Origin of the sequence: Streptomyces sp. BK79, assembly GCF_044142145.1 — a bacterium.
Lineage (GTDB): Bacteria > Actinomycetota > Actinomycetes > Streptomycetales > Streptomycetaceae > Streptomyces.
In genome coordinates this window covers 110,770-164,817 of record NZ_JBHVOC010000007.1, presented here as the reverse complement: position 1 = coordinate 164,817, position 54,048 = coordinate 110,770, and the positions used below count along the sequence as shown (strand labels likewise).

Annotated in this window: 58 protein-coding genes and 1 riboswitch (2 of these 59 cut by a window edge); of the genes, 24 read left to right on the top strand and 34 right to left on the bottom strand. The window is 73.4% G+C overall.

The window, feature by feature from the left end; genetic code table 11:
* The 4 genes from ACFIF2_RS11000 to bioB all read right to left on the bottom strand — a co-directional run.
* Window positions 1–123, bottom strand: the beginning of a protein-coding gene (locus ACFIF2_RS11000) for a class I SAM-dependent methyltransferase (RefSeq protein WP_395572370.1). The gene continues 597 nt to the left of window position 1, outside the view; only the first 123 of its 720 coding nucleotides appear in the window; its start codon is at window positions 121–123; its stop codon lies off the left edge, out of view.
* 237 nt (window positions 124–360) lie between these two features.
* Window positions 361–1,077 carry a dethiobiotin synthase gene (bioD, locus tag ACFIF2_RS10995; protein WP_395572369.1) on the bottom strand — a complete coding sequence of 239 codons (717 nt, stop codon included), beginning with the start codon at window positions 1,075–1,077 and terminating at the stop codon, window positions 361–363.
* Between the two features lies 1 nt (window position 1,078).
* Window positions 1,079–2,365 carry an adenosylmethionine--8-amino-7-oxononanoate transaminase gene (locus tag ACFIF2_RS10990; RefSeq protein WP_395572368.1) on the bottom strand — a complete coding sequence of 429 codons (1,287 nt, stop codon included), beginning with the start codon at window positions 2,363–2,365 and terminating at the stop codon, window positions 1,079–1,081.
* Window positions 2,358–3,617 carry a biotin synthase BioB gene (gene bioB / locus ACFIF2_RS10985; RefSeq protein ID WP_395572367.1) on the bottom strand — a complete coding sequence of 420 codons (1,260 nt, stop codon included), beginning with the start codon at window positions 3,615–3,617 and terminating at the stop codon, window positions 2,358–2,360. Before bioB ends, ACFIF2_RS10990 begins: the two co-directional genes overlap by 8 nt.
* 150 nt (window positions 3,618–3,767) lie before the next feature.
* Between bioB and ACFIF2_RS10980 the strand changes: the two genes are divergently transcribed.
* On the top strand, window positions 3,768–4,895 hold the full coding sequence (locus tag ACFIF2_RS10980) for an 8-amino-7-oxononanoate synthase (protein WP_395572366.1): 1,128 nt from the start codon (window positions 3,768–3,770) through the stop codon (window positions 4,893–4,895).
* A 43-nt stretch (window positions 4,896–4,938) separates the two neighbouring features.
* Here ACFIF2_RS10980 and ACFIF2_RS10975 read toward each other — a convergent pair whose 3' ends face one another.
* The gene (locus tag ACFIF2_RS10975) at window positions 4,939–5,169 is read right to left on the bottom strand and encodes a DUF397 domain-containing protein (protein ID WP_395572365.1); all 231 of its coding nucleotides are present in this window, start codon (window positions 5,167–5,169) and stop codon (window positions 4,939–4,941) included.
* A 21-nt stretch (window positions 5,170–5,190) separates the two neighbouring features.
* Window positions 5,191–6,051, bottom strand: a complete 861-nt coding sequence (locus ACFIF2_RS10970; protein WP_395572364.1) for a helix-turn-helix domain-containing protein — start codon at window positions 6,049–6,051, stop codon at window positions 5,191–5,193.
* 215 nt (window positions 6,052–6,266) lie between these two features.
* Here ACFIF2_RS10970 and ACFIF2_RS10965 point away from each other — a divergent pair, with 215 nt between their 5' ends.
* Window positions 6,267–6,785 (top strand): ATP-binding protein, encoded by a 519-nt coding sequence (locus ACFIF2_RS10965; protein ID WP_395572363.1) that lies wholly within the window; start codon window positions 6,267–6,269, stop codon window positions 6,783–6,785.
* On the opposite strand, the gene ACFIF2_RS10960 is transcribed toward ACFIF2_RS10965, so the two are convergent.
* The 3 genes from ACFIF2_RS10960 to ACFIF2_RS10950 all read right to left on the bottom strand — a co-directional run bounded on the left by ACFIF2_RS10960 (window position 6,778) and on the right by ACFIF2_RS10950 (window position 8,769).
* Window positions 6,778–7,251, bottom strand: a complete 474-nt coding sequence (locus ACFIF2_RS10960; protein WP_395572362.1) for a C40 family peptidase — start codon at window positions 7,249–7,251, stop codon at window positions 6,778–6,780. The genes ACFIF2_RS10965 and ACFIF2_RS10960 overlap by 8 nt on opposite strands.
* Window positions 7,252–7,254: 3 nt before the next feature.
* Window positions 7,255–7,475: riboswitch (cyclic di-AMP (ydaO/yuaA leader) on the bottom strand.
* A 341-nt stretch (window positions 7,476–7,816) separates the two neighbouring features.
* Complete coding sequence (locus tag ACFIF2_RS10955) at window positions 7,817–8,128, bottom strand: hypothetical protein (protein WP_395572361.1); 312 nt, start codon at window positions 8,126–8,128, stop codon at window positions 7,817–7,819.
* A 257-nt stretch (window positions 8,129–8,385) separates the two neighbouring features.
* Window positions 8,386–8,769 carry a VOC family protein gene (locus ACFIF2_RS10950; RefSeq protein WP_395572360.1) on the bottom strand — a complete coding sequence of 128 codons (384 nt, stop codon included), beginning with the start codon at window positions 8,767–8,769 and terminating at the stop codon, window positions 8,386–8,388.
* A gap of 107 nt (window positions 8,770–8,876) precedes the next feature.
* Between ACFIF2_RS10950 and ACFIF2_RS10945 the strand changes: the two genes are divergently transcribed.
* Window positions 8,877–9,161 (top strand): type II toxin-antitoxin system Phd/YefM family antitoxin, encoded by a 285-nt coding sequence (locus ACFIF2_RS10945; protein ID WP_395572359.1) that lies wholly within the window; start codon window positions 8,877–8,879, stop codon window positions 9,159–9,161.
* 51 nt (window positions 9,162–9,212) lie between these two features.
* Here ACFIF2_RS10945 and ACFIF2_RS10940 read toward each other — a convergent pair whose 3' ends face one another.
* The gene (locus ACFIF2_RS10940; protein WP_395572358.1) at window positions 9,213–10,205 is read right to left on the bottom strand and encodes an ABC transporter permease; all 993 of its coding nucleotides are present in this window, start codon (window positions 10,203–10,205) and stop codon (window positions 9,213–9,215) included.
* 104 nt (window positions 10,206–10,309) lie between these two features.
* Here ACFIF2_RS10940 and ACFIF2_RS10935 point away from each other — a divergent pair, with 104 nt between their 5' ends.
* The 8 genes from ACFIF2_RS10935 to ACFIF2_RS10900 all read left to right on the top strand — a co-directional run bounded on the left by ACFIF2_RS10935 (window position 10,310) and on the right by ACFIF2_RS10900 (window position 17,459).
* A complete protein-coding gene (locus ACFIF2_RS10935) occupies window positions 10,310–10,963 on the top strand; it encodes a TetR/AcrR family transcriptional regulator (RefSeq protein WP_395572357.1) in 654 nt (217 codons plus the stop codon).
* 166 nt (window positions 10,964–11,129) lie between these two features.
* Window positions 11,130–11,432, top strand: a complete 303-nt coding sequence (locus ACFIF2_RS10930; RefSeq protein ID WP_395572356.1) for an urease subunit gamma — start codon at window positions 11,130–11,132, stop codon at window positions 11,430–11,432.
* Between the two features lie 13 nt (window positions 11,433–11,445).
* Complete coding sequence (locus ACFIF2_RS10925; protein WP_395572355.1) at window positions 11,446–11,757, top strand: urease subunit beta; 312 nt, start codon at window positions 11,446–11,448, stop codon at window positions 11,755–11,757.
* Window positions 11,750–13,471 carry an urease subunit alpha gene (locus ACFIF2_RS10920; RefSeq protein WP_395572354.1) on the top strand — a complete coding sequence of 574 codons (1,722 nt, stop codon included), beginning with the start codon at window positions 11,750–11,752 and terminating at the stop codon, window positions 13,469–13,471. Before ACFIF2_RS10925 ends, ACFIF2_RS10920 begins: the two co-directional genes overlap by 8 nt.
* A gap of 8 nt (window positions 13,472–13,479) precedes the next feature.
* A complete protein-coding gene (locus ACFIF2_RS10915) occupies window positions 13,480–14,154 on the top strand; it encodes an urease accessory protein UreF (RefSeq protein WP_395572353.1) in 675 nt (224 codons plus the stop codon).
* 127 nt (window positions 14,155–14,281) lie between these two features.
* Window positions 14,282–14,956 carry an urease accessory protein UreG gene (gene ureG, locus ACFIF2_RS10910; protein WP_395572352.1) on the top strand — a complete coding sequence of 225 codons (675 nt, stop codon included), beginning with the start codon at window positions 14,282–14,284 and terminating at the stop codon, window positions 14,954–14,956.
* Window positions 14,944–15,717 carry an urease accessory protein UreD gene (locus ACFIF2_RS10905; RefSeq protein WP_395572351.1) on the top strand — a complete coding sequence of 258 codons (774 nt, stop codon included), beginning with the start codon at window positions 14,944–14,946 and terminating at the stop codon, window positions 15,715–15,717. Before ureG ends, ACFIF2_RS10905 begins: the two co-directional genes overlap by 13 nt.
* Window positions 15,718–15,845: 128 nt before the next feature.
* Complete coding sequence (locus ACFIF2_RS10900; protein ID WP_395572350.1) at window positions 15,846–17,459, top strand: alpha/beta hydrolase; 1,614 nt, start codon at window positions 15,846–15,848, stop codon at window positions 17,457–17,459.
* 58 nt (window positions 17,460–17,517) lie between these two features.
* Here ACFIF2_RS10900 and ACFIF2_RS10895 read toward each other — a convergent pair whose 3' ends face one another.
* From ACFIF2_RS10895 to proP, 3 genes are all read right to left on the bottom strand, one after another.
* Window positions 17,518–18,552 carry an NAD-dependent epimerase/dehydratase family protein gene (locus ACFIF2_RS10895; protein WP_395572349.1) on the bottom strand — a complete coding sequence of 345 codons (1,035 nt, stop codon included), beginning with the start codon at window positions 18,550–18,552 and terminating at the stop codon, window positions 17,518–17,520.
* Between the two features lie 79 nt (window positions 18,553–18,631).
* Window positions 18,632–19,354 (bottom strand): lysophospholipid acyltransferase family protein, encoded by a 723-nt coding sequence (locus ACFIF2_RS10890; protein WP_395572348.1) that lies wholly within the window; start codon window positions 19,352–19,354, stop codon window positions 18,632–18,634.
* Between the two features lie 140 nt (window positions 19,355–19,494).
* Window positions 19,495–21,009 carry a glycine betaine/L-proline transporter ProP gene (gene proP / locus ACFIF2_RS10885; protein ID WP_395572347.1) on the bottom strand — a complete coding sequence of 505 codons (1,515 nt, stop codon included), beginning with the start codon at window positions 21,007–21,009 and terminating at the stop codon, window positions 19,495–19,497.
* 142 nt (window positions 21,010–21,151) lie between these two features.
* Between proP and ACFIF2_RS10880 the strand changes: the two genes are divergently transcribed.
* Window positions 21,152–21,607: an RpiB/LacA/LacB family sugar-phosphate isomerase gene (locus ACFIF2_RS10880; protein ID WP_395572346.1), complete on the top strand. Its 456-nt coding sequence runs from the start codon at window positions 21,152–21,154 to the stop codon at window positions 21,605–21,607.
* A gap of 27 nt (window positions 21,608–21,634) precedes the next feature.
* On the opposite strand, the gene rocD is transcribed toward ACFIF2_RS10880, so the two are convergent.
* The 3 genes from rocD to ACFIF2_RS10865 all read right to left on the bottom strand — a co-directional run bounded on the left by rocD (window position 21,635) and on the right by ACFIF2_RS10865 (window position 24,345).
* Entirely contained in the window at window positions 21,635–22,855 is a 1,221-nt protein-coding gene (gene rocD / locus ACFIF2_RS10875) for an ornithine--oxo-acid transaminase (protein WP_395572345.1), read from the bottom strand.
* Complete coding sequence (gene ddaH, locus ACFIF2_RS10870) at window positions 22,852–23,691, bottom strand: dimethylargininase (RefSeq protein ID WP_395572344.1); 840 nt, start codon at window positions 23,689–23,691, stop codon at window positions 22,852–22,854. The genes rocD and ddaH overlap by 4 nt, the downstream gene beginning before the upstream one ends.
* Window positions 23,692–23,817: 126 nt before the next feature.
* Window positions 23,818–24,345: an Lrp/AsnC family transcriptional regulator gene (locus ACFIF2_RS10865; RefSeq protein WP_395572343.1), complete on the bottom strand. Its 528-nt coding sequence runs from the start codon at window positions 24,343–24,345 to the stop codon at window positions 23,818–23,820.
* Window positions 24,346–24,422: 77 nt separating this feature from the next.
* Between ACFIF2_RS10865 and ACFIF2_RS10860 the strand changes: the two genes are divergently transcribed.
* From ACFIF2_RS10860 to ACFIF2_RS10845, 4 genes are read left to right on the top strand one after another with little or no spacing between them, the layout of a single operon-like run.
* Complete coding sequence (locus ACFIF2_RS10860) at window positions 24,423–25,181, top strand: LytR/AlgR family response regulator transcription factor (RefSeq protein WP_395572342.1); 759 nt, start codon at window positions 24,423–24,425, stop codon at window positions 25,179–25,181.
* A 3-nt stretch (window positions 25,182–25,184) separates the two neighbouring features.
* Window positions 25,185–25,544, top strand: a complete 360-nt coding sequence (locus tag ACFIF2_RS10855) for a hypothetical protein (protein WP_395572341.1) — start codon at window positions 25,185–25,187, stop codon at window positions 25,542–25,544.
* A 27-nt stretch (window positions 25,545–25,571) separates the two neighbouring features.
* Entirely contained in the window at window positions 25,572–27,350 is a 1,779-nt protein-coding gene (locus tag ACFIF2_RS10850; protein WP_395572340.1) for a cation acetate symporter, read from the top strand.
* An 8-nt stretch (window positions 27,351–27,358) separates the two neighbouring features.
* On the top strand, window positions 27,359–28,564 hold the full coding sequence (locus tag ACFIF2_RS10845) for a sensor histidine kinase (RefSeq protein WP_395572499.1): 1,206 nt from the start codon (window positions 27,359–27,361) through the stop codon (window positions 28,562–28,564).
* 24 nt (window positions 28,565–28,588) lie between these two features.
* Here ACFIF2_RS10845 and ACFIF2_RS10840 read toward each other — a convergent pair whose 3' ends face one another.
* The 6 genes from ACFIF2_RS10840 to ACFIF2_RS10815 all read right to left on the bottom strand — a co-directional run bounded on the left by ACFIF2_RS10840 (window position 28,589) and on the right by ACFIF2_RS10815 (window position 34,752).
* The gene (locus ACFIF2_RS10840) at window positions 28,589–28,759 is read right to left on the bottom strand and encodes a hypothetical protein (RefSeq protein WP_395572339.1); all 171 of its coding nucleotides are present in this window, start codon (window positions 28,757–28,759) and stop codon (window positions 28,589–28,591) included.
* Window positions 28,760–28,772: 13 nt separating this feature from the next.
* Window positions 28,773–30,431: a septum formation family protein gene (locus ACFIF2_RS10835; RefSeq protein WP_395572338.1), complete on the bottom strand. Its 1,659-nt coding sequence runs from the start codon at window positions 30,429–30,431 to the stop codon at window positions 28,773–28,775.
* Window positions 30,432–30,488: 57 nt separating this feature from the next.
* Window positions 30,489–31,439, bottom strand: a complete 951-nt coding sequence (locus ACFIF2_RS10830; RefSeq protein WP_395572337.1) for a cytochrome c oxidase assembly protein — start codon at window positions 31,437–31,439, stop codon at window positions 30,489–30,491.
* Window positions 31,440–31,558: 119 nt separating this feature from the next.
* On the bottom strand, window positions 31,559–32,584 hold the full coding sequence (locus ACFIF2_RS10825) for a 6-phosphofructokinase (protein WP_395572336.1): 1,026 nt from the start codon (window positions 32,582–32,584) through the stop codon (window positions 31,559–31,561).
* 177 nt (window positions 32,585–32,761) lie between these two features.
* Window positions 32,762–33,490 (bottom strand): type 1 glutamine amidotransferase, encoded by a 729-nt coding sequence (locus tag ACFIF2_RS10820; RefSeq protein ID WP_395572335.1) that lies wholly within the window; start codon window positions 33,488–33,490, stop codon window positions 32,762–32,764.
* A 23-nt stretch (window positions 33,491–33,513) separates the two neighbouring features.
* A complete protein-coding gene (locus tag ACFIF2_RS10815; RefSeq protein WP_395572334.1) occupies window positions 33,514–34,752 on the bottom strand; it encodes a MurT ligase domain-containing protein in 1,239 nt (412 codons plus the stop codon).
* A gap of 178 nt (window positions 34,753–34,930) precedes the next feature.
* Here ACFIF2_RS10815 and def point away from each other — a divergent pair, with 178 nt between their 5' ends.
* Entirely contained in the window at window positions 34,931–35,470 is a 540-nt protein-coding gene (gene def / locus ACFIF2_RS10810) for a peptide deformylase (protein ID WP_395572333.1), read from the top strand.
* Window positions 35,471–35,519: 49 nt separating this feature from the next.
* Here def and ACFIF2_RS10805 read toward each other — a convergent pair whose 3' ends face one another.
* The gene (locus tag ACFIF2_RS10805) at window positions 35,520–36,176 is read right to left on the bottom strand and encodes a TetR family transcriptional regulator (protein ID WP_395572332.1); all 657 of its coding nucleotides are present in this window, start codon (window positions 36,174–36,176) and stop codon (window positions 35,520–35,522) included.
* A 168-nt stretch (window positions 36,177–36,344) separates the two neighbouring features.
* On the opposite strand from ACFIF2_RS10805, the gene ACFIF2_RS10800 reads away from it, so the two are divergent.
* Complete coding sequence (locus ACFIF2_RS10800) at window positions 36,345–37,571, top strand: acyl-CoA dehydrogenase family protein (protein ID WP_395572331.1); 1,227 nt, start codon at window positions 36,345–36,347, stop codon at window positions 37,569–37,571.
* A 63-nt stretch (window positions 37,572–37,634) separates the two neighbouring features.
* Here ACFIF2_RS10800 and ACFIF2_RS10795 read toward each other — a convergent pair whose 3' ends face one another.
* From ACFIF2_RS10795 to ACFIF2_RS10770, 6 genes are all read right to left on the bottom strand, one after another.
* On the bottom strand, window positions 37,635–38,855 hold the full coding sequence (locus ACFIF2_RS10795) for a cytochrome P450 (protein ID WP_395572330.1): 1,221 nt from the start codon (window positions 38,853–38,855) through the stop codon (window positions 37,635–37,637).
* A 112-nt stretch (window positions 38,856–38,967) separates the two neighbouring features.
* Entirely contained in the window at window positions 38,968–39,204 is a 237-nt protein-coding gene (locus ACFIF2_RS10790; protein ID WP_395572329.1) for a DUF6213 family protein, read from the bottom strand.
* 25 nt (window positions 39,205–39,229) lie between these two features.
* Window positions 39,230–40,615: an NADP-dependent succinic semialdehyde dehydrogenase gene (locus tag ACFIF2_RS10785; protein WP_395572328.1), complete on the bottom strand. Its 1,386-nt coding sequence runs from the start codon at window positions 40,613–40,615 to the stop codon at window positions 39,230–39,232.
* A gap of 78 nt (window positions 40,616–40,693) precedes the next feature.
* A complete protein-coding gene (locus tag ACFIF2_RS10780; RefSeq protein ID WP_395572327.1) occupies window positions 40,694–41,188 on the bottom strand; it encodes an NUDIX domain-containing protein in 495 nt (164 codons plus the stop codon).
* On the bottom strand, window positions 41,185–42,723 hold the full coding sequence (locus tag ACFIF2_RS10775) for an ATP-dependent DNA ligase (protein ID WP_395572326.1): 1,539 nt from the start codon (window positions 42,721–42,723) through the stop codon (window positions 41,185–41,187). The genes ACFIF2_RS10780 and ACFIF2_RS10775 overlap by 4 nt, the downstream gene beginning before the upstream one ends.
* Window positions 42,724–43,090: 367 nt before the next feature.
* Window positions 43,091–44,095, bottom strand: a complete 1,005-nt coding sequence (locus ACFIF2_RS10770; RefSeq protein WP_395572325.1) for an NAD(P)/FAD-dependent oxidoreductase — start codon at window positions 44,093–44,095, stop codon at window positions 43,091–43,093.
* Window positions 44,096–44,157: 62 nt separating this feature from the next.
* On the opposite strand from ACFIF2_RS10770, the gene ACFIF2_RS10765 reads away from it, so the two are divergent.
* The 6 genes from ACFIF2_RS10765 to ACFIF2_RS10740 all read left to right on the top strand — a co-directional run bounded on the left by ACFIF2_RS10765 (window position 44,158) and on the right by ACFIF2_RS10740 (window position 49,435).
* On the top strand, window positions 44,158–44,730 hold the full coding sequence (locus ACFIF2_RS10765) for a helix-turn-helix domain-containing protein (protein WP_395572324.1): 573 nt from the start codon (window positions 44,158–44,160) through the stop codon (window positions 44,728–44,730).
* 118 nt (window positions 44,731–44,848) lie between these two features.
* The gene (locus tag ACFIF2_RS10760) at window positions 44,849–45,829 is read left to right on the top strand and encodes an NADPH:quinone oxidoreductase family protein (protein ID WP_395572323.1); all 981 of its coding nucleotides are present in this window, start codon (window positions 44,849–44,851) and stop codon (window positions 45,827–45,829) included.
* Complete coding sequence (locus tag ACFIF2_RS10755; protein WP_395572322.1) at window positions 45,826–47,007, top strand: acyl-CoA dehydrogenase family protein; 1,182 nt, start codon at window positions 45,826–45,828, stop codon at window positions 47,005–47,007. The genes ACFIF2_RS10760 and ACFIF2_RS10755 overlap by 4 nt, the downstream gene beginning before the upstream one ends.
* Window positions 47,004–48,092 (top strand): acyl-CoA dehydrogenase family protein, encoded by a 1,089-nt coding sequence (locus ACFIF2_RS10750; RefSeq protein WP_395572321.1) that lies wholly within the window; start codon window positions 47,004–47,006, stop codon window positions 48,090–48,092. The genes ACFIF2_RS10755 and ACFIF2_RS10750 overlap by 4 nt, the downstream gene beginning before the upstream one ends.
* A 165-nt stretch (window positions 48,093–48,257) precedes the next feature.
* Window positions 48,258–49,121: a phosphatidylinositol-specific phospholipase C/glycerophosphodiester phosphodiesterase family protein gene (locus ACFIF2_RS10745; RefSeq protein WP_395572320.1), complete on the top strand. Its 864-nt coding sequence runs from the start codon at window positions 48,258–48,260 to the stop codon at window positions 49,119–49,121.
* A gap of 119 nt (window positions 49,122–49,240) precedes the next feature.
* Complete coding sequence (locus ACFIF2_RS10740) at window positions 49,241–49,435, top strand: hypothetical protein (protein ID WP_395572319.1); 195 nt, start codon at window positions 49,241–49,243, stop codon at window positions 49,433–49,435.
* Between the two features lie 18 nt (window positions 49,436–49,453).
* On the opposite strand, the gene ACFIF2_RS10735 is transcribed toward ACFIF2_RS10740, so the two are convergent.
* From ACFIF2_RS10735 to ACFIF2_RS10715, 5 genes are all read right to left on the bottom strand, one after another.
* A complete protein-coding gene (locus ACFIF2_RS10735) occupies window positions 49,454–49,822 on the bottom strand; it encodes a DUF779 domain-containing protein (protein ID WP_395572318.1) in 369 nt (122 codons plus the stop codon).
* Between the two features lie 66 nt (window positions 49,823–49,888).
* Window positions 49,889–50,281, bottom strand: a complete 393-nt coding sequence (locus ACFIF2_RS10730) for a luciferase family protein (RefSeq protein WP_395572317.1) — start codon at window positions 50,279–50,281, stop codon at window positions 49,889–49,891.
* 135 nt (window positions 50,282–50,416) lie between these two features.
* Window positions 50,417–51,508, bottom strand: a complete 1,092-nt coding sequence (locus ACFIF2_RS10725; RefSeq protein WP_395572498.1) for a lytic polysaccharide monooxygenase — start codon at window positions 51,506–51,508, stop codon at window positions 50,417–50,419.
* 147 nt (window positions 51,509–51,655) lie between these two features.
* Window positions 51,656–52,813 (bottom strand): cellulose binding domain-containing protein, encoded by a 1,158-nt coding sequence (locus ACFIF2_RS10720; RefSeq protein ID WP_395572316.1) that lies wholly within the window; start codon window positions 52,811–52,813, stop codon window positions 51,656–51,658.
* Between the two features lie 235 nt (window positions 52,814–53,048).
* Window positions 53,049–54,048, bottom strand: the 3' portion of a protein-coding gene (locus ACFIF2_RS10715; RefSeq protein ID WP_395572315.1) for a LacI family DNA-binding transcriptional regulator. Its footprint extends 26 nt past the window's final position; 1,000 of the gene's 1,026 nt are visible here — the last part of the coding sequence; its start codon lies beyond the right edge, outside the window; it ends in the stop codon at window positions 53,049–53,051.

Here is a 54,048-nt window from a genome sequence, read left to right as displayed (position 1 = left end):
TACGCGCCCCATGCCCATCCGGGTCTCGGCGCTCACACTGAACCGGGCGTAGCAGCGGGCGAACAGCGGATGGTGCACGGCGTCCCGCGGCACCCCGCGGGAGCGGGCGGATCGCAGCGGCATGGGACCTCCCTCACGAGGTGGTGCCTCACCGCGATTCTCCCCCGTACCAGCCCCGCGCACCCACCGCGCGGCCGACCGTTTCCCCGCGCGGACGGCACCTTCCGGGTCCCCCCGGAGGGCACAGCCCGGTGCACGCGCACCCAGCGGTGAGGGACGCCCCAAGATCCCGGACACCCCCGACCCTCGGTCCGGCCCTCGGCCTGGCCCCCGCCCGGCCCTGCCCCCACCTCCCCAGGGTCAGGGCGCCTCCCGGGCGCGGAACGCGTCCGCGTCCCACGTGCCCTCCAGTCGGGGCGCCAGCCAGTGCGGGGCCGCCGAGCGGAAGGCGGCGGGAGGCAGGGACGCCGCGCCGGCCGGGACGGCGCCCAGGAGGGGCGCGCCGGCCACGTCGGGGAGGTCCGCCAGGTTGCAGCGGGAGGCGAGATCGGGGGCGGAGGGCCAGCTGCCGATCACCACGCCCGGCAGCTCCAGCCCTCGGAAGCGCAGTTCACGCGCCGTCAGCTCCGTGGTGTTCAGCGTGCCCAGCCCCGCCGACGCCACCAGCAGCACCGGCGCCCCCAGGAGCGCGGCGACGTCCGCCAGCGTCCCGCCGGCCGCGTCGAAGCGCACGAGCAGCCCGCCCGCGCCCTCGACCAGCACCAGGTCGTGCTCGGTGGCCAGCTTGTCCGCCGCCTCCGCCACCTCTCGCGGACGCACCGGCGCCCGCCCGGCCCGGCGCGCGGCCGTCCCCGGTGCCAACGGCTCCGGATACCGGGCGACCTCGGCCGCCGTCACCGCGCCCGCGAGGCGCGCCACCTCCTGGGCGTCCCCGGGCTCGTCCGGCCGTACGCCGGTCTGCGCGGCCTTCAGCACGGCCACCGACCGGCCGCCCGCCAGGGCCGTCGCGGCGAGGGCGGCCGTCACGACCGTCTTGCCGATCTCCGTCCCCGTGCCCGTGATCACCAGTACCGGCATGTCATCCCTCCCTGGCCGCCGCGCACACCGCGCGGGCGATGCGCGCCACGTCCGCGTCGCCCGTCACGTACGGCGGCATGGTGTAGATCAGGTCGCGGAACGGCCGCAGCCACACGCCCTCGCGCACCGCCGCCCGTGTCGCCGCCCTCATGTCCACCGCGTGGTCCAGCTGCACCACGCCGATCGCGCCGAGCACCCGCACGTCCCGCACGCCCGGCAGCTCGGCGGCGGGCGCGAGCCCTTCGCGCAGACCCGTCTCGACGCGCTTGACCTCCGCGAGCCAGTCCTGCCCGAGCAGCAGTCGGATCGACGCGCAGGCCACGGCCGCCGCCAGCGGATTGCCCATGAACGTCGGTCCGTGGGCCAGCACCGGCACCTCGCCCCGCGCGATGCCCTCGGCCACCTCCGGGGTGCACAGGGTGGCCGCCATCGTCAGGTATCCGCCGGTCAGCGCCTTGCCCACGCACATCACGTCCGGCGTCACCGCCGCGTGCTCCGCCGCGAACAGCGCGCCCGTACGCCCGAACCCGGTCGCGATCTCGTCGAACACCAGCAGCACGCCGTGCGCGTCGCACGCCTCGCGCAGCACCCGCAGATACGCGGGGGAGTGGAACCGCATCCCGCCCGCGCCCTGCACCACCGGCTCGACGATCACCGCGGCCAGCTCGTCGGCGTGCCGCTCGATCAGCGACCGCAGATGGTCCGCGTACGCCTCCTCGTACTCCGCCGGCGGCGCGTCCGCGAAGACCTGGCGCGGCAGGACGCCCTGCCACAGCTCGTGCATCCCGCCCTCGGGGTCGCACACCGACATGGGCTGCCAGGTGTCGCCGTGGTAGCCGCCGCGCCAGGTCAGCAGGCGCCGCTTCCCGGGGCGGCCGAGGGAACGCCAGTACTGCAGGCACATCTTGACCGCGACCTCGACCGACACCGACCCGGAGTCGGCGAGGAAGACGTGCTCCAGCCCGTCGGGCGACATGTCGACAAGGAGCTTCGCCAGCCGCACGGCGGGCTCGTGGGTGAGCCCGCCGAACATCACGTGGCTCATCCGCTCCAGCTGGTCGCGCGCGGCCTCGTTCAGCACCGGGTGGTTGTAGCCGTGGATCGCCGACCACCAGGACGACATGCCGTCGACCAGTTCCCCGGAGCCGTCGGCCGGCCGCAGCCGCACCCCGCTCGCCGACTCCACGACGAGCGGGTCCTGCCGTCCGGGCAGGGGGCCGTACGGATGCCAGACGTGCCGCCGGTCGAGCGCCAGCAGCTCGTCCACGGTCAGGGCGGGCTCAGGCATTGGGCGCGAGGTCCGTTCCGGCACCACGGCGGCGTACGGCCACCAGGTCCGTACGGGCATCGCCGGCCACCGCCGGTTCGGCGGGCGCGGCGCTCCCGCGGCCGGCCTCGGCCGGGACGGAACCGCACACACCGCCCCCGGCGTGCGACCCGCAGCCCCCGCCCTCGGCGTGCGCCCCGCAGGCACCGCCGTCTCCGTGCGACCCGCACGAGCCCCCGTCGTGCGACCCGCACCCGCCCCGCCCGGCCGCCCGGTGCTCCGGCAGGGTCACCTCGCCGGCGCCCTCCACCTCGAAACCGGCGTCCGCGATCATCTCCAGGTCGGCCCGCCCGGCCTGCCCCTCGCTGGTGAGGTAGTCGCCGAGGAAGACGGAGTTGGCCAGGTGCAGGGCCAGCGGCTGCATCGTGCGCAGATGCACCTCGCGCCCGCCCGCGATGCGCACCTCGACGTCCGGACAGACGAACCGCGTCATCGCCAGGATGCGCAGGCACCGCTGCGGGGTGAGGTGCCACTCCTTGGCCAGCGGCGTGCCCTCCATCGGGATCAGGAAGTTGACCGGCACCGAGTCCGGGTCCAGCGCGCGCAGCGAGAAGACCACGTCGACCAGGTCCTCGTCGCTCTCGCCCATGCCCGCGATCAGCCCGGAGCAGGCGGACAGCCCGGCCGCGTGCGCCTTGCGCACCGTGTCCACCCGGTCGGCGTACGTGTGCGTGGTCGTGATGTCGCCGTACGTCGCCTCGGACGTGTTGAGGTTGTGGTTGTACGCGTCGGCGCCCGCCTCGCGCAGCCGCTCCGCCTGGCCGTCGGAGAGCAGGCCCAGGCAGGCGCAGACCTCGACCGCCTCGTTCTGCTCCTTGATGGCCTTGATGGTGTCCGACACCCGGTCCACGTCCCGGTCGGTCGGGCCGCGCCCGCTGGCCACCAGGCACACCCGCTTGGCGCCCCCGGCCACGCCCGCGGCGGCGGCCCGGGACGCCTGGTCGGGCTTGAGCCAGGTGTACTTGAGGATCTCGGCCTTGGAGCCGAGCCGCTGCGAGCAGTAGGAGCAGTCCTCGGGGCACAGGCCCGACTTCAGGTTGACGAGGTAGTTGAGCTTCACCCGTCGGCCGAACCAGTGGCGGCGTACCTTGCCCGCCGCGGCCACCACATCGAGCAGGTCGTCGTCGGAAGTGGCGAGGACGGCAAGGGCCTCCTCGCGGGTCGGCGACTCGCGCCGAAGCCCTTTGTCCACCAGCGTGTTCAGCAGGTCCATGAGAGCCGATCCTGTCCTAAGGGGCCGCCCGGGGCCAAGGAGACTTCGCACAACACTGACAGATCGCCGTGTGGGTATCGCCACACCTCGCGGGGGCCGTCGTGCCGCTAATGTCTGTCCACTGCCTACAAAACTCCGGAGGACCGACCCATGGCGTTCGGCTGGATCGACGAGCAGGCGGACGCGCGCCGCCGGGCCGGACTCGTACGGACGCTGCGCCCCCGGCCGGCCGACTCGCCGCAGCTGGACCTGGCGAGCAACGACTACCTCGGGCTGGCCCGCCACCCGGAGGTCACCGAGGGCGCGGCGCGGGCCGCGCGGACCTGGGGCGGCGGCGCGACCGGCTCCCGGCTCGTGACCGGAACGACCGAACTGCACGCCGAGCTCGAACGGCGACTGGCCGACTTCTGCGGCTTCGAGGCCGCGCTCGTCTTCTCCTCCGGCTACGCGGCCAACCTCGCCGCGGTCACCGCGCTGGCGCCGCACGGCTCCCTCGTCGTCTCCGACGCGGGCAACCACGCCTCGCTCATCGACGGCTGCCGGCTCGCGCGCGGGACGACGCAGGTCGTGGCGCACGCCGACCCGGACGCCGTCCGCAAGGCGCTGGCGACGCACGAGGGGCCCGCCGTGGCGGTCTCCGACACGGTCTTCTCGGTGGACGGCGACGCCGCGCCGCTGCCCGCGCTCGCCGAGGCGTGCCGGGAGCACGGTGCCGGGCTGGTCGTCGACGACGCCCACGGCCTCGGTGTGCTCGGCGAGGGCGGCCGGGGTGCCGCGCACGCGGCGGCGCTCGCGGGCGCCGACGACGTCGTGGTGACGGTGACGCTGTCCAAGTCGCTCGGCAGTCAGGGCGGCGCCGTGCTCGGTCCCGCCCGGGTGATCGACCACCTGGTCAACGCGGCCCGGACGTTCATCTTCGACACCGGCCTCGCCCCCGCGGCGGCGGGCGCGGCGCTGGCGGCGCTCACCCTGCTGCGCCGCGAGCCCGGGCGGGCGGCGCGGGCCCGCGCGGTGGCGGCCGAACTGCACGCCCGCCTGACCGGTCTGGGGCTTTCGGCGGTACGTCCGGACGCCGCCGTCGTCTCGGTGCGCGCGCCCTCCCCGGAGGGGGCCGTACGGTGGGCGGCCGACTGCCGTGCGGCCGGCCTGTCCGTGGGCTGCTTCCGCCCTCCGTCCGTGCCCGACGGCATCTCACGGCTCAGGCTGACCGCTCGTGCGGACCTCTCCGGGGAGCAGATCGAACGCGCTGTACGGGTGATCGGCGAGACGCGGCCATGAGTCGGCGTGACACGGCCGTGCGCCGCCCGGTGCCCGGCCGGGGTCAGTGCCGGTGGATCGCGGCGGTGAACGACGCCCAGCTGTCGGGGGAGAACAGCAGCGCGGGTCCGGCCGGGTGCTTGGAGTCGCGCACGGCGAGCAGTCCGGCACCGGGGCCGGCCGACGGCCGGGCCGTCTCCACGCAGTTGTTCGCCCCGGTGCTGTAGCTGCTGCGCAGCCACCGCACACCGGGCAGATCAGTGCTGACAGGGATGGTCCGGGGAAGTTCGGACATGGAGCCTGACATGGTGCCTCCTTACGCGCCTGCCGCGGTCGCGGCGATGAAGTCCAACGAGTCCTCGGGCGAAAGGGCATGGATCAGAAGGGCGTTGAAGGCCTCGGTATAGGCCTCTAGGTCTTCTTTCCGTTCGAGGTGCAGGCTACTCGTCAAGTGGTCGAGAACAACCACGTCGAGATCAGAAGTGCTCGAAAAGGAGAAGATTACGAAAGGGCCGGTGACACCGATGTGCGCCCCGGCGGCGAACGGCAGCACCTGGAGCCGGACATGGGGCAGCCGCGCCGCCTCGACCAGCCGCTCCAGCTGACGCGTCATCACCCCGGGGCCGCCCACCTCCCGGCGCAGCACCGCCTCGTCCAGGACCGCGCTCAGCCGCAGCGGCGGCTGTGCCCGCAGCACGTCCTGCCGGGTCAGCCGGACCTCCACGAGCGTCTCCAGGCGCTCCTGGGGCATCCCGTCCGCCGCGGCGCGCGTTACCGCGCGGGCGTACTCCGGTGTCTGGAGCAGGCCGGGGACGACGGTGGTCTCCAGCGTGCGCATCGCGCTGGCCTGGGACTCCAGGCTGATGAAGTCGCGGTAGGCCGGCGGCAGTACCCCGCGGTAGGCGTGCCACCAGTGGTTGCGGCCGCCCGGGTCGTCCGAGCCGGCCAGCATCTCCAGCAGCTCCCGCAGCTGGGCGTCGGCGACGCCGTAGGCGTCCAGCAGTAACCGCACGTCGGCCGGTCTGGCCCCGCTCGTCCCGGTCTCGATGCGGCTGACCTTCGACTGGTGCCAGCCCACCAGCCGGGCCGCCTCGCCGCTGGTGATCCCCGCCGAGGTGCGCAGGGCGCGCAGTTCCGCGCCCAGCTTCCGGCGGCGCACCACGGGACCGTGCTGCATGGGCCACTCCCTTACTCCTTATGAGTCGCCCAAATCCGCTCTGCCGTCGCAGAGTTCACCGCTTCGAGCGACAGATATATGCATATCTTGGTGGATCGCCGTCCTTGGCCGGCCTGGTGATGGCAGTCTGGCGGGCGAAGCACCAGTCCGGGACCGTACTCGAACGATCCGCTCCGTGTCGGCCTGCGGTCCCGTGGGAAAGGGACGGCCTCGCCATGGCAGACCATCTGGAAGCATCCGTCACTCTGCCGAGCGATCCCGCCTCGGTGGCCGCCGCGCGTACGTATGTGGTCGGCACACTGGCGGAGTGGGGTCTGCCGGCGGACACCGACGTGTCCGACACGGTCCGGCTCATCGTCTCCGAGCTGACGACCAACGCGGTCCAGCACACCTTCGGGCAGTCGCCCACCTTCACCGTGGATCTCGTGCTGGACCGGGACGAGCGGCTGCGCATCGGCGTCACCGACAGCCACCCGCGGTTCCCCAAACGCCTGCCGGCCGCCGTCCAGCAGGACAACGGCCGGGGCATGGTGATCATCCGCTGGCTGACGGCGGAGTGCGGCGGCAAGCTGAGGGTGCGTCCCACGCGCGAGGGCGGCAAGACCGTCTCCATCGAACTGCCCTGGGCGGCACCGGGCCGTCCGGTGCCGCCCGAGCCCGCCGCGGGCGTTCCGTGCACCCGAGGGGGTGACGACGGGTCAGGGCGCCGCCACCCCCTCGGGCGGGCTACTTGACCCGGCCGTACCAGACGCTGCCGGTCCAGATCTTCTGCAGGCGCACCACGTCCCCGGTCTTGGGGGCGTGCCAGATCTTGCCCTTCCCCGCGTAGATGCCGACGTGGTAGATGCTGCGGCCCGAGTGGAAGAACACCAGGTCCCCGACCTTGCGGTTACCGGCGGAGATGTGACGGGTCTTGTTGTACTGCTGGGCCGCGGTGCGTGGCAGCTTCTTGCCGGCCTTCTTGAACGAGTAGAGCGTCAGCCCGGAGCAGTCGAACCTGCGTGGTCCGGTGGCGCCCCACGCGTAGGGCGCACCCTTCTTGGAGGCCGCGATCTTGAGGGCCTTCGTCGCGTGGCTCGCCGCCGCCGCCTCGGAGGCGGCGCCGGGGACCACTACGGAACCGCCCACGGCGGCGAGGGTGAGGGCCGAGGCGGTACCGGCACGGGCCAGCAGGGACGGGACACGATTGAGCGCGGACATGCGCAACCCTTCGTCAGCCGCCTGTGAAGGATGACCTGTCGGATTCGGGCTGGCGAAGTTGCCCGGCCGCACGTGTGCGGCTTCACCCCAAGGGCTGCTCGGCCCGGTGCCTCTCGTCGAGGCGGCCGGTCCGGCGACCCGTCGTGCTCGGGTCCTCCACTCCTGCCGATCCACTCCTGTCGACCGGTCGTCCGCGCGGCGGCAGGATTCGGCGTCCGCCCGGACCGCCCCGCCGCTGCGGCGGGGGCTTGTCGTCAGTCACGGATCTTGTCCCGTCCGATGGGAAAATCCCAACGGAACGTGGCCTTTGTGTTGTTACTCACCACTCACCCGTTCGGGTGGACGCCCCTGCGTTCGAGTCCCTGTCGCGTACGCCGACGACCCGCGGACCAGCGTCTCGATGGCCGCGGCGACGCCCGGGCGCGCGTGCCGCGCAACCTCGACGGGCCGGAAACCGGACGTTTCCCTACGCCGAAAGGCGGTACGCCGTTTGGTCCGTTTCAGGGCCGGCGAGTTCCGGCCGGCTGCGGCTCGTTCCGGCTCGCTCCCGCCGGTTCAGGCCGGTTCAGGCATCGTCGGAGGGCGGTGGGAGTCCGACGCGCGCCGTCCGCCGCTCGCCGTCCAGCACCCGCAGGGCCCGGGCGAGGGTGGTGGCGTGCACTTCCGTCTCGCCCCGGCGGTGCATCACCTCCAGCGCGTCGCGCAGCGCGACGGCCTTGGCGACCAGGGCCTGGGCGGCCCGCAGTCTGCGGTAGGTGTCTCCGTGCACCGCGGGGTTGATGCGCCCGAGCAGGTCGACGGCGTCCAGGTAGCGGTCGATCAGCTCGGCCTCGGCGCGGGTCAGCGCCGGCAGCGGCGGCGGTTCGGGTGGCAGCATCGGCGGATCACCTGGCGCCGGGGGTCGGGAACGGGCCCCCGCGGCCGGGCGCGAGCCGGTCCACCAGGCCGTGTTCCAGGGCCTGTCGCGCCGGCGGGGCGTGACGGGTGGACGGTCGGGTCATGGCGGACCCCTCCTCGTGGCAGAACCGTCATGGGCCGCACTCTGGTCAAAAAAGTACAGGACGTACGCTGCCAGGGGAGGGGGAGCGCCGATCCGTGCGTGCGTTCGCCGGCGACGGGGGCGGTCGCTGCTGATCAGAGGAGGCGGCCGTCACGCCCGCGTGGCGGCTGGTGCAGGCCGAAGACGGAACCCTGGTCGTCCCGGCACAGGGCGAACCGGCCGAACCGGGCCACGGACTCCGCGTCCTCCTCGCCCTCCTCGCCCAGGTCCTCGACCGAGCCGCCCAGCTCCCGCACGCGGGCCACCGCGGCGTCCAGGTCGCCGACCCGGAAGAAGAGGTACGGCGAGGCGCCCGCGTCACCCCCGTGCAGGCCCCCCGGCACGCCACCCGTGCCGATGGAGAACCCGCGCCCCGCGGGGCCGGGTTCGAGGGACCAGCCGAACAGGGAGCCGTAGAAGACCCGCCCGCGTTCGGGATCGGCCACACCGAGCTCGAAGAACGACGGTTCGCCGGTCATGGGGCACCTCCGTGGGCCGATGGCCTCCGCTCGCCCCCGTCCCCATCGTCCTCCCCGCCCCCCGGCGGCGCAGCCGGTGCCCGGGGCGTGAACCGTAAGCTGGGGTCATGGCCTACGAGATTCCGGTGACGCAAGCCAGGGCTGAACTCGCCGACCTGATCAACCGGGTGGTGTACGGCGGCGAACGCGTCGTCGTGACCCGGCACGGCAAGCCTCTCGTCGCCCTCGTCTCCGCCGCCGACCTCGAGCGCCTGGAGGACACCCCGGAATCGCCGGGGGAGCGGATGATCACCTCGGTGGCGACCGTCCCCGACGCGCCCGCATCCGCCCCCCGAGAGCGCCCCCAGCGCATCGGGGTGGCGGCGGAGCACCGGGGGCCGAACCCGTCGTAGCGGCCCTTGCGCACGCCCGAGGGTCACGGCCCGGCCGGGGGCGTACGAAGGTCAGGAGGCGACCGGCGCCGGCGCCGAGGCGGGCTCGGGTGCCGGTGCGCCGGCCCGGGCGCGCCGGCGCAGCCTTCCGCCGAGCAGGACCGCGGCCGTACCCAGCACGGCCCACGAGGTGAGGGTCAGGGCGGGGCCGGCGGCCGCGGCGCCGTCGAAGAAGGACACCGAGCGCAGCAGCGAGGCGCCCGCGCCCGGCGGCAGCCACTGGCCGATCGCGCCGGCCGGCTGGGGCAGCATCTCCGGCGCCGAGGAGGCACCGGAGAACGGGTTGCCCAGCAGCATCATCACGGCCGCGCCCAGCCCGAGCCCCGGGCGCCCGAGGAGCGCCGCCAGTCCGGCGACGCCCGCGCCCACGGCCAGGGCCGACAGCCCGAGCACTCCGGCCACGGCCCACCAGTCACCGCCGACCGCTCCGAGCCAGCTGTGCGCGATCGCCGCGGCGACCAGGCCGGTCAGCGCGGCGGCGCCGGTCAGTGCGACGACCGCGCGGACGCCGCGCAGCCCCAGCAGGGTCGTCACCGCGCCCGTCGCGATCCCGGCCAGCGCCAGGGGCAGCACGCTCGCGCTCAGGGCCGCGCCGCGCGGGTCCGCCGCCGGCGCGGGCACCACGTCGACGACCTGGACCGGGGCGCCCGAGGCCGGTGCCTGACCGGTCACCGCCTGCTGGAGCGCCTGGGCGACGACGGGCGAGGCCGCGGACGCCGTGAGCAGCTTCGGGCCCCGGTCGCCGGCGACCACCGCGCCGTACACCGCCCGGTCCTCGACGGCCTCCCGGGCCGCGGCCTCGTCGGCGTACCGGTGGATCTCGAAGGCGCCCTCGCGCTCGGCGAGCCGCTGCTCCACCCGCGCGACCGAGGCGGGCGGGCCCGCCACGCCGAGCAGCAGGTCGTGGGGCGCGGTCCGCGCGGCCGGCCACGCGAAGGCCCACAGGGCCAGCGAGACCAGGACGGGAACCAGGACGATCACGGCGATCACTCGGCGGCTGTCCATGACGGGCTCCTCAAAAAGAAGGATCGTTCGTTTTTACTTCGCCACCACCGTGCGGCCGTCTCGGCGCGCTTGTCAAGAAGGAACGTTCGTTTTAGGTTGGGGCCATGGCCCGCGTATCCCAGGAGCACCTCGACGCACGCCGCCGCCAGATCCTCGACGGCGCCGCGCTCTGTTTCGCCCGCAACGGCTTCCACGCCACCTCCATGCAGGACGTGCTGAAGGAGGTCGACCTCTCGGCGGGCGCGGTGTACCGCTACTTCAGCGGCAAGGAGGAGCTGATCGAGGCCATCGTCACCGAGGTGCTGGGCGCCGTGCGCGACGTGTACGAACGCGCCGCGCTGGAGAGCCCGCCGCCCATGCCCGACGACCTCGTCGTCCGCGCCCTGGAGCACATGGCGCGCGAGCGGCCGGCGGTGACCGAGGGCGGCCAGTGGCTGTTCCCGCGGCTCATGGTCCAGGCCTGGGCCGAGACGCTCCGCAACGACGCGCTCTCCGCCGTGCTGGACGAGGGTTTCGCCAAGGTCAGGGCGTCCTGGGCGAAGGTCGTCGTCCGCTACCAGGAGGCCGGGATGATGCGCGACGACGTCGACCCGGACGCCGTGGCCCGGACCATGATGGCGACGGTGCAGGGCTTCGGCGCCCAGTACGCGCTCTTCGGCGAGGTCTCCCCCGAGGTGCTCCGGGCGGGCCTGCGGGGACTGCTGAGCATGCGGGAGGCCGCCGACGACGCCGGTAATCAGTCGGTCAAAAAAAGGTGACGTGGCGGAAACACCGCGGCCCTACTCTCCACCCCGATCCACCTGCGGTTTTTTTAACACCGGCATGCGCGTTCCCGCGCATTCATGTGTGTTACATCTATAGCCGTCGCGGTGGCCGCGGCAGCCGGACCTTGCGGTCCCGGCGTCATGCGCTGTGAGGTGGCACGTGCAACTGACCCCCCACGAGCAGGAGAGACTGCTCATCCATGTGGCCGCGGACGTGGCCGAGAAGCGCCGCGCGCGAGGAGTGAGGCTCAATCATCCCGAGGTCGTCGCGCTGATCGCCGCGCACATCCTCGAAGGTGCCCGGGACGGCCGCACGGTCGGCGAACTCATGGCCTCCGGCCGCAAGCTGATCCAGCGCGACGAGGTCATGGAGGGCGTCCCCGAGATGATCCACGACGTGCAGGTCGAGGCGACCTTCCCCGACGGCACCAAGCTGGTCACCGTCCACGATCCGATCATCTGACGGGGCGGCAGCCATGATTCCCGGAGAGATCCTCTTCGCCGACGAGCCGGTCGCCTTCAACGAGGGCCGCGCGCCCGTCCGCCTGACCGTGCTCAACACCGCCGACCGGCCCGTCCAGGTCGGCTCCCACTACCACTTCGCCGAGGCCAACCCCGGTCTCGGCTTCGACCGGGCCGCGGCCCGCGGCAGGCGGCTGAACATCGCCGCCGGCACGGCCGTGCGGTTCGAGCCCGGCATCCCGGTCGACGTGGAGCTGGTCCCCCTCGGGGGCGCCCGCGTCGTCACGGGTCTGCGCGGCGAGACCGGAGGTGCCCTCGATGCCTGAACTGTCCCGTGCCGCCTACGCCGACCTGTTCGGCCCGACCACCGGCGACCGCGTCCGCCTCGCCGACACCGACCTGTTCGTCGAGATCGAGGAGGACCGCTCGGGCGGACCCGGCCGCTCCGGCGACGAGGCCGTCTTCGGCGGTGGCAAGGTGCTGCGCGAGTCCATGGGCCAGTCCCGCGCGAGCCGCGCCGACGGCGCCCCCGACACCGTGGTCACCGGCGCCGTGATCATCGACCACTGGGGCATCGTCAAGGCCGACGTCGGCATCCGCGACGGCCGGATCACCGGCATCGGCAAGTCCGGGAACCCGGACACCATGGACGGCGTCCACCCCGATCTCGTCGTCGGCCCCGAGACGGAGGTCATCGCGGGCAACGGCAGGATCCTCACCGCCGGCGGCATCGACACCCACGTCCACTTCATCGCGCCGGGTGCCGTGGACGAGGCGCTGGCCTCCGGCGTCACCACGCTCATCGGCGGCGGCACCGGACCCGCCGAGGGCAGCAAGGCGACCACCGTCACCCCCGGTTCCTGGCACCTCGCGCGGATGTTCGCCGCCCTGGAGTCCAGCCCCGTCAACATCGGCTTCCTGGGCAAGGGCAGCACCATGTCCAAGGAGTCCATGCGCGACCAGCTGCGCGCCGGCATCCTCGGCTTCAAGATCCACGAGGACTGGGGTGCCACCCCCGCCGTCATCTCCGCCTGCCTCGACGTGTGCGAGGAGTCCGGCGTCCAGCTCGCCGTCCACACCGACACCCTGAACGAGGCCGGATTCGTCGGCGACACCTTCGACGCGGTCGCCGGCCGCACCCTGCACGCCTTCCACGTCGAGGGCGCCGGCGGCGGCCACGCACCCGACATGATCACGGCCGTCTCCCTGCCCAACGTGCTGCCGGCGTCCACCAACCCGACCCGGCCGCACACCGTCAACACCGTCGAGGAGCACCTCGACATGCTGATGGTCTGCCACCACCTCAACCCCGCCGTCCCCGAGGACCTGGCCTTCGCCGAGTCCCGTATCCGGCCCAGCACCATCGCGGCCGAGGACGTCCTGCACGACATGGGGGCGATCTCCATCATGGCGTCGGACGCCCAGGCCATGGGCCGGATCGGCGAGGTGATCCTGCGGACCTGGCAGACCGCCCACGTGATGAAGCGGCGCCGTGGCTTCCTGCCGGGCGACACCCGCGCCGACAACCTGCGCGCCCGTCGCTATGTCGCCAAATACACCATCAACGCCGCCGTCGCCCAGGGCATCGAGCACGAGGTCGGCTCCGTGGAGCCCGGCAAGCTCGCCGACCTGGTGCTCTGGGAGCCCCGCTTCTTCGGAGTGAAGCCGCAGCTCGTCCTCAAGGGCGGCCAGATCGCGTACGCGCAGATGGGCGACGCCAACGCCTCCATCCCCACCCCGCAACCCGTCCTGCCGCGCCCGATGTTCGGCGCTCTCGGCGCGGCGCCGGCCGCCAACTCGGTGGCCTTCGTGGCGGAGGCGGCCATCGAGGACGGGCTGCCGGAACGCCTCGGTCTCGGCCGGGAGTTCGTGCCCATCCGCTCGACCCGGGGCCGTACCAAGGCGGACATGCGGCAGAACGACGCCCTGCCGCGCGTCGAGGTCGCCGCGGACTCGTTCGCCGTGACCATCGACGGTGAACTCGTCGAACCCGCCCCCGTCACCGAACTGCCGCTCGCCCAGCGGTACTTCCTGTTCTGAGCGCCGACATGAGCCGCGCAGCACTGCTCGTCCTCGCGGACGGCCGCTTCCCCGCCGGAGGGCACGCCCACTCCGGCGGGGCGGAGGCCGCCGTCCGGGCGGGACACATCACCGACGCCGCGAGCCTGGAGGCGTTCTGCCGGGGGCGGCTGCACACGAGCGGAGCCGTCGCGGCGTCCCTCGCGGCAGCCGCGGCCCTCGGCGTCGACCCCGGCGAGCTGGACCTGGCCGCCGACGCCCGTACGCCGGCACCGGCCCTGCGGGTGGCCGCCCGCAGACTCGGGCGGCAACTGATGCGGGCCGCCCGGGCGACCTGGCCGCACCCCGAGCTGGACGCGCTGGCCCGGCGGTTCCCCAAGGGCGCCCACCAGCCCGTCGTGCTCGGCCTGACCGCCCGCGCGGCCGGGCTGGAGCCCCTCGACGCGGCGTACTGCTCCGCCTACGAAGGGGTGAGCGGACCGGCGACGGCCGTCGTACGGCTGCTCTCCCTCGATCCGTTCGACGCGACCGGCGTCCTGGCGCGCCTCGCGCCCGACCTGGACCGGGTGGCGCGGGACGCCGTGGACGCGGGGAGGGCGGCCGTGACCGACGGGGTCGACGTGCTGCCCGCGCGGTCCGCGCCGTTGCTGGAGATCGGGGCGCAGGCGCATGCCGCTTGGGCTGTGCGGTTGTTCGCCTCGTAGGGTTCCGCGCCCCGCCGACCCTCGCCAGGGGGCTCCGCCCCCTGGACCCCCGTTCGGCCTGGACGGCCTTGTCCTCAAACGCCGGACGGGCTGAAATGCCGACCTGAGTTTCATAGGAGCCGCCGCCGTGCATCTCGACCATCACCCCACCCTCCCCGCCGTCTCCGCCGACGCCCGGCGGCCGGACGGCACCCGCCGTGCCCTGCGTGTCGGGCTCGGCGGGCCCGTCGGCTCGGGCAAGACCGCCACCGTCGCCGCGCTCTGCCGGGCGCTGCGGGACGAGTTGTCCCTCGCCGTGGTCACCAACGACATCTACACCCGCGAGGACGCCGAGTTCCTGCTCCGTGAGGCGGTGCTGCCGCCGGAGCGGATCAGCGCCGTGGAGACGGGGGCCTGTCCGCACACCGCGATCCGGGACGACATCTCCGCCAACCTGGAGGCCGTCGAGGACCTGGAGGACGAGGTCGGGCCCCTCGACCTGGTCCTGGTGGAGTCCGGCGGGGACAACCTCACCGCCACCTTCTCCAAGGGACTCGTCGACGCCCAGATCTTCGTGATCGACGTGGCCGGCGGCGACGACATCCCGCGCAAGGGCGGCCCCGGCGTCACCACCGCCGACCTGCTGATCGTCAACAAGACCGACCTCGCCCCGTACGTCGGCTCCGACCTCGCGCGGATGGCCGCCGACGCGAAGGCGCAGCGCGGTGAACTGCCCGTGGTGCTCCAGTCGCTGCGCGGCGAGGACGGCGTGCGGGACGTCGCCGACTGGGTGCGGGCCCGGATCGCCGCGTGGACGGCGTGACCGCGCCGGGCGGCGTGCGGGCGAGGGCGCGCGTCACCGCCCGCGGGGACGGCCGGGGCGGCACCGCGCTGCCCGTGCTGGAGGGCGAGGGACCGCTCGCCGTGCGGCGCACCCGGGGGAGCGCCGGCGAGGCCCGGGTCATGCTGGTCGGCGCCATGAGCGGACCGCTGGGCGGCGACCACTTCACGGTGACCGCCGAGGCCGCCCCGGGTGCCCGGCTGCGGGTCGGCTCGGCCGCCGCCACCCTCACCCTGCCGGGGCAGGACAAGGCCGGATCCCGCTACGACGTCCGGCTCACCGTCGGCGACGACGCCGAACTGCACTGGCTGCCGGAGCAGTTGATCTCCGCGCACGGCAGCGACCTGCACGTCACCACCCGCGTCGACCTCGCCGCCACCGGACGGCTCCTGCTGCGCGAGGAACAGGTCCTCGGACGCGCCGCCGAGGAACCGGGGCGGCTCACCAGCCGTCTCACCGTGCGGATCGCGGGCCGGTGCGTGCTCGACCAGGAACTGGCCTGCGGGCCCGGCGCCCCGGGCGGCTGGGACGGCCCCGCGGGCCTGGCGGGACACCGTGCCGTCGGCCAGCTCGTCGTCGTACGCCCCGAGTTCGCGACCGCTCCACCGGCGGCCCGCGTCCTCGCCGAGGGGGAGGCCGCCGTGCTGCCGCTCGCGGGTCCCGCCGCGCTGGTGACGGCGGTGGCGCCGGACGCGCTGCGGCTCAGGCGGCTGCTGGACGACGCGCTGGCCTCGCTGGACTGAGGTTCCGTCGACCGAACGCCCTTCTCCGTTTATCGGATTGGCAAAGAAGTAGTACCGGCTCTGTTCTCAGGGAACGCACAGCCGCGAGGATCCCCGTACGTGTCGCAATCATGAACGGGGAGGGCCACTTGAGGAAGAGCAGACTGGCGCGCAGAACGGCGGCGCTCGGTTCGGCCGGAGCGCTCGTCACCGCCACACTGGTGGCCGGCGCCGTCGCGGCGCCCACCGCGAGTGCCGCCGCGTCCACCGGCCAGGGACACGCGAAGGGCTGGGACCGCGAGGCGCGCGGCGCCGCCGTCGCCGCGGCGCGCGCCGCACGGGCCGGCATCGACTGGCAGGACTGCGCCGCCGACTGGAACCTGCCCAAGCCGATCCAGTGCGGCTACGTGACGGTGCCGCTCGACTACGCCAAGCCGTTCGGCAAGCAGATCAGGATAGCCGTCGACCGCATAGGCAACACCGGGACGGAGGCCGAACGCCAGGGCGCCCTCGTCTACAACCCCGGCGGCCCCGGCGGCTCCGGACTGCGCTTCCCGGCCCGGGTGACGAGCAAGAACCCGGTGTGGGCCAAGACCGCCAAGGCGTACGACTTCGTCGGCTTCGACCCGCGCGGCGTCGGCAAGTCCGCGCCCATCTCCTGCGTCGACCCGCAGGAGTTCGTCAAGGCGCCCAAGATGGACCCGGTACCCGACTCCGAGGACGACAAGCTCGCCCAGCGCAAGCTGGCCCGCGAGTACGCCGAGGGCTGCCTGGAGCGCAGCGGCGAGATGCTCCCGCACATGACCACGCCGAACACCGCGCGCGACCTCGACGTCGTCCGCGCCGCGCTCGGCGAGAAGAAGCTCAACTTCCTCGGCGTCTCCTACGGCACCTACCTCGGAGCCGTCTACGGCACCCTCTTCCCCGACCACGTGCGGCGGATGGTCGTCGACAGCGTCGTCAACCCGTCCCGCGACAAGATCTGGTACCAGGCCAACCTGGACCAGGACGTCGCCTTCGAGACGCGCTGGAAGGACTGGCAGGACTGGGTCGCGAAGAACGACGCGGCCTACCACCTCGGCGACACCCGCGCCGAGGTCCAGGAGCAGTGGCTGAAACTGCGCGCCACCGCCAAGAAGGAACCCCTCGGCGGGGTCGTCGGCCCGGCCGAGCTGATCTCCTTCTTCCAGAGCGCCCCGTACTACGACTCCGCGTGGGCGCCGGTCGCGTCGGTCTTCAGCGCGTACGTCGCCGGCGACACCCAGGCCCTCGTCGACGCGGCCGCCCCCGACCTGTCGGACACCGCGGGCAACGCCTCCGCGGAGAACGGCAACGCCGTCTACACGGCCGTCGAGTGCGCCGACGCCAAGTGGCCCACCGACTGGAACACCTGGGACCGGGACAACACCCGGCTGCACCGCGACCACCCGTTCATGACCTGGGCCAACGCCTGGATGAACCTGCCCTGCTCCACCTGGCCCGTCAAGCAGCGGACGCCGCTGGACGTGAAGACCGGCAAGGGACTCCCGCCGGTGCTGATCGTCCAGGCCGAGCGGGACGCGGCCACGCCGTACGAGGGCGCCGTCGAACTGCACCAGCGGTTCAAGGGCTCGCGCCTGATCACCGAGCGGGACGCCGGCTCGCACGGTGTCACCGGCCTGGTCAACCCGTGCGTCAACGACCGGGTGGACACCTACCTGCTCACCGGGAAGGTGGACACCGAGGACGTGACCTGCGCCCCGCACGCCACGCCCAAGCCGTAACGACGGCGGGAACGCGCCAGGGGGCGGCCGGTCCGACCGGCCGCCCCCTTCGCCGTCCTCACGCCCGCCGCGCCGCCAGCCAGGTGTCCTCCGCCGCGTAGTCGAAGAGGTCGCCGTACGCCCGGAACATCTTCGGGTACGCCTCCCGCCAGTCCCGGCCGGCCAGCCGCTCCTCGATGAACGCGACCGTCTCCGGCAGCGTCTCGGCGTACCGGACGACCGGGCGGTATCCCAACTCCCGTTCGGCCGCGGCCATGTCGCACACGACCGGCGCGGGCACCGACCACGGCGTGTCGCCCACCCCGTCCACGGGCGGCGGACCGTCCACCCGGACGTCCTCCGTCTCCACGCCCATCGCCGCGTCGACCGCCTTCGCGATCTCGGCCACCGTCGGCGCCTCGGGGTCGACCGCGTTCAGGACGCGGGTGCCGGGACGCGGCGCGGCCAGCCGGATCAGCTCGGCGACGTTGTGCACGCTCACCGGGTGGAAGCGGCTCGCTCCGCCGTACGCGAGGACGCGCCGGCGCCTGCCGTCGAGGTTGCGCTTGACGAAGTACAGCTCGCGCGGCGTCCGGCAGTGCGGACCGTGGACGGCGCCCGCGCGCAGCAGCGTCACGGGCAGCCGGTCGCCCGCCGCGAGCAGCTCCCGCTCCAGCGCTGCCTTGCGGGTGCTGTAGGACGTGTCGCCGGGCCGGACCGTGCGCTGTTCCTCGGTCACCGGCACCGGGTACACGGGGAAGCCGCCGGGCTCGGCCTGCGTGTCGAAGCCGCGGCCCTGGCCGTCCTCGTAGACCGACACGCTGGAGATCACCACCGCCGAGCCGACCCGCCCGGCGAGCGATACCAGTTGCCGCGCGTGGCCCTCCCCGAAGGCCACCACGTCCACCAGGACGTCGCAGCCGTCGCCGACCGCCGCCGACAGCGCCGCGTCGTCCTCCCGGTCGGCCCGCGCCACCCGCACGTCCCCGGGCCAGTCCCCGTCCCGCTCGCCGCCCCGCGAGACGGCCGTCACCTCCCAGCCGTCGCGGGCCAGCGCCCCCACGGCCACCCGCCCGATCTGTCCCGTCGCCCCGATCACCACAGCACGTGTCATGAGGCGACCGTAGGCGCGGACCCGCACACCGGGCCATGCCCTTCTGCCGACGGCAGACAGCGCACCCGGGCGGCGCCCTTCAGCGGCCCGGCAGCCGGGGGAACCTCGGGGTCCGCGCCGCCTTCCGCGCTTCCTCGGCCTTCACGTCGGCCGCGTACCGGTCGACGTACTCCTGACCGGACAGGGACAGGATCGCGTACATGATCTCGTCGGTGACGGCCCGCAGGACGGCCTTCTCGCCCTCCATGCCGGCGTAGCGGGAGAAGTCCAGCGGCTCGCCGAAGCGGATCACCACCGGGTGCAGCCTGGGGATCTTCCGGCCGGGCGGCTGCGCCTCGAAGGTGCCGATCATCGCGCAGGGCACCACCGGCACCCCGGCCCGCAGCGCCATCACGGCGACGCCGACCTTGCCCTTGTACAGCCGGCCGTCGTGCGAGCGGGTGCCCTCGGGATAGATGCCGAGCAGCTCGTCCTTGCCGAGCACGCCCAGCCCCTCGCGGATCGCGGCCTGCCCCGCCTCCTTGCCCGAGCGGTCGACGGGGATCTGCCCGGCGCTGCGGAAGAAGAACGCGGTCAGCCGGCCCTTGATCCCCGGGCCGGTGAAGTACTCGGCCTTGGCGAGGAAGGTGATGCGGCGCCTGAGCACGGCGGGCATCAGGAAGTGGTCGGCGAAGGAGAGGTGGTTGCCCGCGACGATGGCCGCGCCCGACGCCGGCACGTGGTCCAGGCCCTCGATCCGGGGCCGGAAGGCCAGCCTGAGCAGGGGGCCCAGCAGGACGTACTTGAGGACGTAGTAGAACAAGGCGTCGCTCCTCACCCCGGCGGGACGGCTCGTTCGCCGTGTTCTCACTGGTCAACCGGCACAGGCCGGGGTGCCAGTGTAGGTGCGGGCCGGGCCGTCCGGAACCGGACGTGCCCGGCCCGCGGGCCGCGTCGCGCTCGTCAGAACTTCGGCGTCGGCGCCTGCGCCTCGACCATCTCCGCCGCCTCCTCGTCGGTCTGCACCGAGGGCGGCGAGCCCTCCAGGGGCTGCTGTGCCGTCTCCTTCATGCAGGCCACGGCCACGACACCGACGAGGGCCGCGGCCATCGCGTAGTACGCGGGCATCATGTCGGAGCCCGTCACGCCGATCAGCGCGGTGATGACCAGCGGCGTGGTGCCGCCGAACAGCGACGCCGAAAGGTTGTAGCCGACCGACAGGGAGCCGTAGCGGACATTGGTCGGGAACATCGCCGGGAGCGCCGCCGACATCGTGCCCAGCAGGCAGACCAGGGACAGGCCGAGCATCAGCATGCCGGCCGAGACCGCGAGCAGGCTGCCGACCTGCACCAGCACGAACGCCGGGGCGGACAGGACGAAGAAGCTGACCATGCCGGTCATCAGCAGGGGCTTGCGGCCGAAGCGGTCGGACAGCCGGCCGACCTGGTTGATGATCAGCATCAGCAGGATCATGGTGGCCACCAGGATCATCAGACCGTGGCTCTCGCTGTAGTCCAGCTCGTCCGACAGATAGGTCGGCATGTACGACAGCAGCATGTAGTCGGTGATGTTGTACGCGCCGACCAGCGCGATGCACAGGATCAGCGACCGCCAGTGGGTGCGGAAGATCTTCGCGAGGTCGCCCCGCGCGGTGGTCTCCACCGCGTTCGCCGCCTCCGAGATGTGGACGTTGGAGTCCTGGAGCTGCAGGAAGGCGGGCGTGTCGTCCAGCTTCAGCCGCAGATAGATACCGACGATGCCGAGCGGCGCCGCGACGAGGAACGGGATGCGCCAGCCCCAGGCGTCCATGGTGTCGCTGCCGAGCCACGCCGTGAGGGCGGTGACGAGGCTCGCGGCGCCCGTGTACCCGGCCAGCGTGCCCAGCTCCAGGAAGCTGCCGAAGAACCCGCGCCGCTTGTCGGGCGCGTACTCGGCGATGAAGGTGGAGGCGCCACCGTACTCACCGCCGGTCGAGAAGCCCTGGAGCAGGCGGAACACGATCAGCAGGACGGGCGCCCAGAAGCCGATCGCGTCGTAGCTGGGGATGAGCCCGATGGCGGCGGTGCCGATCGCCATGAGGATCATCGTCAGCGCCAGCACCTTCTTGCGGCCGATCTTGTCGCCCATCGGACCGAAGACCATGCCGCCGAGGGGACGGACCAGGAACGCCACGGCGAAGGTGGCGAACGAGGAGAGCAACTGCGCCGTGTCGCTCCCGGACGGGAAGAAGACGCGGCCGATGGTGCCGGCCAGGTAGGCGTAGATGCCGAAGTCGAACCACTCCATGGCGTTGCCGAGGGAGGCCGCCTTCACGGCGCGCTTGACCGCGGCCTCGTCCGTGACGGTGATGTCCGACCGGCGCAGTCGGGGGTTCTGCCGACGCCGGATGGCCCGGAACAGGGCCGGGTGGCGGCGGATCGCCGCTGCGTCGGGTTCTTGGCCGTTGTCGGTGGAGGACGTGGCGGACTCCCTTTCCACGGGCAGACGCTCCCCACGGAGCGCTGCTCGGTCGTACATTTCTCGGGTCGTACCGTTCCCCCGATCATGCTTTGTATGGTCGTGACGTCAGTCATGTGGTTGAGCCGATGAGGTGAGCGGGCCGGCTGAGTAGGCTTCGCACATGCGGATCTCCGTCTCCTCCGACATGGACGAACCCGTGGCCCGGCTCCTCGTTCAGGAGCTGCGGGGACGCGGTCACGAGGTGCTGGCCCACGGAGCACTGAGCCCCGGCGCGGACGCCCGGTGGGCGGTGTGCTCCGAGCGGGCGGCGCGCGACGTCGCCGACGGCACCGCCGACCAGGCGGTGGTGTGCTGCTGGACCGGCACCGGCGCGTCGATCGCGGCGAACAAGGTGCCGGGCGTACGGGCGGCCCTGTGCACGGACGCGTACACGGCGGACGGCGCCCGCCGCTGGAACGACGCCAACGTCCTCGCCCTGAGCCTGCGGCTGACCTCGGGGCCGCTGCTGGGGGAGATCCTCGACGCCTGGTTCGCGGGCGCGCCCAGCGAGGACGCCGAGGACCGGGAGAACGTGACGCGCGTGGAGCGGCTCGACGGGGGCCGGGCCGCTCCCTGAGGACGGACGGTCTGAGGGCGGACGGGGTCAGGACACCAGCACCTTCTCCAGGGTGCCGAGGGCCTCCCGCAGCTCCTCGCCGGTGACGGTCAGCGGCGGGGCCAGCCGGATCGTGGAGCCGTGGGTGTCCTTGACGAGGATGCCCTCGCGCATCAGCCGCTCGCTGATCTCACGCCCGGTGCCGAGCGCCGGGTCCACGTCGACGCCCGCCCACAGCCCTCGGGCACGGAAACCGACGACACCCTTGCCGACCAGGGCGGCCAGCCCCTCGCGCAGCACCACGCCCAGCTCGTCGGCCCGGCGCTGGAACTCGCCGGTCCCCAGCAGCTCCACCACCGCCGTGCCGACCGCCGCCGCCAGCGGATTGCCGCCGAACGTCGACCCGTGCTCGCCCGGGTGCAGCACCCCGAGCACCTCGCGGCTGCCGACCACCGCCGACACCGGGACGATGCCGCCGCCCAGCGCCTTGCCGAGCAGCACCACGTCCGGCACGACCGACTCGTGCTCGACGGCGAGGGTGCGCCCCGTGCGGCCCAGACCCGACTGGATCTCGTCCGCGACGAAGAGGCACCCGGCCCGGCGGGTCAGCTCCCGCACCCCGGTCAGATAGCCGTCGTCCGGGATCAGCACCCCCGCCTCGCCCTGGATGGGCTCGATCAGCACCGCCGCCGTCGTCTCGTCGACCGCCGCCTCCATCGCCGCCAGGTCGTTGTACGGGACGACCCGGAAGCCGGGGGTGAAGGGGCCGAAGCCCGAGCGGGCGCTCTCGTCGGTGGAGAAGCCCACGATCGTCGTCGTACGGCCGTGGAAGTTGTCCGCCGCGACCACGATCGTCGCCCGGTCGGCGGGGACGCCCTTGACGTCGTAGGCCCATTTACGGGCCACCTTGATGCCGCTCTCCACGGCTTCTGCGCCGGTGTTCATCGGCAGCACCATGTCCGTGCCGGTCAGCGCGGCCAGCCCTTCGGCGAAGGAGGCGAGGCGGTCGTTGTGGAAGGCCCGCGAGGTGAGGGTCAGCCGGTCGAGCTGACGGTGGGCAGCCTCGACCAGCGCGGGATGGCGGTGGCCGAAGTTCAGCGCCGAGTAGCCCGCCAGCATGTCCAGGTAGCGACGGCCCTCCACGTCCTCGACCCAGGCGCCCTCGGCGCGGGCCACGACGACGGGCAGCGGGTGGTAGTTGTGCGCGAGGACGGGCTCCTCCGCGCGGATCAGCTCCGCGGAGCCGCGGGCGCGGGCGGGTGCGGTCATGGGCGGGTCTCCCGGATCTCCTGGGTGCAGCACTTGATGCCGCCACCGGCCTTGTGGAACTCGGACAGGTCGACGGGGACGGGGACGTAGCCGAGGCCGGCGAGCTGCTCGGCGAGCCCCCGGGCCCCGGGCGCGAGGAACACGTGCCGGCCGTCGCAGACGGAGTTCAGCCCGAACGCCATCGCGTCCTCGCGGGTGGCGAGCACCGCGTCCGGGTAGAGCCGTTCGAGCACCTCACGGCTGCCCGGTGAGAAGGCCCCGGGGTAGTAGGCGATGTTCCCGTCGGACCCGTCGGCCCCGTCGTCGAGCACGAACAGCGCCGTGTCCAGGTGGTAGAAGTACGGGTCCACCAGCGTCAGCGAGATCACCGGCACCCCGAAGAACTCCTGCGCCTCGCGGTGCGCCTCACGGGTGGTGCGGAACCCCGTGCCCGCCAGGATCCACCGCCCGGCCGGCACCAGGTCGCCCTCGCCCTCGCAGACCGACTCGGGGTGCTGGACCTCGAAGCCCTCCGTCTTGAACCACGCCTCGAAGGGCACCGACTCAGGACGCCGCTCGGGCGCGTGGAAGAGCGAGCCGAGGACGCGGCCGTCCACGACGACCGCGCAGTTCGCGGCGAAGACCATGTCGGGCAGGCCCGGGACGGGCGCGACGCTGTCGACGGTGTGGCCGTGGGCCCGGTAGGTGTCGACCAGAGCCTGCCACTGGTCCAGCGCGCGGATGACGTCGACGGGCCTGCCGGTGCTCATCCACGGGTTGATGGCGTACCGCACGGCGAAGTGTCTGGGTTCGCAGACCAGGAAGCGCCGCGGGCGCGGCACACGGGATGCGGTCACAGAGGGGTTCCTCCGTTTCCTCACGGGTTGTGACTGAGGGATGACACCACGGTAGGAAGCGGGAGAGACGGACGACAAGCGACAAAGGCTGCGTGTCAGCGCAGGAACACTGCGTCTTCGGGCAGGTCAACGCACGTCTGATGCGCCGTCCGCCGCCCCTCGGGCCGTCTCTTCGGGCGCCGGCTGGCTCGCGCCCGCCTCCGGACTGTCCGGGATGAGATGGGACAGCACCATCACACTGATCGTCTTCCGGATGAACGGCTCGGCCCGGATCCGCTCCAGCACCTCCTCGAAGTGCTCCACGTCCCGCGCCCGCACGTGCAGCAGCGCGTCCGCGCCGCCGGTCACCGTCATCGCCGCCGTGATCTCCGGATAGCCGCGCGCCACCTCCGCCAGCCGCCGGGGAGGTGCCGCGCCCTCGCAGTACACCTCGACGTACGCCTCGGTGCGCCAGCCCAGCGCGGACGGCCGCACCGTCGCCGTGAACCCGGTGATCACGCCCGTCTCGCGCAGCCGGTCCACCCGGCGCTTGACCGCCGTGGAGGACAGCCCGACCGCCGTGCCGATCTCGGCGAAGGACGTCCTGGCGTTCGCCATCAGGGCGGTGACGATCTTCCGGTCGAGTTCGTCGAACGGCGTGGGCCTGCTGTTCATGCGGGCACTGTATCCAGCGGATACGTCCCCGCCGGGCACGTGTGCAGGCGTACGGATTGCTCCTACACTCCACCTTCATGCTGCGCGCCCTGGCTGTCGACGACGAACGCCCCACCCTCGAGGAACTCGTGTACCTGCTCAACGCCGACCCCCGCGTCGGCACGGCGGAGGGCGCGTCGGACGCGACGGAGGCGCTGCGCCGCATCAACCGCGCCCTGGAGTCGGGCCCCGACGGGCCGGACGCCATCGACGTCGTCTTCCTCGACATCCAGATGCCGGGCCTCGACGGACTGGACCTCGCCCGGCTGCTGACCGGGTTCGCCCGGCCCCCGCTGGTCGTCTTCGTCACCGCGCACGAGGACTTCGCCGTCCAGGCCTTCGACCTCAAGGCCGTCGACTACGTCCTCAAACCCGTCCGCAGGGAACGGCTCGCCGAGGCGGTCCGCCGCGCGGCCGAACAGCGCGGCGCTCCCGCCCCCGCCCCGCGCATCCCCGTGCACGAACCCGACCCCGACCACATCACCGTGGAGCTCGGCGGCGTCACCCGCTTCGTCCCCGTCGAGGACATCACCCACGTCGAGGCCCAGGGCGACTACGCCCGCCTGCACACCGACAAGGGCAGCCACCTCGTCCGCATCCCCCTGTCCACCCTGGAGGAGCGCTGGCGCGCCCGCGGCTTCGTCCGCATCCACCGCCGCCACCTCGTCGCCCTGCGCCACATCGGCGAACTGCGGCTGGACGCCGGCAGCGTCAGCGTCCTGGTCGGCACCGAGGAACTCCAGGTCAGCCGGCGCCACGCCCGCGAACTGCGGGACCTGCTCATGCGGAGGCCGTGAGTCATGCCCCAGGACCCCACCGAACGCCGGGTCACCGTCACCGGCCCGCCCCGGCGCACCCGGCGGGCCTCGGGCTACTACCGCCCGCGCACCGAGATCGACGAGCAGACCACCCTCGGCCACACCTACGTCCGCTCCCTGATGCGCAGCCAGCTGCGGGCCGGTCTCGCCGTCCTCGCGGTCCTCGGACTGCTGGTCGGGCCGCTGCCGCTGCTGTTCGCCGCGATGCCCGACGCCCGCCGCCTGGAATGGGCCGTCCTGGGCTTCGGCCTGTACGCCCCGCTCGTCCTGCTGGCCCGCTGGTACGTGCGCCGCGCCGAGCGCAACGAACGCGACTTCGTGCGCCTGGTCGAAGACCGGTGACGGTCCGGGAAAGGCCGTGAAGGCACCATGAACTCCGGCTACGCCATACCCGCCGTCGCCCTCGTCGTCGTCGCCACCGTCCTCGTCGGCGCCTTCGGCCTGCGCATCTCCCGCACCACCTCCGACTTCTACGTCGCCTCGCGCACCGTCGGCCCCCGCCTCAACGCCGCCGCCATCAGCGGCGAGTACCTCTCCGCCGCGTCCTTCCTCGGCATCGCCGGCCTGGTCCTCGTGCAGGGCCCCGACATGCTCTGGTACCCGGTCGGCTACACCGCCGGGTACCTGGTCCTGCTCCTGTTCGTCGCCGCCCCGCTGCGCCGCTCGGGTGCCTACACGCTGCCCGACTTCGCCGAGGCCCGGCTCGCCTCCCAGGGCGTGCGGCGGCTGGCGGGGGCGTTCGTCGTCGGCGTCGGCTGGCTGTACCTGCTGCCGCAGCTCCAGGGCGCCGGACTGACCCTGACGGTGCTGAGCGGGGCGCCCGACTGGCTGGGCGGGGTCATCGTCGCCGTCGTCGTCACCGCCATCGTCGCCGCCGGCGGCATGCGCAGCATCACCTTCGTCCAGGCCTTCCAGTACTGGCTGAAGCTCACCGCCCTGCTCGTCCCCGCCCTCTTCCTGGTGCTGGCCTGGCAGGGCGACGGCGCACCCGGCCGCGCCTTCGACGAACCGGCCACCTTCCGCGAGCAGCGCTCCGTCCGGGTCGACGACGGCCTCACCCTGGAGCTGGAGCGCCCCCTGACCGTCACCGTCGACGGCACCGTGGACGGCCGCGCCCACGACGGCACCCGCCTCGCCCTGCCGGCCGGCGCCCACCGCATCGAGGCGGGCACCCGCCTCACCTTCGCCGAGGGCACCCCCGTCCCGGCGGCCGGGCGCGGTGCGGACGACGCCCTGTCGCCCTCCAGCGCCGAGAACCGCACCGAACGCCCGCTGTACGCCACCTACGGGCTCATCCTCGCCACGTTCCTCGGCACCATGGGCCTGCCGCACGTCGTGGTCCGCTTCTACACCAGCCCGCACGGCGTCGCCGCCCGCCGCACCACCGTCGCCGTCCTCGGCCTGATCGGCGCCTTCTACCTGCTGCCGCCCGTCTACGGCGCCCTCGGCCGCCTGTACGCCCCCGAGCTGACCCTCACCTCGGACGCCGACGCCGCCGTCCTGCTGCTGCCGGAACGGGTGATCGGGGGAGTGGGCGGCGACCTGCTCGGCGCCCTGGTCGCGGGCGGTGCCTTCGCGGCGTTCCTGTCCACCGCGTCGGGGCTGACCATGGCCGTCGCGGGCGTCCTGACCCAGGACGTGCTGCCGTCCCGGGGCGTACCGCACTTCCGGCTCGGCACCGTGCTCGCCATGGCCGTGCCGCTGGCGGCGAGCGCGCTGGTCGGCGGGCTGCCGGTCGCCGACGCCGTCGGCCTCGCGTTCGCCGTCTCCGCCTCGTCGTTCTGCCCGCTGCTCGTCCTCGGCATCTGGTGGCGGCGGCTGACCCCGCCCGGCGCGGCGGCCGGGATGCTGGTGGGCGGCGGCTCCGCGCTGCTCGCCGTCGCCGCGACCATGGGCGGCTTCCCGGGCGGCGGCGGGGCGCTGCACGCGCTGCTGGCCTGGCCCGCCCTGTGGTCGGTGCCGCTGGGCTTCCTCACGATGATCCTGGTCTCGCTGGCCACCCCGGGCCGGGTGCCGGCCGGGACGGCGGCGATCCTGGCCCGCTTCCACCTGCCGGAAGAACTGCGCACCGAAGAACTGCGGACCGAGGTGTCCCCCGTGACGCGGACCGAGGCGTCCCCCGTGACGCGGACCGAGGTGTCCCCGTGAGCGACTCGATGAGCGGTTTCCTGGCGGGTCTGGTCGTCGCCGTCCTGCCCCTGCTCGCCGCGGGTTTCTGGCTGGGGCGGCGCACGGCCCGCCCGCAGAACCTGGGCGGCCTGGGCACCCCGGTCGAGCACGCCACCTTCCAGACCCTGCACACCGCCTCCCTGGCCACGCCCCCGCTGCGGGCCGGCCTGACCGAGGAGACGGCCGGGAAGTCCGCCCGCAAGCTGCGGTCGCTGCTGGGCACGGACGCGCTGTGCCTGACCGACCTCAAGGAGGTCCTGGCCTGGGACGGAGCGGGCGCCCACCACCGCACGGAGATCATGGAACGCCTGGCCGGCCCGCTGGAGACCGGACGCGGGGAGGCCTTCCCGCTCACCTGCGACACCCCCGACTGCGCGGTGCGCTGGGCGGTGGTCGCCCCGCTCACCGTCGACGACCGGGTGCACGGCGCGCTCGTCGCCTGCGCGCCCCGCGAGTCCGCCGTCCTGGTCCGGGCGGCCGGCGAGGTCGCCCGCTGGGTCTCCGTCCAGCTCGAACTGGCCGACCTCGACCAGTCCCGGACCCGGCTGATCGAGGCCGAGATCAAGGCCCTGCGCGCCCAGATCTCCCCGCACTTCATCTTCAACTCGCTCGCGGTCATCGCGTCCTTCGTGCGCACCGACCCCGAGCGCGCCCGCGAGCTGCTGCTGGAGTTCGCCGACTTCACCCGCTACTCGTTCCGCCGGCACGGCGACTTCACCACCCTCGCCGACGAACTGCACGCCATCGACCACTACCTGGCGCTGGTGCGGGCGCGCTTCGGTGACCGCCTCGCCGTCACCCTCCAGGTCGCCCCGGAGGTGCTGCCGGTCGCGCTGCCCTTCCTCTGCCTCCAGCCGCTGGTCGAGAACGCCGTCAAGCACGGCCTGGAGGGCAAGGCGGACCGGTGCCGGATCCAGATCACCGCGCAGGACGCGGGCGCCGAGGCCCTGGTCGTCATCGAGGACGACGGCGCCGGCATGGACCCCGGCCTGCTGCGCCGCATCCTGGCGCGCGAGGTCAGCCCGTCGGGCGGCATCGGGCTGTCCAACGTCGACGACCGGCTCCGCCAGGTCTACGGAGACGACCACGGCCTGGTCATCGAGACGGCCGTCGGCGCGGGCATGAAGATCACCGTCCGGCTGCCGAAGTACCAGCCGGGCGTGCACTCGGCGGGCCGGCTCGGCCGCGAGTGAGGTGTCGGCGCGCCCCCTCGGGGCTCACGCGCTGCGGGTGGCCACCATCCCCAGGGTGATCAGTCCCAGCACGACCCAGCCGAACCACAGCCAGCCGTTGCTTCCGAGCGCCACCGTGTAGGCCGTCACCGCGACCAGGCCGCCGATGGTGAGCGCCCCCATCGTCTTCGTCGAACTGTCCGGGGAACCGGGCATCGCAACACCCTCCTCATGGTCCGTTCCCCTCCATGGTGCCCCCGTTCTGCCTCCGCACGGTGCAGACGACGAGATGTGACCCGGTTTTCCAGGCCCCGGCGGCCGTCCGGGACCCGGACTCGTGCAGCGAGGGGTCGAATCCGTAGTCGCGCGGCGGGACGTCCCGCGCACACGCGGCGTCCGCCGCCGAGGGCGCCTCGGCGAGCGTGACGTCGGGGGCCAACCGGGTGAATCCGAGGACCTGCGCGTCGTACCGGCCCGCGCAGGACACCAGCCGGGCCTCCCGTGCGGAGCGCACGTCCAGGCAGTCCCGGCGCTGCATGGTCGCGGTGTCCGCGAACACCGAACCGGGCGCGCGATGCCGGCCGAGCGGCCCGTACACCGGGCCGTGCGCGCCCAGCAGCAGGCAGGCGGTGCGCCGCCCGGCGGTCCCGAAGCCGTCGTCCGTCGGTACGACGGCCACGCCGCGCACCCCGGCCAGCCGGTCCCGGGCCTCCCGGGTCCGCTCCTCGCACCGCGCCGGCCCCAGTGCGCGGGCCTCCTCGGCGGAGGAGGCGGGCACGAACGCCATCACCTGGCCGTCGGGCGCCCGGCCCCGGCAGGCGGGGTCCACGGTGAGGCGCGGCGTCCCCGCGAACCGCACGCCGCCCGGCCACCGGGCGCGCACGCAGTCCCCGTCCTCCAGCGCCGCCACGAGTCCCACGGCCTCGCCGTACGGCATCCCGTTCCCGTCGGCCGCACGGTCGGCCAGCGCGTACCAGACGCCGCCCAGGGCGAGGAGCAGCCCCAGGGCGCCGGACAGGACGGCCCGCGGGGTCCGGGGACGCGGACGCCGGTGCCCGCCGGACCCGGGCGTCGCCGGGACCCCGGCCGTCGCGAGCGGCGAGGGCGGAGGCGTGGACCAGGGCGGCCGCGATCCGGGGTCGGTCCGCGGCCGGACGTACGCGTCGGTCTGCGGTGTGACGATCCACGCCAGTTCCGCCTCCACCTCGGCCGCCGTGATCCGAGGTCCCGGTCCGTCGCCGAGGAGCCGCTCCAGCAGCGGCCCCAGCGCGCCGGCCCGCACCGGCGGCACCGGTGCCCCCGGCCGGTCCGGGCCCGGCCCTCCGCCGAAGGGCTCGTGGCCCTCGACGGCGTAGTAGAGCGTGCGGCCCAGGGAGCAGAGCGCGTCACCGTCCCCGGGGGCGGCGCGGTCCGTGAGCAGGATCCGGCCGTACGGCGCACCCGTGCGGTCCGGGGCCAGCAGGATGTCGTCCGGCCGTACCTCCCGGCACGGCAGGCCCCGCCCGGACCCGTCGGCCGACGCGTCGAGCACGGCGAGTCCGATCCGGGCGCACTCGGCCGGGGCGAGCGGTCCGCGCCGGGCCACCAGCTCGGTGAGGCCGACGGCGCCCGCCACGTACTCCATGACGGTCCACGGCCCGCCCGCGTGGTCCACGACGTCGTGCACGGTCACCACGTGCGGATGGACGCCCGGCCGCGGCCGGGCCCGCCCGTCCGCGCGGGCGTCCCGCAGGGCGACCTCGCCGCCCAGCCACTGGTCGTGGGCGAGCCACACCCGCCTGGCCCCACCGCCGGCGCCGAGCGGGCGCAGCAGCAGATAACGGGCGGCGACGAGCCCGCCGACCTCCGGTTCCGGTTCCTGTGATCCTGAGAACGCGTGACGCGTCATACCGCTCCCCCCGGGCGGTCCCCCGACGCGCCACATGCTACTGAACCGGGCCGCCGGTCAGCCGCCGCGTGTGTTCAGTGAGGCCAGATAGGCGTTGTACGCCTCGAGTTCCTTGTCGCCGTCGCGGTCGGCGGCCCGGTCGGTGCGCCGGGCCTGCCGCTTCTCCGACGCGTACCACTGGAACAGCAGCGCCAGCAGCACCAGCACGGACGGGACCTCGCTGAAGGCCCAGGCGATGCCACCGGCCGCGTTCTGGTCGGAGAGCGCGTCGATGCCGAGCGACGCGGGCGGGTTCTCGAACGTCTCGACCATGGGCCCGGACGCCATCATCAGCGCGATGCCGAAGAACGCGTGGAACGGCATGCCCGCGAACAGCTCCAGCATCCGCATCACGTAGCCCGGCCGGTGCGGGCCCGGGTCCACGCCCATGATCGGCCAGAAGAACACCAGCCCGACGGCGAGGAAGTGCACCATCATCCCGATGTGCCCGACCTTGGAGCCCATGAGGAAGTCGAAGAGGGGCGTGAAGTACAGCGCGTACAGGCTCGCGATGAACAGCGGGATCGTGAACGCGGGGTGGGTGATGATCCGCATGTAGCGGCTGTGCAGCAGCATCAGCAGCAGCTCGCGGGGGCCCTTGCGGCCACGGGCCGCCGGGGGCAGCGCGCGCAGGGTCAGGGTGATCGGCGCGCCCAGCAGCAGCAGGATCGGCGAGACCATGCTGATGATCATGTGCTGCACCATGTGCACGCTGAACATGACCATGCCGTAGTCGTTGAGCTTGGTGCACATCATCAGCAGCACGCTCAGCACACCGACGACGAAGGACACGGTCCGGCCCACCGGCCACTTGTCGCCGCGCCGGGTCAGTCGCAGGACGCCCCAGCCGTACAGCGCCAGACCCAGGAGGCAGGCGATCAGGAAGAAGGGGTCCGCCGACCACGCGAGACCTCGCCCCAGCGTGAACGGCGGCAGATCCATCGTCATGCCGTGCCCGCTGTGATCCATCCGCCGGCTCCTGTTTCGTGGGGGTTGCGCGCGGTTCAGCGCCGTCTGTCCGAAGCAAGACTAGAACCGCCCCCGGTCACCGTGGTGACCGGGGGCGGTGTCGGCGTACTACCGCGACCTCACAGCACGCACTCCGCCTCCGCGTACCGCGCGTCCGGCACCGTCTTCAGCGACTCCACCGCCTCCGCCAGCGGCACCATCCGGATGTCCGTCCCGCGCAGGGCCGTCATCATCCCGAACTCGCCCCGGTGCACCGCCTCCACCGCGTGCCACCCGAACCGCGTGGCCAGCACCCGGTCGTACGCGGTCGGCGTGCCGCCCCGCTGGACGTGCCCGAGGATCACCGGCCGCGCCTCCTTGCCGAGCCGCTCCTCCAGCTCGATCGAGAGCTGGCGGGCGATCCCGGCGAAGCGCTCGTGGCCGTAGACGTCCTTGCCGCCCTCGTCGAAGTCCATGGTCCCGGCCTTCGGCTTGGCGCCCTCGGCGGCGACCACGATCGCGAACCGCTTGCCCGCCGAGAACCGCTCGCCGACCTTGGCGGCCAGCTCCTCGATGTCGAAGGGCCGCTCCGGGACGACCACGGCGTGCGCGCCGGCCGCCATGCCCGAGTGCAGCGCGATCCAGCCGGTGTGCCGCCCCATGACCTCGACGATCAGCACCCGCTGGTGGGACTCGGCGGTGGTCTTCAGCCGGTCCAGGGCCTCGGTGGCGACGGTGACCGCCGTGTCGAAGCCGAACGTCACGTCGGTGACCGCTATGTCGTTGTCGATGGTCTTCGGCACGCCCACGATCGGCAGCCCGTTGTCGGACAGCAGCCGGGCCGCCTTCAGCGTGCCCTCGCCGCCGATCGGGATGATCGCGTCGAGCCCGAGCTCCTCGACGTGGCCCCGGGCGCGCTCCACGCCGTCCCGCAGGTGCTCGGGGCGGACCCGGGAGGAGCCGAGGATGGTGCCGCCGCGCGCCAGGATGCCGCCGACGGCGTCGAGGTCGAGCTTGAGGTAGTCGCACTCCAGGAGGCCCTTCCAGCCGTCCCGGAAGCCGATGACCTCGTCGCCGTGGTCGACGACGGCACGGTGCACGACGGACCGGATGACGGCGTTCAGGCCGGGGCAGTCGCCGCCGGACGTGAGGACACCAATGCGCATAGCCCGAAATACCTTCTCAAGTGGCACGGGTCCGGACCGCGCTGTCCGGCTCGATCCCCGCCACCCTAGCGGCACCGGGGGGCGGGACCGAACCGTGCGTCCGCCTACTGGACGTGCCCGCTCACCTGTGCGGATGACGCATCAGACGGGCCGTCCGCACCGGTGCCGGGCAGGGGGTCAGGCCGGCTGCTGCGCCGCCGCGATCCGCTCGCTGCGCAGCGCCTCGTACCACCGGTCGTCGGTCGGCGGCAGCGCGTTCACGTCCAGGGCGAGCTTCAGCAGCAGGTCCGCGATCTGCGGGTTGCGCGCCAGCACCGGGCCGTGCATGTACGTACCGAAGACCGTGTCGTTGTACGCGCCCTCCGTGCCGTCCCCGGTGCCGTTGCCGTTGCCGAAGCGGACCTGGGCGAGGGGGCGGGCGGTGGGGCCGAGGTGGGTGACGCCCTGGTGGTTCTCGAAGCCGGTCAGCGGCGGCAGCCCGAGACGCGGGTCGATGTCGCCCAGCACGTCGCCGACGCACCGGGCGCCCTCGCCGCGCGTGGAGACCACGTCGAGCAGGCCGAGGCCCGGCTCGCGCTGCCCGAGGTCGTTGATGAACTCGTGGCCGAGGATCTGGTAGCCGGCGCAGACCGAGAAGACGATCGCGCCGTTCTCGACCGCCCGGTGCAGGCCGCCGTCGCGGCGCAGCCGCTCGGCCGCCAGCCGCTGCGGGCGGTCCTCGCCGCCGCCGATGAGGTAGATGTCGCCGGAGGTCGGGATCGGCTGGTCGCTGCGCACGTCGAGCCGGGCCACGTCGAGGCCGCGCTGCCGCGCCCGGCGCTCCACGACCAGGGCGTTGCCCTGGTCGCCGTAGGTGCTGAGGAGGTCCGGGTAGATCCAGACGATCCGCAGTTGGTTGTCGCTCACGAAAGTCCCCTGAAGTCTCGCGGTCAGTTGCCGACGCGGCGGCGCAGGTCCTGGAAGGCGGTGTAGTTCGCGATGACCTCGATGCGTCCCGGGGGGCACATCGACACTGCCTGGTCGAGGTCCTCGCACACCTGGAACTGCTGGTTCGCGACCTCCAGGCGCACCGCGAGGTCCAGCTTCCGGTCGCCGACCACGCAGATCGGGTGGCCGGTGAGCCGGGTGTAGTCCACGTCCCACAGCCAGGAGGTGTCGGTGCCGTCGGCGCCGCGCGCGTTCACCGAGAGGATCACCGGCGTCGGCGGCGGGTCGATCAGGGAGAAGGTCTCCAGCCAGCCCGCCGGGTTCTTGGCGAGCAGCAGGCGCAGGTCGCGGCCCTGGAACTGGACCACGTCGTAGCGACCGGCGACCGCCTGCACCTGGTACATGCGCTCCAGGGCGACCTGCGGCGGCACCCCGAAGACGGCGGCGACGGCGGCCGAGGAGGCGGCGTTGGCCTTGTTGGCGCGGCCCGGCAGCTGGAGGTGGATCGGCCAGGCGGAGCCGTGCGGGTCCAGGACGTGGTCGCCGGAGAGCGCCCAGCTCGGCGTGGGACGGCGGAAGCCGCACTCGCCGCAGAACCAGTCGTCGCCGGGGCGCTGCATCACGCCGCCGCAGGCCGGGCAGGACCAGGCGTCGTCCTTCCACATCTGCCCGGCGGCGACCCAGATGACGTTGGGGGAGGAGGACGCGGCCCACACGACCAGCGGGTCGTCCGCGTTGGCGACGATCACGGCCTTGGAGCCGGTCAGGCCCTCGCGCCAGTTCTCCGCGAGCATCCGGGTCTCGGCCGCGCGGTCGAGCTGGTCGCGGGAGAGGTTGAGCAGCGCGATGCACTGGGGCTCGGTGGCCTGGGCGACGCCGACGAGGTACTTCTCGTCGACCTCGATGACGCCGTACCGGGCCTCCGCGCCGCCGGCGAGTGCCGAGGTGATGCCGGCCGGCATGTTGGCGCCGAGCGCGTTGGAGACGACCGGGCCGGCCGCCTTGAGCGCCTCGGCGATGAGCCGGGTGGTGGTGGTCTTGCCGTTGGTCGCCGAGACGAGGGTCACGTCCAGGTGCTGGGCGAGCCGGGCCAGGAGGTCGGGGTCGAGTTTGAGCGCGACCCGGCCGCCGATCACCGAACCGCTGCCGCGTCCCGCGGCGCGCGACGCCGCCGCGACCGCCTTGCCCGCGGTCACGGCGATCTTGGCCCGCGGCGTGAGCGGGTCCGAGTTGCCTGCCATCAGTTCTCGATCCTCCTTGCGTACGCGCCGCGCCTGAAGCCTGGGAAGCCTGACGGCCACGTGGTGTGGACCTCAGCCTATCGAGATCCATTCGCACTCCCGAATCGCGGCACCGGCCACGGGGTTCCGGCGGTGGGCGCGTGCCGCCGGGGAACATACGGACCTTACTCTTGCCGCCATGCAACACGGCTCCATCCCGGGCGCCCACGGGCGCGTCCGGCCCCTCAGTCTCCTCGACGACCCCGTCCTGCACGCGCCCTGCGACGAGGTGACGGACTTCGGTCCACAACTCGCGGCGCTCGTGGAGGACTTGTTCGCGACCATGTACGCGGCCCACGGCGTGGGTCTGGCCGCGAACCAGATCGGCGAGCCGGTACGCGTCTTCGTGTACGACTGCCCGGACGACGAGGACGTGCGCCACCTGGGCCACGTGGTGAACCCGCGGCTGGCCGGGACGGACGGGGTGGTGGTGCGCGGGCCGGAGGGCTGCCTGTCGCTGCCGGGCCTGGAGGCCGGGACGGAGCGGTACGACGAGGCGGTCGTCACGGGTTTCACGGTGACCGGTGAGCCGGTCACCGTGCGCGGGACGGGCTTCTTCGCCCGGTGCCTCCAGCACGAGTGCGACCACCTGGAGGGCCGGGTGTACGCCGACCGCCTGTCGGGCCGGCGCCACCGCAAGCTGATGCGGCAGGTGGCGCGGGCGTCCTGGCGCCGTTGAGCGTCCGCTGGGCGTCCTGCGGGCCGCGGCCCGGGGCGCTCGGCGCGCGTCAGAAGCCCGGGCCGCCCGCCTTGTCGCCCGCCTCGGCGAGACGGCCCCACAGGAGGTCGGCCAGGCTGCGGACCAACTCCGCCCGGGAGCAGGGGCGTTCGCCCAGCCACCAGTCCCCGGCCGCGTGCATCATGCCGACGATGCCGTGCCCCCACACCCGGGCGAGCTGCTGGGTGCCCGGTCCGACGTCGAGGCGCTCCTCGATGACCTGGGCCAGTTCCTCGCCCATGCGGCGCAGCAGCGGCGCGGTGTGCTTGCCGATGTCGAAGCCCTGGTCGGCCTGGTCGCCCGGTGCGGTGCCGCCCTCCGCCGGATGCATCAGGAAGCGGTACACCTGCGGGCGGGCCTCGATCGCCGCCAGATACGTGTCCAGGGTGGCCTCGACGCGGTCCCGCCGGTCCGCCGGGGCGTCCAGGGCGGCCCGCAGCGAGGCGAGGAGGGCGTCCGTGTGCCGCTTGGCGAGGGCGGCGTACAGTCCGCTCTTGTCGCCGAAGTGCCGGTAGAGGATCGGCTTGGTGATGCCGGCCTCGGCGGCGATGGCGTTCATCGAGGCCTGTGGTCCGTCGCGCAGCACCACCCGGTCGGCGGCCTCCAGCAGCTCGCGCCGGCGGCGGTCGGCGGACCGCTGTTGGTCGGTCCGCTGCGTGGTGTCCATGTGCTCTCCCCACCCGTGCTGTTTCGGTGACGCCTGCGCAAACTAACACCCGCGGGCCGCCGGGCATCGAACGGGAGGGCGACGGGGCCTCGGGAGTTGACTTTTCCTACCCACGGGTAACAGACTCGTGTTACCGCAAGTAACACGCAGTGCGTCACTGGAGGGGACATGGCCGAGTTCACCATGGAGCTGAGCGACGAACAGAAGGAGGTCCGGGACTGGCTGCACGGCTTCGCCGCCGACGTCATCCGTCCCGCCGCCGCCGAATGGGACGAACGTGAGGAGACTCCCTGGCCGGTCATCCAGGAGGCCGCCAAGGTCGGCATCTACTCCCTCGACTTCTACGCCCAGCAGTACTTCGACCCGACCGGCCTCGGCATCCCGATGGCGATGGAGGAGCTGTTCTGGGGCGACGCGGGCATCGCCCTGTCCATCGTCGGCACCGGCCTCGCCGCCGTCGGCGTCCTCGCCAACGGCACCGAGGAGCAGATCGGCACCTGGATCCCCCAGATGTACGGCGACGCCAACGATGTCAAGGTCGCCGCCTTCTGCTCCTCCGAGCCCGACGCCGGCTCCGACGTGGCCTCCATGCGCACCCGTGCCGTGTACGACGAGGCCAAGGACGAGTGGGTCCTCAACGGCACGAAGACCTGGGCGACGAACGGCGGCATCGCCAACGTCCACGTCGTCGTCGCGGTGGTCGACGCCGAGCTGGGCTCCAAGGGCCACGCCTCCTTCATCGTCCCGCCGAACACCCCGGGACTGTCCCAGGGCCAGAAGTTCAAGAAGCACGGCATCCGCGCCTCGCACACCGCCGAGGTCGTCCTCGACAACGTGCGCGTCCCCGGCTCCTGCCTGCTCGGCGGCAAGGAGAAGCTCGACGCCCGCCTCGCCCGCGCCCGGGAGAAGGCCAGGAAGGGCGGGGAGCGGGTGAAGAACGCCGCGATGGCCACCTTCGAGGCGTCCCGCCCGGCGGTCGGCGCCATGGCGGTGGGCACGGCCCGCGCCGCGTACGAGGTGGCGCTGGAGTACGCCCAGACCCGCGAGCAGTTCGGGCGGCCGATCATCGACAACCAGGGCGTCGCCTTCCAGCTCGCCGACATGCGCACGTCGATCGACGCGTCGCGGCTGCTGGTCTGGCGGGCCTCCTGGATGGCGATCAACGGCAAGCCGTTCACGGCGGCCGAGGGATCGATGTCCAAGCTGTTCGCGAGCGAGACCGCCAAGAAGGTGACCGCCCAGGCGGTGCAGATCCTGGGCGGCAACGGCTACACGCGGGAGTACCCCGTGGAGCGGATGCACCGCGACAGCGCGATCTACACCATCTTCGAGGGCACCAGCGAGATCCAGCGGCTGGTCATCGCCCGGACCCTGGCGGGGATGCCGATCCGCTAGGAGAAACCCCGCCGGGCCGGGCCCGTGCGCGCGTGCCGAGCGGTCGCCCCACAGGGCCGCCGCTCACCACGTCACGGGCAGGGCCTCGGGCCCACGGATCAGCGCGCCCTTCTTGAACGGCACGTCCTCGGGCGGCACCGCCAGTCGCAGCCCCGGCACCCGGTCCAGGACGGCGCCCACCAGCAGCTCCGTCTCCAGCCGGGTCAGCATGCCGCCGGGGCAGTGGTGCGGTCCGGAGCCGAAGGACAGGTGCGGGTTGGGGCTGCGGGCGAAGTCGATGGTGTCGGGGTCGGGGAACACCTCCGGGTCACGGTTCGCGGCCAGGTACGACACGTAGACCGCGTCGCCCGCCCGGATCCGCACGCCCCCGACCTCCACGTCCGCCAAGGCGATCCGGGACAGCCCGACCGCGTTGCGGTGGGGGATCCAGCGCAGCAGCTCGTCGACGGCCCGGGGACGGATCTCCGGCTCCGAGCGCAGGCGTTCGGCGAGTTCCGGACGGGTCAGCAGCAGGTAGAACATCTGCCCGATGTTGTTGGTGACCGCCTCGCCGCCGAGCTGGAGCAGGACGGCGAGCCCGACGGCCTCTTCCAGCGTGATCTCGCCCCGGCCCACGGCGGCGCCCAGCAGCGAGGTCACGTCCTCGTCGGCGCTGTCGGCCCGGAGCGCGACGAGACCGGCGAAGCAGGCGCTCATCTCGCGCTTGGCCCGTTCGCTGACCTCCGCGCCGTGCGAGGCGGACAGGACCAGCCGGGTCCAGGTGCGCATGCGGTGCCGGTCGGCGGCCGGAACGCCCATCAGCTCGCAGGTCACCGCGATGGGGAAGGGGCTCAGCACCGCCTCGGTGAGGTCGGCGGGCGGGCCGGCCCGCAGCATGGCGTCGAGGAGTTCGCCGAGCATCGCGCGGGAGCGGGCCCGTACGCGCTCCACCCCTCGGGCGGTGAACGCGGCGGCCACCGAGCGGCGCAGCCTCGTGTGATGGGGCGGGTCGAGGAAGCCGACCGCGCCGCGCGCCGGGACGAAGTGCGGGGCGATCCGGGTGACCTGCCGGTCCATGACGGCCTCGCGGCCGAACCGGGGGTCGTCGGTGACCCTGCGGACGTCGTCGTGGCGGGTCACCAGCCACGCCCAGCCCTCGCCGCCGGGCAGCGAGACGCGGGTGACGGGCCCTTCGCGCATCAGCTCGGCCAGGACGGGGTCGAAGTCCGTGCCGGGCAGGTCGACGGCCGGCCAGTCGCGGACCGGCGGAACGGTTCCGGCCCGGTCGATCGTGTCGTCACTCACGCTTGCCTCACGCCTCACGCCTCACGCCTCACGCCTCACGCCTCACGCCTCACGCCTCACGCCTCACGCCTCACGCCTCGCGCCTCACGCCTCGTCGGCGGTCTGCGGTGCCTCAGGTGGACTGGCCGCTGCTGTGGGCGATGCAGGCCACGTCGATCCGGTCGGCCAGCTTGGCGAGTTCGATGGTGAGCGCCGCGACCGTGTCCTCGTCCAGACTCGCCTCGCCGGCCTCCACCAGCCGCAGCCATCTCCCGCCCACCGTGCGCAGCAGCTTGCTCACGTCGGACGCGGCGACCTGGAGCGTGCCGCGGTCGTCGACGATCAGAGGCAGGGTCACTTCGCGGTTCACAAGGGGGATCGTAGTCGCGGAAGGCTCACGCTCCGTGCCATACGGTGGTGATGTTGCAGAACTCCCGGATTCCGTGCCCGGACAGCTCACGCCCGTACCCCGACCGCTTGACCCCGCCGAACGGGAACGCCGGATGGGACGCCGTCATCCCGTTGACGTACACGCCGCCCGCCTCCAGATCCCGAACGAAGCGGTCCACGTCGGCGTCGTCGCGGGTCCACACGTTCGAACTGAGCCCGAAGTCCGTGTCGTTGGCGATCAGCACCGCCTCGTCCAGGTCGGCCGCGCGGTACAGCGTGGCGACCGGACCGAAGGCCTCCTCGCGGTGGATGCGCATCCCGCGGGTCACACCGGCCAGCACGGTCGGCGGGTAGTACCAGCCGGGACCGTCCGGGCGTTCGCCTCCGCACAGCACGTCCGCGCCGCCGCGTACCGCGTCGTCCACCAGCTCCACGAGGTCCTTCACGCCCTGCTCGCTGGAGAGCGGGCCGACCTCGGTCTCCTCGTCCATCGGGTCGCCCACCCTCAGCGCCCTCATGCCCTCGGTGAAGCGGGCGGCGAAGGCGTCGTACACGTCCGTGTGCACGATGAACCGCTTGGCGGCGATGCAGGACTGCCCGGCGTTCTGCGTGCGCGCGGTCACCGCGACCTCGGCGGCGCGCTCGACGTCGGCGGACGGCATGACCACGAACGGGTCGCTGCCGCCCAGCTCCAGCACCGTCTTCTTGATCATCTCGCCGGCGGTGGAGGCGACCGCGCGGCCGGCCGGCTCGCTGCCGGTGAGGGTGGCGGCCCGCACGCGCTCGTCGCGCAGGACGTCGTCCACGGCCGCCGAGCCGATCAGCAGGGTCTGGAAGCAGCCCTCGGGGAAGCCCGCCCGGTGGAACAGGTCCTCCAGGTACAGGGCGGTCTGCGGCACGTTCGAAGCGTGCTTGAGCAGCCCGACGTTGCCCGCCATCAGCGCCGGTGCCGCGAACCGGATCACCTGCCAGAGCGGGAAGTTCCACGGCATCACCGCGAGCACCGGGCCGAGCGGGCGGTAGCGGACCAGGGCGCGGGAGGCGCCGGAGTCCTTGACGTCGGACGCGGCGGGCTCCTCGTCGGCGAGCAGCTCCGCCGCATGGTCGGCGTACCAGCGCATCGCCTTGGCGCACTTGGCGGCCTCGGCGCGGGCCTGCTTGACCGGCTTGCCCATCTCGGTGGTGATGACCTTGCCGATCGCCTCCTGGTCCGCCTCCAGGAGGTCGGCCGCCCGGCGCATCAGCCCGGCCCGCTCCTCGAACGACGTCGTGCGGAACGTGCGGAACGTGGCCTCCGCGAGCTGGAGCCGGCGCTCGATCTCCTCCTCGCCCATGGCCTCGTACGTCCTGAGCGTCTCGCCGTTCGCCGGGTTCACCGTCGCGATGGGCATGGCCGTCCTCCCTGGTGCGGGCTCGTGCTGTCGACCTTGGCGCGCGGCGTGGGGTGCCGCAACGCGGGCGGGTCCGGTTCAGTGCCGGTCGTCGCCGGTCACGTCTCGTCCGTTCGAGTGCTCAGCCAGCCGGTCGAGAAACGCGGCCTGCGCCTTGACGATCACCTCGCGCGCCTCGTCCACCGGGAACCACGCCACCCGGTCCAGCTCGGGGAACTCCTCGGTCCGCCCCGACCTCGGCGGCCACTCCATGCGGAAGGTGCCGGGGACGACCGTCGCCGGGTCCAGGTCGGCCTCGACGGCCCACACGGTGACGACCTTGCCGCCCGCCTGCCGCACCTCGCCGAGCGGGACGGCCTCCCCGCCCTCCGGCGGCGCCAGCCCCAGCTCCTCCTCGAACTCGCGCCGGGCCGCGTCCCAGGCCGGTTCGGCGGGGTCGTACTCGCCCTTCGGGACGGTCCACGCCCCGGCGTCCCGGCGCGCGTAGAAGGGGCCGCCCATGTGCCCGAGCAGCACCTGGAGGCCCCGCTCCCGGCCGCGCCGGAAGAGCAGCAGGCCCGCGCTGCGCCTCACGGGGCCGCCTCCGGGTGCGCGGCGAGCAGGGTCTCCACCGTGTCCGCGTCCTGGGGCCGCTTGTCCTCGCGGTAGCGGAGCACGCGCGCGAAGCGGAGGGTGACGCCGGCCGGGTAGCGGGTGGAGCGCTGGAGGCCGTCGTAGGCGATCTCGACGACGAGTTCCGGGCGTACGGTCACGCCCCAGCCGTGCTCCTCGACGGCCAGCTCCTGAAGGCGCTCGGTCTGCCAGGCCAGCAGCGCGTCGGTCATGCCCTTGAAGGTCTTGCCGAGCATGGCGAAGGAGCCGTCGGCGGTGCGCGCGCCCAGATGGAGGTTGGAGAGCTTGCCGGTGCGCCGGCCGTGGCCCCACTCGGCGGCCAGCACCACCAGGTCGAGGGTGTGGACGGGCTTGACCTTCAGCCAGGACGCGCCGCGCCGGCCCGCGCTGTAGGGGGCGTCGAGCCCTTTGACCACGACGCCCTCGTGACCGCGCCCCAATGTCTCGGCGAGGAACTCCTCGGCGGACCGCGTCCCGTCGGGCCCGTCCACCAGGGTCCGCCGCACCCGCGTCGGTTCGGGGACCAGCCGGGCCAGCTCGGCGTGGCGTTCGGTCAGCGGCAGGTCGAGCAGATCGCGGCCGTCGACGGACAGCGCGTCGAAGAACACGACGGAGACGGGCACCGCCCGCGCGGCGGTGGCCACGTCGGTGCGGGAACCGACCCGTCCGGCGGTCTCCTGGAAGGAGCGGGGACGTCCGTGCGCGTCGAGGGAGATCACCTCGCCGTCGAGCACGAACCGCTCGCCGGGCAGCGCGAGGGCCGCCGAGGCGACCTCGGGAAGCCGGTCGGTGATGTCGTCCAGGGTGCGGGTGTAGAGCCGCACGGTGTCGCCGTCCCGGTGCACCTGGACGCGGATGCCGTCCAGTTTCTCCTCCACCGCGCAGGCGCCCAGCCTGCCGACGGCCTCGGCGACCGAGGAGGCGCTGTGGGCGAGCATCGGCAGCACCGGCCGGCCGACGGTCAGCCGGAACCGCTCCAGGGCGCCGGGCCCGTCGGCGAGCAGGGCCTCGGCCACCGCCTGGAGCGAGCCCGCGAGCATCACCGCCCGCCGTACGTCCGCCGGGGGCGCGCCGGTCGCCGCGGCCAGGCCCTCGACGGCGGCCGCGTCCAGGGCGCCCTGCCGGACCTCGCCGGTGAGCAGCCCGAGCAGGAACCGCTGCTCCTCCTCGGTGGCCGCGCCCATCAGCTCGCCGACCTGCCGCGTCCGCTCGGCCAGCGCGCCCGCGCCGGACACCGCGGCGAGCCGCGTGAGCCGGGCGTCCACCTCGCGCACGGTCAGAGCCGGCTCGGCGGCCGGCGCGACCGGGCGGCCCAGCACCTTCCAGCCGACGCCGATCCGGCCCTGGGGGAGCCGTCCCGCCAGATACGGGATGACGATCGGCACGTCCGCCGCCTCCGCCTGACGGAACAGCTCCGCGAGCAGGGCGGTCTTCCGGGACCGCGCCGAGGTGGCGGCGACCTCCCGGGACACCTGGGCCAACCGGGCGAGCAGCATGCAGCCATGGTGCACCGGACGGGGCGGGGTCACACCCGCGGAAACGCGGGGGGCGGGGTCGGGTCGGGCCGCGTGGGGGACGGCCGGCTCGTGCTGGCGGGGTGTGGTCGTGTGGCGTCGGGGGGGGCGGAACGGCCCGTGCTGGTGGTTCGGCCGGCCCGCGCAGCGGGGATCCGGCCGCCCGCGCCGTCGTCGGACGGTCTCGGGGTCGCCGTCCTTGCCGCCCCGCCGCCCCGCCCCGCCCCGCCGTGGCGAGGTGGCGGCGCGGCGCCCGTACCGTCCAGGCCCCGCGCTGCCCCGCGCTGCCCCGCGCTGCCCCGCGCTGCCCCGCGCTGCCCCGCGCTGCCCCGCGCTGCCCCGCGCGGCCTCACGCCGGGCGGGGCCCGCCCGTGAGGGTCGCGTCCAGGTCCGACATGATCAGGTCGCCGACGACGGCCGCCGCGGCGCGGTAGCCGCCGCTCGCCGCGTGGACGACCTGCTCCCCGAAGCCCATCGCGTTGCCGGCGGTCCACACGCCGGGCGCGCTGGTCCGGCCCGTCGGATCCACCACCGGGTAGGCACCGAACGGCGTCTCCTGGAGTTCGGCGCCGAGCCGCTCCATCAGACCGGTCCGGGGGACGGCCCTGGGGGCGGTGAAGACCACCGTGCGGTCGTGCGTGGTGCCGTCGGCCAGCCGGACCCCGGTGAGCCGGTCGTCCTCGATCCGCAGGCCCGCGACCTCGCCGGGCACCACCTTGACCCCGGCCGCGGCGAGCCGGCGCAGGTCGTCGTCGGACAGTTCCTCCTCGGCGACCGTGTGCAGGAAGAGGGTGACGTCGTCGGACCAGCCGGACACCATCAGCGCCTGGTGCACGCTGAGCGCGCTGGTGGCGAGGACGCCGAAACGCTCGTCGCGCACCTCCCAGCCGTGGCAGAACGGGCAGTGCAGCACGTCCCGGCCGAACCGCTCGGCGACGCCGGGCACCGCCGGCAGCTCGTCCCCGAGCCCGGTGGTGACGATCAGGCGCCGGGCGCGCACGGTCCGCCCGCCGGCCAGCTCCACCGCGAAGCCGGCGCGGCTCCCGACTCCGTCCCCGGCTCCGTCCCGGGCCACGTCCACCGCCCGGTCCCGGACGAGTTCCACGCCGTACCGGGCGATCTCCTCCCGGCCGAGGGCCAGGAACTCGGCCGGCGACATGCCGTCCCGGGTCAGGTAGCCCTGCATGTGGGCCGAGGGCGCGTTGCGCGGCTCCCCGGCGTCGACGACCAGGGTGCGCAGCCGCGAGCGGCCCAGGACGAGCGCGGCGGACAGTCCCGCCGCGCCGCCGCCGACCACCACCACGTCGTACTCGCCGGTCAGGTCCTTGTTCTGGGTCACGGTGACCACCTCCACGTAGAAGGTCGCCCGGGAAGTACGGGATTGACAAATACATTTGCCGGTTCTGCAATAAGTGCATGACTGCAGACGACGTTCTCGCCGGAGTCGGGCCTCGGCTCCGCCAGCTGCGCAAGGAGCGGGAGGTGACCCTGGCCGCGCTGTCCGCGACGACCGGTATCTCGGTGAGCACCCTGTCCCGGCTGGAGTCGGGGCTGCGCAAGCCGAGCCTCGAACTCCTCCTGCCGATCGCCCAGGCCCACCAGGTGCCGCTGGACGAGCTGGTCGGCGCCCCGCCGGTCGGCGACCCCCGGGTGCGGGCCGAGCCGATCGTCCGCCACGGCCGCACCCACTGGCCCCTCACCCGCCAGCCGGGCGGCCTCCAGGCGTTCAAGGTGCTGGAGCCCCGGCGCAAGGAGGAGCCGGACCCGCGCACCCACGAGGGCTACGAGTGGCTGTACGTCCTCTCCGGGCGGCTGCGGCTGGTGCTTGGCGACCATGACGTGGTGCTGGCGGCGGGGGAGGCCGCCGAGTTCGACACCCGGGTGCCGCACTGGTTCGGGTCGACGGGGGAGGGGCCGGTGGAGTTCCTCAGCCTGTTCGGCCCGCAGGGGGAGCGCATGCACGTACGGGCGAGGCCGACCGCGTCCTGAAGACCCCGAAGGTCCGCCGCCCGGAGCGCGGGACCGCCCGCGACTGTTCCCTGATCGGCAAGCGACCGCTTAGTATGCGGTGGACCCGGTCGGACGACGCAGTCGGTGGAGGCCCCGCATGCAGGCATGGCAGGTGCACGAGAACGGCGAACCGGGCGAGGTGATGCGCCTGGTGGACGTGGCGCCCCCGACGCCCGGCGAGGGCCAGGTCCTGCTGAGGGTCCGCGCCGCGAACATCAACTTCCCCGACGCGCTCCTGTGCCGGGGCCAGTACCAGGTCAGGCCGCCCCTCCCGTTCACGCCGGGCGTGGAGATCTGCGGCGAGACCGAGGACGGGCGCCGCGTCCTCGCCAACCCGGCGCTGCCGCACGGCGGCTTCGCCGAGTACGCCCTCGCGGACGCCCGCGCCCTGCTGCCCGCCCCGGACGCCCTGGACGACGCCGAGGCCGCCGCCCTGCACATCGGCTACCAGACCGGCTGGTTCGGCCTGCACCGGCGGGCCCGCCTGGAGGCCGGCGAGACCCTGCTCGTCCACGCCGCCGCCGGCGGGGTCGGCAGCGCGGCCGTGCAGCTCGGCAAGGCCGCCGGAGCCACCGTCATCGGTGTCGTCGGCGGCGCCGAGAAGGCGGCCGTCGCGCGGGAGCTGGGCTGCGACGTGGTCGTCGACCGGCGCGCCGAGGACGTCATCGCCGCCGTGAAGGAGGCCACCGGCGGCCGGGGCGCCGACGTGATCTACGACCCGGTGGGCGGTGACGCCTACGCCCAGTCCGCCAAGGTCGTCGCCTTCGAGGGCCGGATCGTCGTCGTCGGCTTCGCGAGCGGCACGATCCCGAGCCCCGCCCTGAACCACGCCCTGGTGAAGAACTACGCGATCCTCGGCCTCCACTGGGGCCTGTACAACACCAAGAACCCGAAGCTGGTCCAGCACTGTCACGAACAGCTCACCGAACTGGCCGCGCGGGGCGCGATCAAGCCGCTGGTGAGCGAGCGGGTGCCGCTCGCCGAGGCCGCCGGCGCCGTGCAGCGCGTCGCCGACGGCAGGACGACCGGCCGCGTGGCCGTCGTACCGCAGAACGTGGAAGAGGGAGCCGCCGCATGACCGACGCAACGGAACTGCGCCGCCGCACACAGGAGTTGCTGGCCGCGTACCCGCCGGCGACCACCGGCCGCCCGGAGTTCCTCCAGGCCCGTTTCGACGCCGGGCTCGCCTGGGTGCACTACCCGGAAGGGCTCGGCGGGCTCGGCGCACCCCGCTCCCTCCAGGCCGTCGTGGACGCCGAGCTGGCGGCCGCGGGCGCCCCCGACAACGACCCCCGGCGCATCGGCATCGGCCTCGGCATGGCCGCGCCGACCATCCTCCAGTACGGCACCGAGGAGCAGAAGCGCCGCCTGCTGCGGCCGCTGTGGACCGGCGAGGAGGTCTGGTGCCAGCTGTTCAGCGAGCCGGGCGCCGGGTCCGACCTCGCGGCGCTCGGCACGCGGGCCGTCCGCGAGGGCGACGACTGGGTCGTCAACGGGCAGAAGGTGTGGACCTCCAGCGCGCACCTCGCCCGCTGGGCCATCCTCATCGCCCGCACCGACCCGTCCGTGCCCAAGCACCGGGGCATCACGTACTTCCTGTGCGACATGACCGACCCCGGTGTCGAGGTCCGGCCGCTGCGCCAGATCACCGGCGAGGCCGAGTTCAACGAGGTCTTCCTCACCGACGTCCGCATCCCCGACTCCCGCCGCCTCGGCGAGGTCGGTGACGGCTGGCGGGTCGCGCAGACCACGCTCAACAACGAGCGCGTCGCCATCGGCGGCACCCCGATCCCCCGCGAGGGCGGCATGATCGGCAAGATCGCCGCGACCTGGCGGGAACGCCCCGAGCTGCGCACCCACGACCTGCACCAGCGGCTGCTCGGCCTGTGGGTCGAGGCCGAGGTGGCCCGGCTTACCGGCGTACGCCTGCGCCAGCAGCTGGTCGCCGGCCAGCCCGGCCCGGAGGGCGCCGGCATGAAGCTGAACTTCGCCCGCCTCAACCAGGAGATCAGCGGTCTGGAGGTGGAACTCCTCGGCGAGGAGGGCCTGCTGTACGACGACTGGACGATGCGCCGCCCCGAGCAGGTGGACTTCACCGGCCGCGAAGCCGGATACCGCTACCTGCGGTCCAAGGGCAACAGCATCGAGGGCGGGACCAGCGAGGTCCTGCTGAACATCGTCGCCGAGCGCGTCCTGGGCCTGCCCGCCGAGCCGCGCACCGACAAGGACGTCGCATGGAAGGACCTCGCCCGATGAGCGCACAGCCGGAACCCGCTCTCCTGTACTCGGAGGAGGAAGAGGCGCTGCGCGCCGCCGTCCGGGACCTGCTCACCGACCGCTGCGACCCGGCGGGCGTCATCGCCCGCATCGAGTCGGCCACCGCGCACGACGTGTCCCTGTGGAAGGCGCTCACCGACTCGATGGGCCTCGCGGGCCTGCTGATCCCCGAGGAGCTGGGCGGTCAGGGTGCCACCCACCGGGAGACAGCGGTGGTGCTCGAGGAACTCGGCCGCGCGGTAGCGCCGGTGCCCTACCTGACGAGCGCCGTCGTCGCCACCGAGGCGCTGCTGTCCTGCGCCGCCGACGACCTGCTCACCGAACTCGCCTCCGGCACGACCATCGCCGCACTCGCCGTCGGCCTGCACGTCGCGCCCGGCGGCACCGTCCCCCAGGCCCGGATCGAAGGGGGGCTCCTGCACGGCGAGTTGACCGGCATCGCCGACGCGGCCGCCGCCGACGTGCTGCTGGTGCCCGCGGACGACGGGGGGCTGTACGCGGTCACCGCGGCCGACGTGACCGTCACCCACCAGGTCTCCCTGGACCTGACCCGGCCGCTCGCCCGCGTCACCCTCGACGGCGCGCCCGGGCGCCGGCTGGGCGACGCCGGACCCGCCGTGCGGCGCGCCCTGCGCACCGGTGCCGGACTGCTCGCCTCGGAGCAACTCGGCCTCGCCGACTGGCTGCTGACCGAGACCGTCCGCTACCTCAAGGAGCGCAAGCAGTTCAACCGGCAGGTCGGCGGCTTCCAGTCCCTCAAGCACCGGCTCGCCCGGCTGTGGCTGGAGGTCGCGGGCCTGCGGGCCGCCGCCCGCAACGCGGCCGACGCGCTGGCGACCGGCGCGGACACCGACGTGGCCGTCGCCGTGGCCCAGGCGTACGCGGCCCAGGTCGCCGTGCGCGCCGCCGAGGAGGCCCTGCAACTGCACGGCGGCATCGGCATGACGTGGGAGCACCCGGTCCACCTGTACCTCAAGCGCGCCAAGGCCGACTCGATCGCCTACGGCACGGCGGGCACCCACCGGGAGGCGCTGGCCGGCCTGGCCGACCTGCGAGCCCCCTGACGTCCGGCCGACCCCCCACATGCCCGTCCCGCCAGGGGCGGGCATGCGGTCCGATGTGAACGACCGGCGGCGGTCCGGCCAACTCCCCGCACGGCACTGCTCCCCGAGGGCTCCGGGACCCCATACTCACAGGCGTCCCGTACGGCACCTCCAGGGAGGCAGAGCATGGCCCTCACCACCCGACGCAGAGCCCTCACCACCCTCGGCGCCGCCCTCACGGGCGCCGTCGCCCTGCCCGCCGGCACCGCGCTGGCGAGCGAAGGCCGGCCCGGGCCACGCCCGTTGTGGCGGGCCCACGCCCACAACGACTACGAGCACCCGCGCCCGCTCCTCGACGCCCTCGACCACCGCTTCGGCAGCGTCGAGGCCGACATCTTCCTCGTCGACGGCCAACTCCTCGTCGCCCACGACCCCGAGGACCTGGACCCGTCCCGCACCCTGGAATCCCTCTACCTGGACCCCCTGGCCGCCCGCGTCCGCGCGCACCACGGCAGGGTCTACCGGCGGGACCGCCGCGCCCTGCAACTGCTGATCGACATCAAGACCGAGGGCGCGGCCACGTACCTCGAACTCGACCGCCGCCTGCGGCGCTACCGGCACCTGTTCACCACCTACGCCCACGGACGGGTGTTCCCCGGCGCGGTGACCGCGGTGGTCTCCGGCGACCGGGCGGCCCGCGTCCCCATGGAGGCCCAGCGCACCCGCCACGCCTTCTACGACGGCCGTCTCGCCGACCTCGGCGGCCCGGCACCCGCCTCCTTCGTCCCGCTGATCAGCGACAACTGGACGCTCAACTTCACCTGGCGGGGCGTGGGCGCCTTCCCGGCCGCCGAGCGTCGCAAGCTGCGGGACATCGTCGGCGCGGCCCACGCCCGCGGGCAGCGGGTGCGGTTCTGGGCCACGCCCGACCTGGCGGGCCCCGCGCGGGACGCGGTGTGGGCCGAACTGCTCGCCGCCGGCGTCGACCACCTCAACACCGACGACCTCGCCGGTCTCGAGGCGTTCCTCGACGCCCACCGGGACGCGTAGACCCCGGGCCCCTCTGACACCACTCGTTCGGAGGACAGGTCAGCCGCCCGGACGAACCCTCCGCTACGCCACACTTGCGGCCGAACGCCGCGAAGTGGACGTGGCGGAGGAGGTTGACGATGGCCGTTTCCATCTCTGTGGTGCTGTTGCTGTCCGTCCTGGCGGTGATCTTCCTGCGCAACGGCGGGCTGAAGGTCTCGCACGCGCTGGTGTGCCTGCTGCTCGGCTTCTACCTGGCGAGCACCAGCATCGCCCCGACCATCAGCAGCGGTCTGACCGCGACGGCGGAGATCGTCGGCAGCCTCAGGCCGTGAACCGAACGGGGCACAGTCTCAGGCGCCGACGACGCGGGAACGGATGAGGAACCGCACCCCCTCGGGGGCCTCCAGCGAGAAGCCGCCACCCCGGCCCGCGACGACGTCCACGATCAGCCGGGTGTGGCTCCACAGCTCGTACTGGCTGCGCGACATCCAGAACGGCACCGGCTCCGCCACGCCGTCGACCTCCAGCTCCGCCAGCAGGACGTCCGCGGCGCCGGTGCGGAACTCGCCGGCCGGGTAACACATGGGGGAGCTGCCGTCGCAGCACCCGCCGGACTGGTGGAACATCAGGGGTCCGTGCGTCTCGCTGAGCCGCCGCAGCAGCAGGGCGGCCTCGGCGGTGAGCTCGACCCGGGGGGTCTCCTCGTATGTGTCACGCATGCCGTGCATGCCAGCACGGGGAAGGTTGCGAGAGGGTTGCGCGGCGCGTCCCCGCGCGATCCGGGCTCAGACCTCCCCGGCGCAGGAGCGGGGGAGCACCGTGACGCGCTCGTGGTTGCAGCCCGAGGGCGGCAGGTCGGCCGGCGGCCGCGCCTGATGGGCCTTCAACGCGATGCTCACCAGGCTCAGCAGCAGGTCGACGTCCGCGTCGCAGTCCAGGTGCACGGTCACCCACCGGGAGCCGGGCACCAGCCGGATCGCACTGGATCCGCCCAGGTCGTAGTGGAAGCGCTGGATGGCCCGCTGGGTCAGGTGGAGGTCCACGTCCCGGTCCGAGTGGAAGTGGACGATCTCGTCACGGACGGAGCGCAGCGCCCGTCCGGTTCCGCAACTGGCCGGACCCGTGGTGAGGTCGGGCCAGGCGTGCAGCCGCTCAAAGGCGCTCTGGGCCGGAGTCATGCCCCCATCGTCGCCCGATCACCGCGTCGCAACCAGAGGTTGAGCGATTTGTAACCGGCACGTGAGGTCGACGGGACCGCCCCTCCCGCCGCACGGCGGGAGGGGCGGTCGGTGTACGTCGGTGGCGCGGCGGTCCTACGGGCGCACGCAGCCGATCGTGCCCACGGGGAAGTTGTTGCCGGTGGACGTGGCGGTGAAGCCGAAGGTGACACTGCCGTCCGGTGGGACGACCCGGTTGTGGTCCACGTTCCGGACCGTGACCGCGCCGTCGGTGCCGCGTGAGAGCGAGCCGTTCCACACGCCCCCGAGCGTCGTCCCGCTGCCCGGCTGCCACCGCACGGCCCAGCCGTTCAGCGGCTCCGTGCCGTGGTTCATCACCTCGACGGAGCCCTGGAAGCCGCCGTTCCAGGGGTTCTGCACGGTGTAGACCGCCATGCAGTTGCCGGTGTGCGTGGGCGGCGGGCTCGTCGGGTCCGTCGGAGTGGGTGTCGGGGTCGGCGTGCCGCCCGAACCACGGATGCCGGTCACTTCGCCGTTGCCGCCGTCGAAGACGATGTCGGAGCAGGAGAAGAAGTTCTCCTGGCTGTCCGAACGCACCCACTGCATGAAGATCAGCGCGTCACCCGAGCGGCCCGAGGGCAGTGCCAGATCCCAGTAGTAGTGGCCCCCGTCGGTGCCCGGCCCACCCCGCTGCGGCGGGTCGGTCACCGTCTCGATCAGCTCCAGGTCGTCCCAGCCCAGCTCGGACGTCGGCGCCCAGCCCGGCTTGGTCAGGTAGACCCGGAAGTCACCCGGGTGGGCGGCCCAGTTGCTGTACTGCACCTTGATCGTCGAGCCGGACGTCAGATGCGTCCGCGGCCAGTCGGCGCGGGCGGCGTTGTAGGCGGAGAAGTCGTACGGGGAACGGTCACCGGCACTGCACAGGGTGCCGTCCGGGACGTAACCCGCCCCGCGCCCGCCCGCGTTGGAGTCCAGCACGGCGAACCAGTTGTACAGCGCCGTCGCGCCGCTCCGGTCGAGCGCGTCCTGACAGGCCGGGTTGGTCGGATCCAGCGCGCCGGTGCCCGTCTTGGCGTCGAGCTGGCACAGGTACGTCCGGGAACCGGGCAGCATCGCCACACCGTGCGCCTCGGCGCGCCCCTGTCCGAGCAGGAGGGTCACGCCGAGGGCGCTCAGGAGGGTGGCGAACACCGCCGCGAGGGAGATGAATCTGTTGCGTCGAACCAGTCGAACCATGGGTTTCTCCAGTTTCGCTGATCAGATCATGACAATCCAGAAGGGTGGGAACCCGGTGGGAACCCTCGCCCGTCCGGGGCGGGGCGCTTCGACCGGACGGGCGAGGGTGGTGGGGGGCGGCGGAGCGGCACGCGGTCGCTACGCCGTGGTGCAGGCGGTCCCGTTCAGGCTGAAGCCGGCCGGCTCGGCGAACGCGCCGCCGTGGGTGCCCTGGAAGCCGAACGTCTGGGTGCCGCCGGGCGCGATCCGGGCGTTGTGCCCCAGGCCGGTCGCGGTGACGGCGCCCGTGGACGGACTGACGGAGGCGTTCCAGGCCTGGGTGACGCGCTGGCCGGAGGGCAGGGTGAAGGCGAGCCGCCAGCCGTCGACGGGCGCCTGGCCGGTGTTGGTGACGGCGACGTCGGCGGTGAAGCCGCTCTGCCAGACGTTCGTCGCGTACGTCACCTTGCAGGCTCCCGCCGGGTCGCCGGGATCCGGATCCGGCTCTCCCGGGCCGCTGCCGGTCTCGACGTCGGAGGAGAAGGACTTCACGGTCAGTCCGGCGCCGTTCTGCCACGGCTCGAATCCGGCCTGCACACTCGTCAGGTACCAGTCGTCCTCGGCGAGCCCGCGGTTCACGGTGGCCCGCACGAAGTCCATGACGTCGAAGTTCCAGTCGGTGATCGCCGAGGGGGCGACGAAGGACAGCACGTCGTTGGCGCCGTTGCTGCCGGTCCACAGCTGCCAGGACTTCCCGCCGACCGTGGCCGTGCCGACCGGCGAGCCGATGGGCTGGATCGGGCCCACCTTGTTGAACCAGATCATGATCTCGGTCCGGTTCACCCCGTCCGTCCGGGGGGTCGGGTCCAGCCAGATGTCGTACGAGGCGTTGTAGACGGCGTCGGCGACGTAGCCGTACGAGATGCCGGAGGGTGCCCGGGAGACGGTGTCGAGCCGGGCGGGCAGCTTCGTGCCCGGTGAACAGGTCGTGTAGTGGCAGCCGTTGAAGACGGACGGGTACGACTTCGGCGCCCCGTTGGTCGGCACCGACCCGTCGGCCTGGGAGACCCGGAAGCCGGTGTCGGTGGCGGTGACGCACTGGGTGGCGCTGGAACCCCAGCGGTTGTTCTGGACGACGTACCGTCCCTGGATCGTCGTCGTCCCGAACGGTTCGCAGAGCGTGGTGTCCGCCTGCGTCTGCGCCTTCGCCTGTGCCGGTGCGGTCGCGGTCACGAGGGACGCGACGACGGCGAGCGTCGCGATCAGTGCGCTCAAGAGGCCGCGCGGGACGCGGGCTTGGGGCCGTAACGGTCGCATGGGGGGACCTCTCCGGAAGGGTGCGGGGGGAAGGAGGGCCGGGGCGGGAGCGCTCCCGACTCCCCACTGATGGGAGCGCTCCCACTTACCGGTTGCGGGTGACTGTAGAAGCGGTTCATGTTCCTGACAAGACTGTGCGCACGGGAGTTGTCGAAGGATTCTCGAAGACGCAGGTGAAGGGCGCGGCGCCGGAGGTGGGGAGCGCTCCCGGCGAGGAACGCCGGGGGCCGCTCCCTCAGGCGGAGTCCCGCAGGACCAGCTCCGTGCGGAGGATGACGTGCCGCCAGGCGACGGGGGAGTCCTCCATCTGCTCCAGCAGGAGCCGCACCATCGTGCGGCCGATCTCCTCCAGCGGCTGCCGCACCGTCGTCAGCGGCGGATCCGTGGGCCGGGCCGGCTGGACGTCGTCGAAGCCGATCACCGCGACGTCCTGCGGCACCCGGCGGCCCGCCGCGCGCAGCGCGTGCAGTGCCCCGGCCGCCAGGGTGTCCGAGGCCGCGAAGACCGCGTCCAGCTCCGGGTGCCGGGCGAGCAGGCCGGTCATGGCCCGACGCCCGCTCTCCTCCGTGAAGTCACCGCCCTCGACGACCAGCGAGGGCGGTGCCGTCACACCCGCCCGCTCCAGCGCCTCCCGGTACCCGCGCAGCCGGCACTGCGCGACGTACATGTCCGGCGGTCCGCTGATGGCCCCGATGGTGCGCCGGCCGCCGTTCAGCAGGTGGGTGACGGCGCCGCGAGCCCCGCCGGCGTTGTCCGCGTCGACGTAGGTGACGCTCTCGTCGCCGCTGCGCCGCCCCAGCATGACGGTGGGCAGACCCGCCTTGGCGAGCATGTCCGGCAGCGGGTCCTCCGCCCGCACCGACATCAGCAGCACGCCGTCGACCCGGCCGCCGCGCGCGTACTCCACGAAGCGCCGCCGCTCGGTGTCCGTGCGGACCAGGGTGAGCAGCAGCTGCACCGGGGTGTCGGTGAGGGCGTCGCCGACGGCGTGGACGATCTCGGTGAAGAACGGCTCCCCGAACAGCCGCCAGTCCGTCTCCGTCATGACCAGCGCGACGGCGTCGGCCCGGTGCCCGGCCAGGGAACGGGCCGCCAGGTTGGGGACGTACCCCAGTTCCGCGATGGCCTGCTGTACGGCGCGGCGTGTGGAATCCCGCACGCCGGCCGCGTTGTTGATGACCCTGGAGACGGTGCCCCGCCCCACTCCGGCGCGGGCGGCCACCTCCTCCAGCGTC

Excerpts from the sequence above, each read along its gene's own strand:
- bioD (WP_395572369.1), bottom strand. The coding sequence starts at position 1,077 with ATGCCGGTACTGGTGATCACGGGCACGGGGACGGAGATCGGCAAGACG.
- ACFIF2_RS10990 (WP_395572368.1), bottom strand. The coding sequence starts at position 2,365 with ATGCCTGAGCCCGCCCTGACCGTGGACGAGCTGCTGGCGCTCGACCGG.
- bioB (WP_395572367.1), bottom strand. The coding sequence starts at position 3,617 with ATGGACCTGCTGAACACGCTGGTGGACAAAGGGCTTCGGCGCGAGTCG.
- ACFIF2_RS10980 (WP_395572366.1), top strand. The coding sequence starts at position 3,768 with ATGGCGTTCGGCTGGATCGACGAGCAGGCGGACGCGCGCCGCCGGGCC.
- ACFIF2_RS10975 (WP_395572365.1), bottom strand. The coding sequence starts at position 5,169 with ATGTCCGAACTTCCCCGGACCATCCCTGTCAGCACTGATCTGCCCGGT.
- ACFIF2_RS10970 (WP_395572364.1), bottom strand. The coding sequence starts at position 6,051 with ATGCAGCACGGTCCCGTGGTGCGCCGCCGGAAGCTGGGCGCGGAACTG.
- ACFIF2_RS10965 (WP_395572363.1), top strand. The coding sequence starts at position 6,267 with ATGGCAGACCATCTGGAAGCATCCGTCACTCTGCCGAGCGATCCCGCC.
- ACFIF2_RS10960 (WP_395572362.1), bottom strand. The coding sequence starts at position 7,251 with ATGTCCGCGCTCAATCGTGTCCCGTCCCTGCTGGCCCGTGCCGGTACC.
- ACFIF2_RS10955 (WP_395572361.1), bottom strand. The coding sequence starts at position 8,128 with ATGCTGCCACCCGAACCGCCGCCGCTGCCGGCGCTGACCCGCGCCGAG.
- ACFIF2_RS10950 (WP_395572360.1), bottom strand. The coding sequence starts at position 8,769 with ATGACCGGCGAACCGTCGTTCTTCGAGCTCGGTGTGGCCGATCCCGAA.
- ACFIF2_RS10945 (WP_395572359.1), top strand. The coding sequence starts at position 8,877 with ATGGCCTACGAGATTCCGGTGACGCAAGCCAGGGCTGAACTCGCCGAC.
- ACFIF2_RS10940 (WP_395572358.1), bottom strand. The coding sequence starts at position 10,205 with ATGGACAGCCGCCGAGTGATCGCCGTGATCGTCCTGGTTCCCGTCCTG.
- ACFIF2_RS10935 (WP_395572357.1), top strand. The coding sequence starts at position 10,310 with ATGGCCCGCGTATCCCAGGAGCACCTCGACGCACGCCGCCGCCAGATC.
- ACFIF2_RS10925 (WP_395572355.1), top strand. The coding sequence starts at position 11,446 with ATGATTCCCGGAGAGATCCTCTTCGCCGACGAGCCGGTCGCCTTCAAC.
- ACFIF2_RS10920 (WP_395572354.1), top strand. The coding sequence starts at position 11,750 with ATGCCTGAACTGTCCCGTGCCGCCTACGCCGACCTGTTCGGCCCGACC.
- ACFIF2_RS10915 (WP_395572353.1), top strand. The coding sequence starts at position 13,480 with ATGAGCCGCGCAGCACTGCTCGTCCTCGCGGACGGCCGCTTCCCCGCC.
- ACFIF2_RS10895 (WP_395572349.1), bottom strand. The coding sequence starts at position 18,552 with ATGACACGTGCTGTGGTGATCGGGGCGACGGGACAGATCGGGCGGGTG.
- ACFIF2_RS10880 (WP_395572346.1), top strand. The coding sequence starts at position 21,152 with ATGCGGATCTCCGTCTCCTCCGACATGGACGAACCCGTGGCCCGGCTC.
- rocD (WP_395572345.1), bottom strand. The coding sequence starts at position 22,855 with ATGACCGCACCCGCCCGCGCCCGCGGCTCCGCGGAGCTGATCCGCGCG.
- ACFIF2_RS10865 (WP_395572343.1), bottom strand. The coding sequence starts at position 24,345 with ATGAACAGCAGGCCCACGCCGTTCGACGAACTCGACCGGAAGATCGTC.
- ACFIF2_RS10860 (WP_395572342.1), top strand. The coding sequence starts at position 24,423 with ATGCTGCGCGCCCTGGCTGTCGACGACGAACGCCCCACCCTCGAGGAA.
- ACFIF2_RS10855 (WP_395572341.1), top strand. The coding sequence starts at position 25,185 with ATGCCCCAGGACCCCACCGAACGCCGGGTCACCGTCACCGGCCCGCCC.
- ACFIF2_RS10850 (WP_395572340.1), top strand. The coding sequence starts at position 25,572 with ATGAACTCCGGCTACGCCATACCCGCCGTCGCCCTCGTCGTCGTCGCC.
- ACFIF2_RS10845 (WP_395572499.1), top strand. The coding sequence starts at position 27,359 with ATGAGCGGTTTCCTGGCGGGTCTGGTCGTCGCCGTCCTGCCCCTGCTC.
- ACFIF2_RS10840 (WP_395572339.1), bottom strand. The coding sequence starts at position 28,759 with ATGCCCGGTTCCCCGGACAGTTCGACGAAGACGATGGGGGCGCTCACC.
- ACFIF2_RS10835 (WP_395572338.1), bottom strand. The coding sequence starts at position 30,431 with ATGACGCGTCACGCGTTCTCAGGATCACAGGAACCGGAACCGGAGGTC.
- ACFIF2_RS10830 (WP_395572337.1), bottom strand. The coding sequence starts at position 31,439 with ATGGATCACAGCGGGCACGGCATGACGATGGATCTGCCGCCGTTCACG.
- ACFIF2_RS10825 (WP_395572336.1), bottom strand. The coding sequence starts at position 32,584 with ATGCGCATTGGTGTCCTCACGTCCGGCGGCGACTGCCCCGGCCTGAAC.
- ACFIF2_RS10815 (WP_395572334.1), bottom strand. The coding sequence starts at position 34,752 with ATGGCAGGCAACTCGGACCCGCTCACGCCGCGGGCCAAGATCGCCGTG.
- def (WP_395572333.1), top strand. The coding sequence starts at position 34,931 with ATGCAACACGGCTCCATCCCGGGCGCCCACGGGCGCGTCCGGCCCCTC.
- ACFIF2_RS10805 (WP_395572332.1), bottom strand. The coding sequence starts at position 36,176 with ATGGACACCACGCAGCGGACCGACCAACAGCGGTCCGCCGACCGCCGC.
- ACFIF2_RS10800 (WP_395572331.1), top strand. The coding sequence starts at position 36,345 with ATGGCCGAGTTCACCATGGAGCTGAGCGACGAACAGAAGGAGGTCCGG.
- ACFIF2_RS10785 (WP_395572328.1), bottom strand. The coding sequence starts at position 40,615 with ATGCCCATCGCGACGGTGAACCCGGCGAACGGCGAGACGCTCAGGACG.
- ACFIF2_RS10775 (WP_395572326.1), bottom strand. The coding sequence starts at position 42,723 with ATGCTGCTCGCCCGGTTGGCCCAGGTGTCCCGGGAGGTCGCCGCCACC.
- ACFIF2_RS10765 (WP_395572324.1), top strand. The coding sequence starts at position 44,158 with ATGACTGCAGACGACGTTCTCGCCGGAGTCGGGCCTCGGCTCCGCCAG.
- ACFIF2_RS10760 (WP_395572323.1), top strand. The coding sequence starts at position 44,849 with ATGCAGGCATGGCAGGTGCACGAGAACGGCGAACCGGGCGAGGTGATG.
- ACFIF2_RS10755 (WP_395572322.1), top strand. The coding sequence starts at position 45,826 with ATGACCGACGCAACGGAACTGCGCCGCCGCACACAGGAGTTGCTGGCC.
- ACFIF2_RS10750 (WP_395572321.1), top strand. The coding sequence starts at position 47,004 with ATGAGCGCACAGCCGGAACCCGCTCTCCTGTACTCGGAGGAGGAAGAG.
- ACFIF2_RS10745 (WP_395572320.1), top strand. The coding sequence starts at position 48,258 with ATGGCCCTCACCACCCGACGCAGAGCCCTCACCACCCTCGGCGCCGCC.
- ACFIF2_RS10740 (WP_395572319.1), top strand. The coding sequence starts at position 49,241 with ATGGCCGTTTCCATCTCTGTGGTGCTGTTGCTGTCCGTCCTGGCGGTG.
- ACFIF2_RS10735 (WP_395572318.1), bottom strand. The coding sequence starts at position 49,822 with ATGCGTGACACATACGAGGAGACCCCCCGGGTCGAGCTCACCGCCGAG.
- ACFIF2_RS10730 (WP_395572317.1), bottom strand. The coding sequence starts at position 50,281 with ATGACTCCGGCCCAGAGCGCCTTTGAGCGGCTGCACGCCTGGCCCGAC.
- ACFIF2_RS10720 (WP_395572316.1), bottom strand. The coding sequence starts at position 52,813 with ATGCGACCGTTACGGCCCCAAGCCCGCGTCCCGCGCGGCCTCTTGAGC.